General features: G+C 71.2%; 50 protein-coding genes, 1 tRNA gene and 3 pseudogenes (1 of these 54 running past the window's edge). 35 read left to right on the top strand and 19 right to left on the bottom strand.

What is annotated here, in order from left to right:
* The 8 genes and pseudogenes from B7P34_RS37205 to B7P34_RS03945 all read left to right on the top strand — a co-directional run.
* Positions 1-725, top strand: a pseudogene (locus tag B7P34_RS37205) (hypothetical protein); the annotation flags it as partial.
* Positions 726-982: 257 nt separating this feature from the next.
* Positions 983-1,300: a YbaB/EbfC family nucleoid-associated protein gene (locus tag B7P34_RS03915; protein WP_223267498.1), complete on the top strand. Its 318-nt coding sequence runs from the start codon at positions 983-985 to the stop codon at positions 1,298-1,300.
* Between the two features lie 35 nt (positions 1,301-1,335).
* Positions 1,336-1,935, top strand: coding sequence for a recombination mediator RecR (recR, locus tag B7P34_RS03920; protein WP_030367243.1), 600 nt, complete (start codon positions 1,336-1,338; stop codon positions 1,933-1,935).
* A complete protein-coding gene (locus B7P34_RS03925; protein WP_106674364.1) occupies positions 1,928-2,584 on the top strand; it encodes a DUF5063 domain-containing protein in 657 nt (218 codons plus the stop codon). The genes recR and B7P34_RS03925 overlap by 8 nt, the downstream gene beginning before the upstream one ends.
* 138 nt (positions 2,585-2,722) lie before the next feature.
* On the top strand, positions 2,723-3,769 hold the full coding sequence (locus B7P34_RS03930) for a methyltransferase (protein WP_106674365.1): 1,047 nt from the start codon (positions 2,723-2,725) through the stop codon (positions 3,767-3,769).
* Positions 3,770-3,917: 148 nt separating this feature from the next.
* Complete coding sequence (locus B7P34_RS03935; RefSeq protein ID WP_106674366.1) at positions 3,918-4,727, top strand: helix-turn-helix domain-containing protein; 810 nt, start codon at positions 3,918-3,920, stop codon at positions 4,725-4,727.
* The gene (locus B7P34_RS03940; RefSeq protein ID WP_106674367.1) at positions 4,724-4,921 is read left to right on the top strand and encodes a DUF397 domain-containing protein; all 198 of its coding nucleotides are present in this window, start codon (positions 4,724-4,726) and stop codon (positions 4,919-4,921) included. Before B7P34_RS03935 ends, B7P34_RS03940 begins: the two co-directional genes overlap by 4 nt.
* Positions 4,922-5,222: 301 nt before the next feature.
* Positions 5,223-6,146 (top strand): hypothetical protein, encoded by a 924-nt coding sequence (locus B7P34_RS03945; RefSeq protein WP_223267475.1) that lies wholly within the window; start codon positions 5,223-5,225, stop codon positions 6,144-6,146.
* A gap of 6 nt (positions 6,147-6,152) precedes the next feature.
* On the opposite strand, the gene B7P34_RS03950 is transcribed toward B7P34_RS03945, so the two are convergent.
* Positions 6,153-6,677, bottom strand: coding sequence for a VOC family protein (locus B7P34_RS03950; protein WP_106674369.1), 525 nt, complete (start codon positions 6,675-6,677; stop codon positions 6,153-6,155).
* 135 nt (positions 6,678-6,812) lie between these two features.
* Between B7P34_RS03950 and B7P34_RS03955 the strand changes: the two genes are divergently transcribed.
* From B7P34_RS03955 to B7P34_RS03980, 6 genes are all read left to right on the top strand, one after another.
* Positions 6,813-7,373 carry a PH domain-containing protein gene (locus tag B7P34_RS03955; protein ID WP_146166723.1) on the top strand — a complete coding sequence of 187 codons (561 nt, stop codon included), beginning with the start codon at positions 6,813-6,815 and terminating at the stop codon, positions 7,371-7,373.
* Positions 7,374-7,538: 165 nt separating this feature from the next.
* Positions 7,539-8,810 (top strand): aspartate kinase, encoded by a 1,272-nt coding sequence (locus B7P34_RS03960; RefSeq protein WP_106674371.1) that lies wholly within the window; start codon positions 7,539-7,541, stop codon positions 8,808-8,810.
* On the top strand, positions 8,807-9,913 hold the full coding sequence (locus B7P34_RS03965) for an aspartate-semialdehyde dehydrogenase (RefSeq protein WP_106674372.1): 1,107 nt from the start codon (positions 8,807-8,809) through the stop codon (positions 9,911-9,913). The genes B7P34_RS03960 and B7P34_RS03965 overlap by 4 nt, the downstream gene beginning before the upstream one ends.
* A 443-nt stretch (positions 9,914-10,356) precedes the next feature.
* A complete protein-coding gene (locus B7P34_RS03970) occupies positions 10,357-10,857 on the top strand; it encodes a SigE family RNA polymerase sigma factor (protein ID WP_223267476.1) in 501 nt (166 codons plus the stop codon).
* A complete protein-coding gene (locus B7P34_RS03975) occupies positions 10,854-12,026 on the top strand; it encodes a hypothetical protein (protein ID WP_223267477.1) in 1,173 nt (390 codons plus the stop codon). The genes B7P34_RS03970 and B7P34_RS03975 overlap by 4 nt, the downstream gene beginning before the upstream one ends.
* 94 nt (positions 12,027-12,120) lie before the next feature.
* Positions 12,121-13,092, top strand: coding sequence for an SURF1 family protein (locus B7P34_RS03980; RefSeq protein WP_146166724.1), 972 nt, complete (start codon positions 12,121-12,123; stop codon positions 13,090-13,092).
* On the opposite strand, the gene B7P34_RS03985 is transcribed toward B7P34_RS03980, so the two are convergent.
* Together B7P34_RS03985 and B7P34_RS03990 are read right to left on the bottom strand one after the other, a co-directional pair.
* Positions 12,977-14,872 (bottom strand): S9 family peptidase, encoded by a 1,896-nt coding sequence (locus tag B7P34_RS03985; RefSeq protein ID WP_106674373.1) that lies wholly within the window; start codon positions 14,870-14,872, stop codon positions 12,977-12,979. The genes B7P34_RS03980 and B7P34_RS03985 overlap by 116 nt on opposite strands.
* A gap of 130 nt (positions 14,873-15,002) precedes the next feature.
* Positions 15,003-15,914: a phenylalanine 4-monooxygenase gene (locus B7P34_RS03990; protein ID WP_106674374.1), complete on the bottom strand. Its 912-nt coding sequence runs from the start codon at positions 15,912-15,914 to the stop codon at positions 15,003-15,005.
* 136 nt (positions 15,915-16,050) lie between these two features.
* Here B7P34_RS03990 and B7P34_RS03995 point away from each other — a divergent pair, with 136 nt between their 5' ends.
* From B7P34_RS03995 to B7P34_RS04030, 8 genes and pseudogenes are all read left to right on the top strand, one after another.
* Complete coding sequence (locus tag B7P34_RS03995) at positions 16,051-16,329, top strand: dsRBD fold-containing protein (RefSeq protein ID WP_106674375.1); 279 nt, start codon at positions 16,051-16,053, stop codon at positions 16,327-16,329.
* Between the two features lie 256 nt (positions 16,330-16,585).
* Entirely contained in the window at positions 16,586-16,867 is a 282-nt protein-coding gene (locus B7P34_RS04000) for a BBE domain-containing protein (RefSeq protein ID WP_223267478.1), read from the top strand.
* A gap of 77 nt (positions 16,868-16,944) precedes the next feature.
* Positions 16,945-18,120, top strand: a complete 1,176-nt coding sequence (locus B7P34_RS04005; RefSeq protein ID WP_223267479.1) for a lactonase family protein — start codon at positions 16,945-16,947, stop codon at positions 18,118-18,120.
* 326 nt (positions 18,121-18,446) lie between these two features.
* On the top strand, positions 18,447-19,439 hold the full coding sequence (sbnA, locus tag B7P34_RS04010; protein WP_106674377.1) for a 2,3-diaminopropionate biosynthesis protein SbnA: 993 nt from the start codon (positions 18,447-18,449) through the stop codon (positions 19,437-19,439).
* 38 nt (positions 19,440-19,477) lie between these two features.
* Positions 19,478-20,515, top strand: a complete 1,038-nt coding sequence (gene sbnB / locus B7P34_RS04015) for a 2,3-diaminopropionate biosynthesis protein SbnB (RefSeq protein WP_223267480.1) — start codon at positions 19,478-19,480, stop codon at positions 20,513-20,515.
* A 53-nt stretch (positions 20,516-20,568) separates the two neighbouring features.
* Positions 20,569-22,563 carry an FAD/NAD(P)-binding protein gene (locus B7P34_RS04020; RefSeq protein ID WP_189382428.1) on the top strand — a complete coding sequence of 665 codons (1,995 nt, stop codon included), beginning with the start codon at positions 20,569-20,571 and terminating at the stop codon, positions 22,561-22,563.
* Positions 22,560-24,095, top strand: a complete 1,536-nt coding sequence (locus B7P34_RS04025) for an L-lactate permease (protein WP_106674380.1) — start codon at positions 22,560-22,562, stop codon at positions 24,093-24,095. The genes B7P34_RS04020 and B7P34_RS04025 overlap by 4 nt, the downstream gene beginning before the upstream one ends.
* Positions 24,096-24,195: 100 nt before the next feature.
* Positions 24,196-25,134, top strand: a pseudogene (locus tag B7P34_RS04030) (hydroxyacid dehydrogenase); the annotation flags it as partial.
* A 100-nt stretch (positions 25,135-25,234) separates the two neighbouring features.
* Here the strand turns inward: B7P34_RS04030 and B7P34_RS04035 are convergent.
* From B7P34_RS04035 to B7P34_RS04050, 4 genes are all read right to left on the bottom strand, one after another.
* The gene (locus tag B7P34_RS04035) at positions 25,235-26,542 is read right to left on the bottom strand and encodes a ricin-type beta-trefoil lectin domain protein (protein WP_106674381.1); all 1,308 of its coding nucleotides are present in this window, start codon (positions 26,540-26,542) and stop codon (positions 25,235-25,237) included.
* A 319-nt stretch (positions 26,543-26,861) separates the two neighbouring features.
* Positions 26,862-26,935 (bottom strand) — tRNA-Pro (locus B7P34_RS04040).
* Between the two features lie 46 nt (positions 26,936-26,981).
* On the bottom strand, positions 26,982-27,740 hold the full coding sequence (locus B7P34_RS04045; protein ID WP_106674382.1) for a Pr6Pr family membrane protein: 759 nt from the start codon (positions 27,738-27,740) through the stop codon (positions 26,982-26,984).
* 51 nt (positions 27,741-27,791) lie between these two features.
* Positions 27,792-28,718 carry a metallophosphoesterase gene (locus B7P34_RS04050; RefSeq protein ID WP_106674463.1) on the bottom strand — a complete coding sequence of 309 codons (927 nt, stop codon included), beginning with the start codon at positions 28,716-28,718 and terminating at the stop codon, positions 27,792-27,794.
* Between the two features lie 211 nt (positions 28,719-28,929).
* On the opposite strand from B7P34_RS04050, the gene B7P34_RS04055 reads away from it, so the two are divergent.
* A complete protein-coding gene (locus B7P34_RS04055; protein ID WP_106674383.1) occupies positions 28,930-29,394 on the top strand; it encodes a GatB/YqeY domain-containing protein in 465 nt (154 codons plus the stop codon).
* Positions 29,395-29,506: 112 nt separating this feature from the next.
* Here B7P34_RS04055 and B7P34_RS04060 read toward each other — a convergent pair whose 3' ends face one another.
* Positions 29,507-31,735 (bottom strand): transglycosylase domain-containing protein, encoded by a 2,229-nt coding sequence (locus B7P34_RS04060; protein ID WP_106674384.1) that lies wholly within the window; start codon positions 31,733-31,735, stop codon positions 29,507-29,509.
* Positions 31,736-32,119: 384 nt separating this feature from the next.
* Here B7P34_RS04060 and B7P34_RS04070 point away from each other — a divergent pair, with 384 nt between their 5' ends.
* Complete coding sequence (locus B7P34_RS04070) at positions 32,120-32,455, top strand: WhiB family transcriptional regulator (RefSeq protein WP_189382430.1); 336 nt, start codon at positions 32,120-32,122, stop codon at positions 32,453-32,455.
* Positions 32,456-33,055: 600 nt separating this feature from the next.
* Here the strand turns inward: B7P34_RS04070 and B7P34_RS38225 are convergent.
* A pseudogene (locus B7P34_RS38225) lies at positions 33,056-33,964 on the bottom strand (ArsA family ATPase); the annotation flags it as partial.
* A 146-nt stretch (positions 33,965-34,110) separates the two neighbouring features.
* Complete coding sequence (locus tag B7P34_RS04080; protein WP_106674387.1) at positions 34,111-35,103, bottom strand: ArsA family ATPase; 993 nt, start codon at positions 35,101-35,103, stop codon at positions 34,111-34,113.
* 93 nt (positions 35,104-35,196) lie between these two features.
* Here B7P34_RS04080 and B7P34_RS04085 point away from each other — a divergent pair, with 93 nt between their 5' ends.
* The 4 genes from B7P34_RS04085 to B7P34_RS04100 all read left to right on the top strand — a co-directional run bounded on the left by B7P34_RS04085 (position 35,197) and on the right by B7P34_RS04100 (position 37,687).
* Positions 35,197-35,355 (top strand): DUF4177 domain-containing protein, encoded by a 159-nt coding sequence (locus B7P34_RS04085; RefSeq protein WP_086785308.1) that lies wholly within the window; start codon positions 35,197-35,199, stop codon positions 35,353-35,355.
* On the top strand, positions 35,352-35,816 hold the full coding sequence (locus tag B7P34_RS04090; protein ID WP_106674388.1) for a RidA family protein: 465 nt from the start codon (positions 35,352-35,354) through the stop codon (positions 35,814-35,816). Before B7P34_RS04085 ends, B7P34_RS04090 begins: the two co-directional genes overlap by 4 nt.
* Before the next feature lie 153 nt (positions 35,817-35,969).
* Positions 35,970-36,857 carry an NUDIX hydrolase gene (locus B7P34_RS04095; protein WP_106674389.1) on the top strand — a complete coding sequence of 296 codons (888 nt, stop codon included), beginning with the start codon at positions 35,970-35,972 and terminating at the stop codon, positions 36,855-36,857.
* Positions 36,854-37,687 (top strand): MBL fold metallo-hydrolase, encoded by an 834-nt coding sequence (locus tag B7P34_RS04100; protein ID WP_106674390.1) that lies wholly within the window; start codon positions 36,854-36,856, stop codon positions 37,685-37,687. The genes B7P34_RS04095 and B7P34_RS04100 overlap by 4 nt, the downstream gene beginning before the upstream one ends.
* Before the next feature lie 167 nt (positions 37,688-37,854).
* Here the strand turns inward: B7P34_RS04100 and B7P34_RS04105 are convergent, their stop codons facing one another.
* On the bottom strand, positions 37,855-38,529 hold the full coding sequence (locus B7P34_RS04105) for a Crp/Fnr family transcriptional regulator (protein ID WP_030367278.1): 675 nt from the start codon (positions 38,527-38,529) through the stop codon (positions 37,855-37,857).
* Positions 38,530-38,779: 250 nt separating this feature from the next.
* Between B7P34_RS04105 and nth the strand changes: the two genes are divergently transcribed.
* From nth to B7P34_RS04120, 3 genes are all read left to right on the top strand, one after another.
* Entirely contained in the window at positions 38,780-39,709 is a 930-nt protein-coding gene (gene nth / locus B7P34_RS04110) for an endonuclease III (RefSeq protein WP_223267481.1), read from the top strand.
* Positions 39,706-40,389 (top strand): NUDIX hydrolase, encoded by a 684-nt coding sequence (locus B7P34_RS04115; RefSeq protein ID WP_106674392.1) that lies wholly within the window; start codon positions 39,706-39,708, stop codon positions 40,387-40,389. The genes nth and B7P34_RS04115 overlap by 4 nt, the downstream gene beginning before the upstream one ends.
* A gap of 81 nt (positions 40,390-40,470) precedes the next feature.
* Positions 40,471-41,670, top strand: a complete 1,200-nt coding sequence (locus B7P34_RS04120) for a MarP family serine protease (protein ID WP_106674393.1) — start codon at positions 40,471-40,473, stop codon at positions 41,668-41,670.
* A gap of 108 nt (positions 41,671-41,778) precedes the next feature.
* Here the strand turns inward: B7P34_RS04120 and B7P34_RS04125 are convergent, their stop codons facing one another.
* The 6 genes from B7P34_RS04125 to B7P34_RS04150 form a co-directional block, all read right to left on the bottom strand.
* On the bottom strand, positions 41,779-41,991 hold the full coding sequence (locus tag B7P34_RS04125) for a hypothetical protein (protein WP_030367282.1): 213 nt from the start codon (positions 41,989-41,991) through the stop codon (positions 41,779-41,781).
* A gap of 289 nt (positions 41,992-42,280) precedes the next feature.
* Entirely contained in the window at positions 42,281-43,288 is a 1,008-nt protein-coding gene (locus tag B7P34_RS04130; protein WP_189382433.1) for an alpha/beta fold hydrolase, read from the bottom strand.
* Positions 43,285-43,752, bottom strand: coding sequence for a phage holin family protein (locus B7P34_RS04135; protein ID WP_106674394.1), 468 nt, complete (start codon positions 43,750-43,752; stop codon positions 43,285-43,287). The genes B7P34_RS04130 and B7P34_RS04135 overlap by 4 nt, the downstream gene beginning before the upstream one ends.
* Positions 43,753-43,818: 66 nt before the next feature.
* The gene (nhaA, locus tag B7P34_RS04140; protein WP_106674395.1) at positions 43,819-45,216 is read right to left on the bottom strand and encodes a Na+/H+ antiporter NhaA; all 1,398 of its coding nucleotides are present in this window, start codon (positions 45,214-45,216) and stop codon (positions 43,819-43,821) included.
* Between the two features lie 188 nt (positions 45,217-45,404).
* Positions 45,405-47,372 (bottom strand): acetate--CoA ligase, encoded by a 1,968-nt coding sequence (acs, locus tag B7P34_RS04145; RefSeq protein WP_106674396.1) that lies wholly within the window; start codon positions 47,370-47,372, stop codon positions 45,405-45,407.
* Between the two features lie 145 nt (positions 47,373-47,517).
* A complete protein-coding gene (locus B7P34_RS04150) occupies positions 47,518-49,806 on the bottom strand; it encodes a SulP family inorganic anion transporter (RefSeq protein ID WP_106674397.1) in 2,289 nt (762 codons plus the stop codon).
* A 285-nt stretch (positions 49,807-50,091) separates the two neighbouring features.
* Between B7P34_RS04150 and B7P34_RS04155 the strand changes: the two genes are divergently transcribed.
* The gene (locus tag B7P34_RS04155; RefSeq protein WP_106674398.1) at positions 50,092-51,327 is read left to right on the top strand and encodes a hypothetical protein; all 1,236 of its coding nucleotides are present in this window, start codon (positions 50,092-50,094) and stop codon (positions 51,325-51,327) included.
* Here the strand turns inward: B7P34_RS04155 and B7P34_RS04160 are convergent.
* The gene (locus tag B7P34_RS04160) at positions 51,308-52,297 is read right to left on the bottom strand and encodes an ATP-binding protein (protein WP_106674399.1); all 990 of its coding nucleotides are present in this window, start codon (positions 52,295-52,297) and stop codon (positions 51,308-51,310) included. The genes B7P34_RS04155 and B7P34_RS04160 overlap by 20 nt on opposite strands.
* Before the next feature lie 101 nt (positions 52,298-52,398).
* Here B7P34_RS04160 and B7P34_RS04165 point away from each other — a divergent pair, with 101 nt between their 5' ends.
* The gene (locus B7P34_RS04165; RefSeq protein ID WP_106674400.1) at positions 52,399-53,220 is read left to right on the top strand and encodes an oxidoreductase; all 822 of its coding nucleotides are present in this window, start codon (positions 52,399-52,401) and stop codon (positions 53,218-53,220) included.
* A 359-nt stretch (positions 53,221-53,579) separates the two neighbouring features.
* Here B7P34_RS04165 and B7P34_RS04170 read toward each other — a convergent pair whose 3' ends face one another.
* The gene (locus tag B7P34_RS04170) at positions 53,580-54,413 is read right to left on the bottom strand and encodes an HAD family hydrolase (protein WP_223267482.1); all 834 of its coding nucleotides are present in this window, start codon (positions 54,411-54,413) and stop codon (positions 53,580-53,582) included.
* Between the two features lie 465 nt (positions 54,414-54,878).
* On the opposite strand from B7P34_RS04170, the gene ssd reads away from it, so the two are divergent.
* Together ssd and B7P34_RS04180 are read left to right on the top strand one after the other, a co-directional pair.
* On the top strand, positions 54,879-55,991 hold the full coding sequence (gene ssd / locus B7P34_RS04175; RefSeq protein WP_106674402.1) for a septum site-determining protein Ssd: 1,113 nt from the start codon (positions 54,879-54,881) through the stop codon (positions 55,989-55,991).
* A protein-coding gene (locus B7P34_RS04180) for a TadA family conjugal transfer-associated ATPase (protein WP_106674403.1) crosses the window boundary here: on the top strand, positions 55,988-56,435 show its start. 710 nt of this gene lie beyond the right edge of the window; 448 of the gene's 1,158 nt are visible here — the first part of the coding sequence; it begins with the start codon at positions 55,988-55,990; its stop codon lies beyond the right edge, outside the window. Before ssd ends, B7P34_RS04180 begins: the two co-directional genes overlap by 4 nt.

The following is a 56,435-nucleotide window of genomic DNA, read 5'->3' on the forward strand; positions in this document are numbered from 1 at the left end:
CGGCCCCGGCCGCCCCCGCAGCCCCTGCCGCGTCCGCACCCGCCGCCGCCCCCGCAGCCGGCGGATCCGCGGCAGGCGCCCAGCCCAGCCCCGTCGGCGACCCCAACCAGGTCCGCCAGATGTGGCCCGCCATCCTGGACGCGGTCAAGAACCGCCGCCGCTTCACCTGGATCGTCCTCAGCCAGAACGCCGAGGTCGTCGGCTTCGACGGCGCCACCCTGCAGGTCGGCTTCGCCAACGCCGGCGCGCGCGACAGCTTCGCCAACAGCGGCAGCGAAGAGGTCCTCCGCCAGGCGATCGGCGACGTCTACCAGGGCCAGGTCCAGTGGAAGATCGAGCTCGTCGTCGGCGGCGCGGGGGCAGGCGCCCCCGCAAGTGCCCCCGCCGGCGGCTTCGGCGCCGACTTCAGCGGTGGCTTCAGCGGCGCCGGGTACGCCCCGCAGGCCCCCGCGCACGCCGCTCCCCGAGCGGCCACGGCCCCCGCCCCGGCGGCCTCGCAGCCCCAGGCGGGCCAGCAGAACCAGTACCAGGCGCCCGCGTCTCCCACGCCTCCGCCGCCCCCGCCGTCCCAGGCGTACCGCGAGCCCGAGCCGCCGCCCGTCGCCCCCGAGGACGACATGCCCGCCGAGGACGACCCCGACCTCGACGAGACGGCCCTGACCGGCCACGACCTCATCGTCCGCGAGCTGGGCGCGACCGTCATCGAAGAGATCGCGAACGAGTAACACAAACGGGCAGGGCGAGCCCGCAAACGGGCAGGACGAGCCGCAAACGGATACGGCGAGTCGCCCCACCAGCCCGCCCCACCAGCAACAACACCGGAAACCCCCCGGGTGCGCCGCATGCGCCCCCAGGCGCCCCCTGTTCTTCTTCGTCCGGCATGGGGCGCCGGAGGCGGCGACCACGTAGGCTCGGGCTACCGAGACAAACGTCGTCGAAAGCCAGGAGCGAACCCGTGATTCCCGGTGGTGGCCAGCCCAACATGCAGCAGCTCCTCCAGCAGGCGCAGAAGATGCAGCAGGATCTCGCCGCGGCGCAGGAGGAGCTCGCCCGTACGCCCGTCGAGGGCACGTCGGGCGGCGGCCTGGTGAAGGCGACGGTCACCGGCGCCGGGGAGCTCCAGGCCCTGGTGATCGACCCCAAGGCCGTCGACCCCGAGGACACCGAGACGCTCGCCGATCTCATCCTCGCCGCCGTCCGTGACGCCAACGCCTCCGCCCAGCAGCTGCAGCAGCAGAAGCTCGGCCCGCTCGCTCAGGGCCTGGGCGGCGGCAGCGGCATCCCCGGCCTGCCGTTCTAACAACATCAAACAACCCAAGAAGGAGCATTCGATCCGTGTATGAAGGCGTGGTCCAGGACCTCATCGACGAGCTGGGCAGGCTGCCCGGCGTCGGTCCCAAGAGCGCGCAGCGGATCGCCTTCCACATCCTCCAGGCCGAGCCGGCCGACGTCCGCCGGCTCGCCCACGCCCTGACCGAGGTCAAGGCCAAGGTCCGCTTCTGCGCGGTCTGCGGCAACGTCGCCCAGGAGGAGCGGTGCCGGGTCTGCCAGGACCCGCGCCGCGACCCCGCGGTGATCTGCGTCGTGGAGGAGTCCAAGGACGTCGTCGCCATCGAGCGGACGAGAGAGTTCCGCGGCCGCTACCACGTCCTCGGCGGGGCCATCAGCCCCATCGAGGGCGTCGGTCCCGACGATCTGCGCATCCGCGAGCTGCTCGCCCGCCTCGCGGACGGCACGGTCACCGAGCTGATTCTGGCCACCGACCCCAATCTGGAAGGTGAGGCCACCGCCACGTACCTCGCCCGCATGGTGAAACCCATGGGGCTCAAGGTCACGCGGCTGGCCAGCGGCCTCCCCGTGGGGGGAGACCTTGAATACGCCGACGAGGTCACGCTCGGGCGTGCCTTCGAAGGGAGACGACTTCTCGATGTCTGACGCAACGCTGCACGACGCCAAGCGCGACCCCGACGACTTCGCGGTCTCGGTCGCGGACTCCATCGAGAGCTTCATCGTCGCCGTCGCCGAGGTGTCGCGCGGCGATGAGCCCGACAGCGCCGTGCCCTTCCTGCTGCTGGAGATCTCCCAGCTGCTCCTCACCGGCGGCAGGCTCGGCGCGCACGAGGACTTCCTCCCCGACGAGCGGTACGAGCCCGACGTCGGCCCCGAGCCGGACGTCGACGAGCTGCGGGAGCGCTTCGCCAGGCTCCTCGACCCCGTGGACGTCTACTCCGAGGTCTTCGACCCGTACGTGCCGCGTACGGCCCCCGTCGCCTGCCGCATCTCCGACGACCTCGCCGACATCATCACCGACCTGCGGCACGGCATGGCCCACTACCGGGACGGCCGGGTCAGTGAGGCCCTGTGGTGGTGGCAGTTCTCCTACCTGTCCAACTGGGGCCCGACGGCCTCGGCCGCCCTCCGCGCCCTCCAGTCCCTGGTCGCCCACGTCCGCCTCGACCAGCCCCTGGACGAGCTCGGCGGCCTCGACACCGACTCCGTGGCGACGGAAGAGCGGCTCGCCGAGGAGGCGGGGCGCGTGATGGAGGCGGAGATCGCGGGCCCGCTTGGGCTGCGCGGGGCCTGACGGGCCCAACTTCGGCCATCGTTGACGATTCGACGTCCCCGGCCGCCTTCCCCTTCGTAGCCTGCGAGTGAGCGTGACGGGCCCGGCAGATCCCGGGCCGGTCGCTCACCAATGAGGGGAAAACGAGGGGAAGAGGACATGGACGTCACTCCCGGCACCGGAAACCCTGCCGACCACCCCGCACTCTCCGCCCAACTGGGCGACACCGCCTTCGGCTACTTCTACGCCTCCGCACTGCGCGCCGTCACCGTCCACCGCGTCGCCGACCACCTCGCCGACGGCCCGCTGCAGATCGACGAGCTCGCCCGCCGCGCGGACCTCCACGGCCCCACCCTCCGCCGCGTACTGCGCCTCCTCGCCACGCGCGGCATCTTCCAGGAGGACGAACAGGGCGCCTTCGCCCTCACCCCGGCCGCCGAGCTCCTCCGTACGGACGTGCCTGCCTCGGCGCACACAGGAATGGTCTGGCTTACGGACGAGATCTTCCAGCGATCAGCAGCAGGCCTGGAAGACACCCTCCGTACGGGCAGGACGCCGTTCGAAACGGCATACGGCATGCCTTTCTTCGACTACCTGCTGACGGACGCCGACGCCCAGCAGCTCTTCGACACCGGCATGGCGAACATGTCCGGCCCGGAAGACGAACTCATCGCCGACGCGTACGAGTTCCCCGCCACCGGCACGATCGTCGACGTCGGCGGCGGCCGCGGCGGCCTGGTCCGGGCCGTGCTCAGGAAGAACCCTGGGCTGTCGGGCGTGCTGTTCGACCAGGAGCAGACGGTGGCCGAGCACCTCCTGGACGAGGGCGCCGGCGCCAAGGAGATCGCCGGCCGCTGGCGTACGGACGGCGGCAGCTTCTTCGAGTCCGTGACGCCCGGCGGCGACATCTACGTCCTCAAGCACATCCTCCACGACTGGAAGGACGAGGACTGCCTGCGCATCCTGCGCGCCGTCCGTACGGCGATCCCCGCAGGCGGCAGGCTGCTGGCCGTCGACGCGATCCTCCCGGCAGGAAACGAGCCGCACTTCGCCAAGACGCTGGACATCATCATGCTCGCCGTCGTGACGGGCCGCGAGCGTACGGAGCAGGAGTTCCGCGACCTGCTCGGCGAGGCGGGCTTCAGGGTGGACCGGATCATCGCCGTCCCCAACTCCACCTCGATCATCGAGGCAGTGCCGGTCTAACCTCGCCGAACCCTGACGCGGCGCCGAAGTTCCCCCGTACACGCACACCCGTGCGGGGGAACTTTGGCCGTTCTGGCTCGTATCCGGCTGGCCGGGCCTAGCCTCTGGCGCAACCATGTCGGTACGGACCGTGAGGTGAACGGCGACGATGCTGCGCAATTCCCGACCCCCCATTGCATGGCGGTACTGCGGCGGCCAGATCAAGATGTGGCGAGCAGAAGCAGGCGTCTCCCGGGAGCAGTTGGCGGCGGAAGCCAACTACGACATGGAGACGGTGAAGTCGATGGAGCAGGGCAGGCGTAGGCCCACGCAGCGGCTGCTGATGGTGGCGGATCAACTATGCGGGGCGAAGGGGTTGCTGATCGCGGCGGAGGAGTACCTGCAGCCGGAGAGGGACCTGACGCGAGAACCGGAGTACTTGGCGGCTGAGGCCGTGGCGATCGCCATGCACAGCTTCGAACTCGTACTCATCCCCGGCTTGCTGCAGACCGAGGAGTACGTGCAGGCACTCATGAGTGCTCACATGCCTCCCCTGTCCGAGGCGGAGATTGAGGAGGGTGTCGCACATCGCATGCGGCGCCAAGAGCGTCTGGGCGAAGAGACGGTGCTGTTCAACTTCGTGATCTACGAGGCTGCCCTACGCACCATGGTGGGCGGCCCCGCGGTGGTGAAGGGGCAACTCCGGAGGCTGCTGCAGACAGGGGAACAGCGAAACGTCTTCATCCAGGTCCTGCCTGCTGGCGAAGGCTACTTCCCGGGCATGGAAGGCGCATTTAGGCTGCTGGAGAGCCCTGAGTGCGAACACTTCGTCTTCATGGAAGGGCATGGGACCAGCTCTTTGGACTCTGAAAGCCACAGGGTCAGCCAGATGGCGAAGCGCTTCGCCATGCTCCGCATGCAGGCCCTCAGCCAGGAGAAGTCCAGGCGGTTCATCGGCGAGTTGATGGAGGCGTTGTGAGTGACAAGTTGTCGTGGTTCAAGTCGAGTTACAGCGGTTCTGAACCCAAGACGGATTGCGTCGAGATCGCCGCAGCATCGGGATGTATGCGGGTCCGGGACTCGAAGCTCGGGGGTGTGGGGCCGCGGTTGTCGATATCGGCCCACGCCTGGGAAGCGTTCATAACCTACGCGTCCGAGGCGGCCGTGGGCTGAGCTTCGGGCGTCGGAGGTCGAGATCCGAGCCTTTTATGCAAGGAATGGGCGGGGAGGTTGAAACCCACCCTCCCACCCATGGCGTGGTGGCGGCAGGCTCCGAACTCGCCTATACCACAAGTGACATGACTTTACGTGATCGGGTCGCGACGATCCGCTGCAACCGTGTAGCGTGCGCAACAACAAGCAACCCCCGCCGGTGCTGACAACACCGAACGGGGGTCTGACCATCGAGATCGAGAGACGCGATCCCATGGCTGTTGCCAACCTTAGCGCTGACGCGCCCCCGTACGCTCCCCCCATGGCCCGACCCGGCTTCGGAAAACGTTCCGCACCCGGTCAGGCACCCCGCCGCGCGGACGACTTCGCTCACCTGCCCGCCCGCGAGGCCTCCATCGCCAGCTACCTGGACCGCCTGCCCGAGGGCGCGGCCATGGACGTGAAGACCCTGGCCAAGGAACTGGCGGCGTACGGCCAGCAGGCCATCCGCACCGCGCTCAACTACCTCGTACGGGCCGGTTACCTGTTCCGCCGCCGCGAGCCGGTGGGGGAGGGACGTACGCAGTGGGTGTTCCGTACGTACTTCTCGCGGACGCCGCGGAACGACGCGTGGTGGAAGAGGTTTTTGAAGGGCGACGCACCGCCCGAGCGGGTTGACGCCACCCCCGAACCCGAACCCGTACCTGACCCCGTACCGGCGGCGCAGCCTCCGGCCCGCTCCCGCGCGTACAAAACGCTCGCCATGCTGGGCCGTACGGGCGACCGCCGCGTGACGCTGTCGGCGTCGGAGTGCGCGCAGTTGGAGCCGCTGGTGGCGGAATGGTTCGCGCGGGGAGCGGGGGAGGCGGACGTCGTCCGCGCCGTGTCGTCGGGCCTGCCGCCGGAAGTCCACTGCGCGGGGGCTTTCGCCCGCCGCCGCCTGATCGACAAGATCCCCCCGGAGCCGTTCCACGAGCCCGCCGACCTGCCCGGTCCGGCGCCCGCCGCAGATAGGCCGGAGTGCGAGTCGTGCGGCGTTCCAGGCCCCCCGGAAGCGTTCTCGGAGGGCTTGTGCCGACCCTGCCGCCCACCGTTCCTGCGCTTCGACGCGGGCGACGGGGACGTGGACCCGGCGTACGCGGAGGAAATCCACCGCCGCGCGGCAGGCATCAGGGAGTCCCTGTACCGGCGGCGACCTGGCGATGTGCTGAACCGGAAATCAACCCGCAAGCGGAGTAAAAACTGACCTCTTTCAGTGGTCGCCGCGACCGTCGCCGGGCGGGGTGATCCCGATGGCTTCCAGGTTCCGCGCCTCTGCGCCGGCCGGATCGAAGGGCTTCGCCGCAGTGAAGACGATTCGCGCGTTCTCGGGGGTGATGACCTCCACATCGCGGGTGTTCCAGGGGGTGTCCCGCGGACCGTCGACCGAGTCCGGGCGCAACGCACGGCAGGCCTCGACAAGCGAATCGACCTGGCTGAGCACGCCCGCGAAACTGAAGCTCATCGCCGGAGGCTGCTCCGGAACGCTCGGCGCCGAGACGAGGAGCACGTCCTGGAACGCCCACCGGCGCAGATGCACAAGTGTTCCGGGAATGCTGAACAGCTCGAAGAACCCGAGCCCGCGAACCCAGAAGTCCACCGACGCCGCCAGATCGGTCGTGGGGATCGTCACGAACGCGGGCATTCCGTAGATGCCATGGAAGGGCTCCGGCGGAACCGCATCCGGGCCGGGGGCGGGCACAGGACTCATCTCGAACGCGTTGTAGTAGTCGCTCATGCGGCCCACCCTGCATCCTCACGCTACGTGAGGAGCAAGCCGCTGGATCAGCCGACGCCCTCCGCGTACTGTCCGCCCTGTTATGTGATCTTGAAGAACCCATATGGGTTCATGGGGGGCAGCAGGATGAAAGGCATGGACGAATACCGCGTCACGGGCGTCGTCTGGCGGATCGTCGCGACCTTGTGGGTTCTCGCCGGGCTCGCCGCCCTCTGCTGGGTGACCTTCTCCATAGGGTGGGGCGCCTACCTCGACGCGTTCCCCGATGACGACGGGGAGTCCTACGTCATGCTGGCGGCGGCGATCCTCACGCTCCCGCTCCCGCTCGGTGCGCTGGTCCACGGTCACCGCGCCCGTACGTGGGTCGCCGACGACGGTCTGCGGACGCGCCGCCTGGGCCGCGTCCGCTTCCTGCCCTGGCAGGAGATCGCGAAGGTCGACATCGGCCGGCACCGTTACGGCAACGACGGCCCGTACCACAACCTCTACATCCAGGTCCGGCTGCGGAACGGCCGGCGCCGCAAGCTGCCCGCCCTCGCCACCGAACCGCGGATGTACGCCGTCCACGCGGACATGGTGGCGCGCTGGAAGGCCGCCACCGACGCGGCCACCGCTGCAGCCACCGACGCGGCCAACCACACCGACGCGGGCGCCCCGCACGGCACCCAACCCCGTATGGTGCAGCTCACAAAGTGAGTGGCTCGGGTCGCAGAGGGCAAGAGCGATCATGGGCGGTCCGACGGCGTACCGCTCACGATCATGACGCGGGCGACACGTCTCAGCATGCGATATCGGCATGGCTGAATCCGGCCGCTCGTTAGACTGAGCCGACCGCATTACACAGAGCTGCGAGGAGCGCACGTGGGCCTTGTCGTGCAGAAGTACGGAGGCTCCTCCGTTGCCGATGCCGAGGGCATCAAGCGGGTTGCCAAGCGAATCGTGGAAGCCAAGAAGAACGGCCACCAGGTGGTCGTCGTGGTTTCCGCGATGGGTGACACGACGGACGAGTTGATCGATCTCGCCGAGCAGGTTTCGCCGATGCCTGCCGGGCGTGAGTTCGACATGCTGCTGACCGCCGGAGAGCGGATCTCCATGGCCCTGCTGGCGATGGCGATCAAAAACCTCGGCCACGCGGCGCAGTCGTTCACCGGCAGCCAGGCCGGTGTCATCACGGACGCGGTCCACGGCAAGGCGCGCATCATCGACGTCACGCCGGGCCGCATCCAGCAGTCGGTGGACTCCGGCAACATCGCGATCGTGGCCGGCTTCCAGGGCGTGTCCCAGGACAGCAAGGACATCACGACCCTGGGCCGCGGCGGCTCCGACACCACCGCCGTCGCTCTGGCCGCCGCGCTGAACGCCGAGGTCTGCGAGATCTACACCGACGTCGACGGCGTCTTCACCGCCGATCCGCGGGTCGTGAAGAAGGCCCGCAAGATCGACTGGATCTCGTTCGAGGACATGCTCGAGCTGGCCGCGTCCGGCTCGAAGGTGCTGCTGCACCGCTGCGTCGAGTACGCACGCCGATACAACATCCCGATCCACGTCCGCTCGTCCTTCTCCGGTTTGCGCGGCACCTGGGTCAGCAACGAACCGCAAGGGGACCAGCCGATGGAGCACGCGATCATCTCGGGCGTCGCGCACGACACGTCCGAGGCGAAGGTCACGGTCGTCGGGGTGCCGGACAAGCCGGGCGAGGCCGCGACGATCTTCCGGGCCATCTCGGACGCCGAGATCAACATCGACATGATCGTGCAGAACGTCTCGGCGGCCTCCACGGGCCTGACGGACATCTCCTTCACCCTTCCGAAGGCCGAGGGCCGCAAGGCGATCGAGGCGCTGGAGAAGACGAAGGCGCGCGTGGGCTTCGACTCGCTGCGCTACGACGACCAGATCGCGAAGATCTCGCTGGTCGGCGCGGGAATGAAGACCAACCCGGGCGTCACGGCGACGTTCTTCGAGGCGCTGTCGAACGCCGGGGTGAACATCGAGCTGATCTCGACCTCCGAGATCCGCATCTCGGTCGTCACGCGTGCCGACGACGTGAACGAGGCCGTCCGCGCGGTGCACTCCGCCTTCGGCCTGGACAGTGAGAGCGACGAGGCCGTCGTCTACGGAGGCACCGGGCGATGACCTCCGGCCCCGCGGCCCGTACCGGCACCTTCGCGGGTGCCGGTACGGGCCGTAAGCCGGTGCTCGCCGTCGTCGGCGCCACCGGCGCCGTCGGCACGGTCATGCTGGAGATCCTTTCCACGCGGCAGGACGTGTGGGGCGAGATCCGGCTCGTCGCCTCCCCGCGCTCGGCGGGGCGCCGGCTCACCGTGCGCGGCGAGGAGGCCGAGGTCATCGCGCTGAGCGAGGAGGCGTTCGACGGCGTCGACGTCGCCATGTTCGACGTGCCGGACGAGGTCTCGGCGCGGTGGGCGCCGATCGCCGCCGCCAAGGGCACGGTCGTCGTGGACAACTCCGCGGCCTTCCGGATGGACCCGGACGTTCCGCTGGTGGTGCCCGAGGTGAACGCGCACGCGGCGCGCGTGCGGCCGCGCGGCATCGTCGCGAGCCCGAACTGCACGACGCTGTCGATGATCGTCGCGGTGGGCGCGCTGCACGCCGAGTTCGGCCTCAGCGAGCTGGTCGTCTCCTCGTACCAGGCGGCTTCCGGGGCGGGCAAGGCCGGTGTCGACACGCTGCGGGCGCAGCTCGCCGCGGTGGCCGGCTCGTCGCTGGGCACGCAGCCCGGTGACGTGCGACGGGCGGTCGGCGACGGGCTCGGCCCCTTCCCCGCGCCCCTCGCGCTGAACGTGGTGCCGTGGGCGGGCTCCCTCCGGGAGGACGGCTGGTCCTCCGAGGAGCTGAAGATCCGGGACGAGTCCCGCAAGGTCCTGGGGCTGCCGTCGCTGCGGGTCGCGGCGACGTGCGTACGGGTCCCCGTGGTCACCACGCACTCGCTGGCCGTGCACGCGCGGTTCGAGAACGAGGTCACGGTGGAGCAGGCCCACGAGATCCTGGCGAGCGCGCCGGGGGTCGTGCTCGTGGACGACCCCGCGGAGGGGGAGTTCCCCACGCCCGCCGACGCGGTGGGCACCGATCCGACGTGGGTCGGCCGGGTGCGCCGGTCCCCGGACGATCCGAAGGCGCTCGACCTCTTCGTCTGCGGCGACAATCTGCGCAAGGGAGCGGCACTGAACACGGCTCAGGTCGCCGAATGCGTGGCGGCGGAGCTGACCACTCCCTAATCTGGAGAAGTGGTGAAGGTCTTGCAGGTCCTGTGATCAAGTCGTTGGTCCAGACCTCTTGAACTGGGCAGATGAAGTGTTCGACGATGCGCTCCCCGCCCACTGCAACCGTCAGCGGGCCGGGGGCGTCTTTGCTGCCGTCTCTCAGGGCGGTATCAAAACCGGGGCATTGAGGAAGAGCTGGTACGCATGAGGGCATATGACGCATCGTCACGCGGCGCATCGTCAGACGCGGTGCCTCGCGTGTACAACCCTGACGGGGGGAAGCGTGTCCAACAGGCGTGGCAGAGGTCATCAGCATCGCAACCGCCCCGAGGCGCGGCGGCAGTGCACTGCGTCCGCGTTCCCACCCGTCGTCGGGCGGCATGCCGGTGATCGCTCCCTGGCCGACCACCCGGCCCGCCGCCCAGATCCCGCCCCAGCGGGGGGACGCTGACGAAGCAATGGCAGCGGGCACCACAGTCGACCACCTCACCGAGACCTACAGGGCCCATTACCGGTCCCTGCTCGGCCTTGCCGCGCTGCTCCTCGACGACACCGCCTCCTGTGAGGACGTGGTCCAGGAGGCCTTCATACGGGTGCATTCCGCGCGCAGCCGGGTCCGGGAGCCGGAGAAGACCCTTGCCTATCTGAGGCAGACTGTCGTCAATCTGTCCCGTTCCGCGCTCCGCCGCCGGATCCTCGGGCTGAAGCTGCTCTCCAAGCCGATGCCCGACATGGCGAGCGCCGAAGAGGGTGCGTACGAACAGCTGGAGCGCGACCAATTGATCAAAGCGATGCGTGGACTGCAACGCCGCCAGCGGGAAGTCCTCGTCCTCCGCTACTTCGCCGATATGACCGAGGCCCAGGTCGCCGAGACCCTGGGCCTCTCGCTCGGCTCGGTCAAGGCGTACGGGTCGCGGGGCATCGCGGCGCTCCGCGTCGCCATGGAGGCTCCGGTATGACCCGCCCCCCTTATGACGGGCCCGGTCCCGCCGACGAGCGCGGCGGGAGCATGCACGACGGCGAGACGCACGACAGCAGCAGCACGCACGGCCTCGGCGGTACGGACGGCCTCGGCAGTACGCATGACATCGGCGCTACGCACGGCATCGGCATGGACGAGCAGACGCTCCGGCAGCTGCTGCAGGGCGCCGTCGAAGACCTCGAGCCCGCCCCGGACTCGCTGGAGCAGATCCGGCGCGCCGTGCCGGCCCGGCGCACCCGCCGCCGGCAGGCCCTCGTGGGCGCCGCGGCCGCGCTGATCCTCGGCGGCACGGCCCTGCCCGCCGTCGTCCACGTCGCCACCACCAGTGACGCGGTCGAGGACCGCCACGCCAACACGGCCAGCAGCCGGCACACCCCCGAGGAGCCGGCCGCCGAGCCCGACGGGGTGAGCGACGGCGGCGGACGCCCCGAGGAGGGCGAGGCCCGGAACCACGACGAGAAGCGGGAAGAGCGCAAGGAAGAGGGGAAGAAGGGCAACGAACCCAAGCCCGCCGGATCCTCCCCCGCAGGCATCCCTCCCGCGCCCACCAACACCTTCGCCGCCGTCTCCCCGACCTGCGACCGCGACCAGCTCGGCAAGGGCAGCGGGACGGTCGGCCCGGCCGACCGCGACGGACGCGTCTACGGCGCCTTCCGCGTGGTCAACGTCTCGCGCGCCGTCTGTACGGTGGGCGGGCCGGGGACCGTCGCGGCGAGCCCGCGGGGCAGCGCCGAGAGCGGGCGCGTCTCCGTCGTGGACCACACGCCGGGCGACGCCGCGACCGGCCTGCCCGACCCGACGAGCGAGCCCAGCGAGGTCATCCTCCAGCCCGGGCAGGCCTACGAGGTGAAGTTCGCCTGGATCCCGGCCGGCGACGGCGGGCGCAACGGCTGCGCCAAGCCCGGCGGCGGCGGATCCTCCCCGGCGCCCTCCGCCGGCGGCGGTGCCAGCGCCTCCCCGGCCGGCTCCTCCGCGGCGACCCAGCAGCAGCCGGCCGTGCCGGACTCGCCGCCGCCCACGCCCCCGCCGAGCATCGTCCTCAGCCACACCCCGGACGTGGGCGAGCCCGCGATCGCGGACGCCAAGATCGACGACGCGTGCGCCGGCACCGTCTACCGGACCGGCCCGATCGTCCCGCCGGGCTGAGGACGCCGGGCTGCCGCGCCCGCCGTGATCCTGCCGGAGGCACCACGGCAGGGGGCGGTGCCGGCCCCCGTGGCCGTGCCCGTACCGTGGTGGTGTGTATCGGTTCCTGCTGACTCCCCGCTGGTGGGCGATCAACGTCTTCACCGTGGTGGCCATCCCCTTCTGTCTCTTCATGGGCAGCTGGCAGCTCGGCCGCTTCGAAACGCGCGTCGACTCGCACCGCGAGCAGCAGACGCAGGCCGACGACGCCCGTGAGGCCGCGGCCGAGCCGCTGCGCGACCTCCTCCCGGTGACGACCGAGACCTCCGGCCGCAAGGCGACCGCCTCCGGCCGCTACGACGCCGAGCACCAGCTGCTCGTGCCGGGGCGGACGCTGGACGACCGCGAGGGCTTCTACGTGCTGACCCTCCTGCGCACGGACGACGGCAAGGCCCTTCCCGTCGTCCGCGGCTGGCTGCCCGGCGACGCGGACTCCAAGGCCGACACCGCCAAGGTCCCGGCCCCGCCCGGCGGCCACGTGACCGTCACCGGAGCCCTCCAGTCCTCGGAGAGCCCCGGCTCCAAGGGCGTACGGTCCGGCGGCGGGCTGCCCGCCGGCCAGCTCGGCGTGATCAGCGCCGCCTCACTGGTCAACGTCGTGCCGTACGGCGTCCACGACGCGTGGATCACCGCCACGGCGGCGGACGGGGCCATGACCCCGGTGCCCCCGGCCGCCGCCCCGGGCAGCGGCCTGGACCTCAAGGCCTTCCAGAACCTCGGCTACACCGGGGAGTGGTTCGTCTTCGCCGGCTTCGTGCTGTTCATGTGGGCCAGGCTCTTCCGCCGCGAGGCGGAGGCCGCACGGGACCTGGCCCTCGGCATCACCCCGGAGCAGGCTCCGGGCGACCCGGTTTCGGGTGCCCCGATTTCGGGCGGGAAGGCTCCGGGCGACCCGGCTCCGGGCGGGCAGGCTACGGACGATTCCGGTCAGGACGATTCCGGTCAGGAAGGCTCTGGTCAGGACGGCTCCGGTCCGGACGGCCCAGATGACGCTCCGCAAAAGCGATCTCCAGCCGGAGCTGCTTGATCCGCTCCTCCACCACCAGGGAGCCGTGCCCCGCGTCGTAGCGGTACACCTCCAGGGGGTGGCCGCGCTGCTCCAGCCGCTCCACGTAGTTCTCGATCTGGCGGATCGGGCACCGCGGGTCGTTCATGCCCGCGGAGATGTAGACCGGCGCCCGCACCTGGTCGACGTACGTCAGCGGTGACGACGCCTCGTAGCGCTCCGGGACCTCCTCCGGGGTGCCGCCCAGCAGCGTGCGGTCCAGGGCCTTCAGTGCCTCCATCTCATCGTGATAGGCCGTCACGTAGTCCGCGACGGGCACGCCGGCCAGGCCCAGCGCCCAGGCCTCCGGCTGGGTGCCCAGGCCGAGCAGGGTCAGATAGCCGCCCCACGACCCGCCCGCCAGCACCAGCCGCTCGGGGTCGGCGATGCCCGCGGAGACCGTCCAGTCGCGGACGGCCGCGATGTCCTCCAGCTCGATCAGGCCCACCCGGTGCTTGAGCGCGTCCGTCCACGCCCGGCCGTAGCCCGTCGAGCCCCGGTAGTTGACGCGGACGACCGCGTAGCCGTGGTCCACCCAGGCTGCGGGGCCCGCGGCGAAGGCGTCGCTGTCGTGCCACGTCGGGCCACCGTGGATGTCGAAGACCGCCGGGAACGGGCCGTCGCCCTCCGGCTTCTGGATCAGGGCGTGCACCTTGCCGCCGGGACCCTCCACCCACACGTCCTCGACCGGGACGGAGCCCGGCGCGCGGCCGACCCCGCCCGGCATCGCCGGCGGATCCAGCACGACCTGCCCGGTCGTGGACCGCACCGCAGACGGCTCGGCGGCCGAGGACCACAGGAACTCCACGCTCCCGTCCGGCCGCGGCAGGGCGCCCGACACCGTGCCCGCCGGAGTGTCCAGGCGGGTCAGCGACCCCCCGGCCAGGTCGTAGCGGAACAGCTCGCTGCGGGCCTGGAAGCTGTGCTCGATCAGCAGCGCCGAACCGTCCGGATACCAGCCGGCGTCCAGGTCGCCCGGCAGGTCGACGGCCAGCGCCGTCTCCTCGCCCGTGGCGGCGTCCCACAGCATCGGCTCCCAGCGACCCCGCCGCTGGTGCCCCACGAGCAGCCGGGAATCCCCGGCCACCGGCGCGAAGCCCATCACGGCCAGGCCCAGCTCCTCCGTGCCGCCCCGCGTGTCGTCCAGCTCGGCGACGGTGCTGCCGTCCGGCCGCACGATCCGGACGGCCGAGTGCATCGCATCGCCGTGCTCGGTGTGCTCGATCGCGATCAGGGTCCCGTCCTGCGACATGCCGCCGACCCCGGCCGACTCCGCGTGGCGGTAGATCTCCACGGGCGCGGCCCCGGGCCGGGCCACGTGGACCGTGGACCCGCCCTTGTCCGTGGAGCGGCCGACCACGGCCGTGCCGTCCCTGCCCAGGGCCAGGCCGGCCGGGTAGGAGGGCTCCAGGCCGGGCGTGGCGGGCTCGTCGGGGCCGCCGTGGAAGGGCTGGCGCATCCACACGCCGAACTCGTCCCCGTCCGTGTCGGCGAACCACCAGATCCACTCGCCGTCGGGCGGGAGCACCCCGCCCGTCGTCCCGTTCGGCCGGTCGGTCACCTGCCGCTGCGCGCCCGTCGCCCTGTCCCACGCGTACACCTCGAAGGTGCCCGTCACGTTCGACACGAACAGCGCGCGGTCGGGGGCGTCCTTCGCCCATCTCGGCAGCCCGACCCGCGGTGCCCGGAAGCGCTTCTCCCAGTCCGGCACGGCCGCACCGGGCCTCTCGTCGTTCAGCTCGGCCCCGTTGCTCTCAGTCATGGACCCATTCTGCGCCGGAGCGCGGGCCGGGCGTCCAGGCGAGCCCCCAGCCTGTGGATAACTCCCGTTCCGCTTAAGGAGCCAGGAGCCAGGAGCCAGGAGTCAGGGGTCAGGGGTCAGGGGTCAGGAGTCAGGAGCGGTCGCCCGGCGCCGGGCGCAGGCCCAGCCGGCCGCCCGTGTCGTCGTCGAAGTCCGCCAGGAAACCGGCCAGCAAGTCAGTGAGGTGGTTCAGGCACCGCGCGCCGAACAGCACCGGCTGGTAGCCCGAAGCCCGGTAGGGAGTCGCGACGACCGCGTGCACGTCCAGCTCGCGGACCTCGCACCGGTCCAGCCGCGCGAGCTCGCCGTACGAGGACAGCAGCGCCGCGCCGTAGGCCTTGGGCGGACCCGCGCCCGGGCCTTCCCCGGGTCCGGAGTCCGTCATCACGCCGAACTCGAGCGTGAACCAGTACACCCGGCTGATGAGGTCGAGGGCCTCGGGCGTTTCGAGGCGCGTCGCCGTACGCCCGAACATGCGGTACAGCTCCGCGAACCGGGGCGAGGCGAGGTGGATGCCGTGGCCGAACACGTCGTGGATCACGTCCGGTTCGGGCGTGTACAGCGGCACCGACGGATGGCGGACGAACTGCACGGCATGGAAGTAGCCGTCCTCCATCGCTCCCAGGAAGCGCCGGTTCTCCACGAAACCACCCGCGAGCGTGAACTCGAACCCGGTCAACGGCTTCAGCCGCTCGCTGACCTCGGCGTGCTGCGGCACGTGGTCGGCCGGGATCGGGGCCGCTTCCACCGCGTCCAGGACCTCCCGGCAGGCGTGCGCCCGGTGCGCACCGTCCAGCGCGCCGTGAACCGTGCGCCACGTCGCGTGCTCGGCCTCGGTGTACTCCACGGCGGGGGAGGGGGCGCCCACGCGGTGCCCGCGGGCGAGGCTCGCCAGGGCGTTCCGCCGCTGCAGATACAGGCCGTCGCTCCGGCCCGGGTGCTGCGCCGCCGTGCCGAGCAGGCCCTCGGGCGTCACCGGCGTGCGTGACCAGACTTGACTCATGACACACAAGGTGCCCATGCCGCATCAGAGAGTAACCCTCTGGCACTCAGGGGCGCCGAATCGCGGCTTGAGATGCGCCGGGCCCGTACCGGTGCCAGCGTTGACTGTGGGCCGCCCTGCGTACAGGAGGTTTGTCATGACGACCAAGACGGCGTGGAACGCCCAGATCGACATCACTGAAGAGGGCCGCAAGGTCACCGCCGACGCCACGCTGATCGGCAAGGGCGGGCAACGGCAACTAGTGGGGCACGGCGTGGCCCGGTGCAATCCGGCCGACCAGAACGACCCCGCCATCGGCGACGAACTCGCGGCTGCCCGCGCTCTCGCGGACCTCACCAACAAGCTGCTCGACAACGCCGCGCACGACATCGAGTCGCACACGCATCAACCGGTCAAGGGGTCCCTCAAGTCGTAGTCTCTCAGGCCGTCCGTAGCCTCTCGGGCCGTAGCCTCTCGGGTCGCAATAGCAATACCCGATAATCGCATCCGGGCATTCAATGGGTATGTAGTGCTGGAATGCTCGGCAGGTCCCCTCATCCCTGTTGGCCTCCGAGGCATCGGAGTAGCATCGCCTGGCCCTGGTCCGGACTCCAGGAGAATCCCTGATCAGCCAGTGGGACGGAGAGGACCCGGCCCCGCTCGACGCCTTCCTGTCCGCCGTGGAAGAGGGTGTGACCGTCACCGCGGTGCACCTGCAGTACATGCGGGATTTCTACGCGGACGTGTACGCACCAGCCGGCGGAATCCCGGAGATCAGCGACGCCGTCCACGACCGCGGTACGGACGGCGCGTACGTGAGCTATCCCGACACCTATATCGGCGTGGCGTCCGACCCGGATCCCGCCTATCCCAGGCTTTACTACAAGGGGAACTACGCCCGGCTGCAGGAGGTGAAGAAGTACTGGGACCCGAAGAACCACTTCCACCACAAGCAGCCCATCCGCCTTCCCTGACGAGAGCCGGAATGGCCATTCGCGAGCCTGAGCGGGAACAGGCGTCGGAGCCGGCGTCGGAGCCGGTGCCGGAACCGGTGCCAGAACGACGCGCCTCCGGGCGGCGTGGACTGCTGACAGGGCTCGCCGGGCTCGCCGCGGGGGCCGCACTCGGGGCCGGCAAGCCTCCCGCGCCCGCGCCGCCGGGCCTCGTCTTCATCGGCGCGTACACGTCCGTACCGGGCGGAGGCACCGGCTCCGGGACCGGCTCCGGCTCCGGGACCGGCTCCGGTATCGGCCTCGCCTCGTACGACCGGCGGACGGGCCGGATGACCGCGGCGGGAGTGATCGAGGGGGTGCCCGACCCGTCCTACCTGGCGCTGCACCCGCGCGGCCACACCCTCTACGCCGTCAACGAGCAGCAGAACGGCACTGTGACGGCCGTCCGGCTGGCCGACCGCCGGATCCTGGGGACGCGGACCACCGGCGGCGCCCTGCCGTGCCACGTGTCGGTCCACCCGAGCGGTCGCTGGCTGCTGACCGCCAACTACTTCTCGGGCAGCGTCGCCGTTCACCCGATCGACGCAACGGGCGGCCTGGCCGAACCGTCCGACGTGGTCCCCCACCTCGTCCCCCCGCCCGGCCCGGGCCAGGAGAGCGCGCACGCCCACCAGATCATCACCAGCCCCGACGGCCGCTTCGTCCTCGCCGTGGATCTCGGCAACGATACGGTGTACACGTATCGCCTGGACCCAACCGCCGGACGGCTCACGCGAATTGCCCATGTGAGCCTCGCGCCGGGAGCGGGCCCGCGCCATCTGACCTTCCACCCCCGCGGCAAGTTCGCGTATCTGGCGAACGAACTCGACAACACGGTCGTCGTCTGCGCCTACGACCCGGCGACGGGTGACCTCAGCCCGGGACCGGCACGGCCCACCGGCTCCGGCACCGGCGGCACCAGGAACTATCCGGCGCAGATTTTGGTCGGAAAGTCGGGCCGTTTCGCGTATCTCGCCAACCGGGGGCACAACAGCATCGCCCGCTATGCCGTCGAGGCGTCCGGCGCACGGCTGCGCCTGCTGAACACCGAGCCGGTGCGCGGCGACTTCCCGCGCCACATCGCCTTCTCCCCCGACGAGCGCCTGCTCTTCGCGGCCAACCAGCGGTCAGGTTCTGTGACCGTGTTCCGGGCCGATCCCGGGAGCGGCAGGCTGACGCCTTCCGGAGCCTCGTATACCGCTCCGGGTGCTGCCTGCACCTTGGTTCGCTTTTGACATTGTTTATCCCCTTCTCGGCGGGTGACGAGAACTCGAATGACGACTTGTCGTCATCGGTTCTCATGGACCGGCGAGGCGTGTCCGGGCCAGAGTTGATCAACAGGGAGTGGCGGCCCGGCCTGCCGCCGCGCAACGGGGGGATCTCATGTGGAGTACGCGTTTCTTACTGCCTCTCCTGACACCCTTTGCGCTGACGCGCCCGTAACAGCAGGCCGGTGGAAAAGAGCAGGTCGGTGATGTTCCCACCTGCCGCAGTCCGCCGCCACGCCGGCCCGCCCGGGACACGGGGAAACCCCGGGGTACGCGGAAATGCGAGGCGATCAATGATCTATCAGAGCACCCACGAAATGATTCTGGACGATGTTTTTCTCGACCTGTCCGGCTTCATATCAGGAGTAAATCTCCTGCTCAAGGTCGAAGGCTTCAACCCGGCCGGTTCCATCAAGATGAAAGCCGCTGTCGGCCTGCTCGAGGATGCGGAGGACCGGGGCCTCCTGGCGCCCGGCGGGCACGTCATCGAATCCTCCTCGGGCAATCTCGGCATCGCGCTGAGCTCGGTGTGCGCCGCCCGCGGCTACCGCTTCACCTGCGTGGTCGACCCCAACACGTCCGCCCACAGCATCGCGCTGATGCAGGCCTACGGCGCGGAGGTCGTGTCCGTCGACCAGCGGGACAGCAACGGGGGCTTCCTGCAGTCCCGTATCGACTACATTCACCGGCGCATCGCCGCCGATCCCGCACTCGTCTGGCCCAACCAGTACGCGAACCCGGCCAATCCCAGGGCGCATTACGAGCGCACGGCGGCCGCGATCGTCAAGCAGGGGCTCGACATCGACTACCTCTTCGTCGGAGCCGGAACCACCGGGACGCTGATGGGCTGCGTCGCATACTTCCGGGAGAACTCCCCGCGGACAAAGGTGATCGCCGTCGACACCGTCGGTTCCGTCACCTTCGGAAACCCGCCCGGAAGGCGCCACATACCGGGGCTGGGCACCAGCAGGCGGCCCGAGATCCTCGATCCGGAACGGATCGAGGACATCGAGCACGTGGCCATGGTCCCCGAGATCGAAGCCGTCCACATGTGCCGGCTGCTGGCCGCGCGGCGCGGCATCGCGGCCGGCGGCTCGACCGGGTCGGTGCTGGCCGCCGTCGAGCGTCAGAGGGAGCAAATCCCGTCCGGCGCACGGGTCGTGGCGATCGCACCCGACCTCGGGGACCGGTATCTCAGCACCATCTATGACGACGCGTGGGTGGAGGAACGGTTCGGCGCGGACGCGTTGCCTCTGTCGCTGCCGCGTCCACGGGTTCCGGCGTAGCCCTCTTCCACAGTCACGAAGTCCTCATTCCTGAGCCCATGAGTTTCCAACTTATCGAAGGGATAGCGATGTTCGAGTTCAGCGTCATCGGCGGAAAGACCGCACGGGACATCATCGCCCGTACGCGGCAGCAGATCGTCTCGGAGGTGCGCGACACCTATCTGACCCACCACGCGGGCGAGTCGGTCAATCCCAACAGCTATTTCCTGCGCTTTCCTGACAAGCCCGACAGCCGCATCATCGCGCTGCCGGCCTACCTGGGAGGCAAGGCCGACGTCGCGGGCATCAAGTGGATCAGCAGCTTCCCCGCCAACATCACCAAGGGGTTCCCGCGCGCCTCCGCGGCCCTCCTGCTCAACGACTACGAGACCGGCTACCCCTTCGCCTGCCTGGAGGCCTCCCAGATCAGCGCGGCCCGTACCGCCGCCTCGGCCGTCCTGGCCGCGGAACAGCTGACCGGCGGGCGGACCGCCCGGCGGCTGACCATCGTCGGCGCAGGCATCATCGCCCGCAACATCCTGGAGTTCTTCACCGCCCAGGAGTGGTCCGTGGACGAGCTGGTCATCCACGACCGGCTGCCCGAGTACAGCAAGGCCTTCGCCGAGTACGCCACCTCCTCGCTGGGCCACCGGACAACCACCGAGGACGACCTGACGGCCGCCCTGACCGGCTCCGACCTCGTCGTCCTGGCCACCACGGCCGGTGAGCCGTACATCACGGACCCCGCCACCTTCGCCGCCGGCCAGGTCGTGCTGAACGTCTCGCTGCGCGACATCGGCCCGGAGATCATCCTGGGGGCGCAGAACATCCTCGACGACGTCGACCACTGCATGACGGCCAACACCTCGCCGCACCTGGCCGAGCAGAAGTACGGCCACCGCGACTTCATCGACGGCACGCTCGCGGACGTCATCCGCGGTGACGTCCGGCCCGTCGAGGACCGTCCGGTGATCTTCTCCCCGTTCGGGCTGGGCGTCCTCGACCTCGCCGTCGGCATGCACGTCTACCGCACGGCGCGGGAGAGCGGCGAGGCCGTGGACGTGCCGGACTTCTTCGGCGAGACCCGCCGGTGGTGACGGTGACTTCTTCCAAGGCTGCCCCCACTTTTTCCTTGCCCACAGAAGGTGCTTTGTCTACCGAACCCGGCGTCTGCATCATCGGTTTCGGCTCCCGCGGCCTCGGCGTCCTGGAGCGGATCGTCACCCTGACCGCGGCCCCCGAATGGGGCGCCCGGCCCTTCACCGTCGACGTCGTCGACCCGCGGTGCGACGCCATCGGCATTCACGACCCGGCCCAGCCGGATTACCTGTTGCTCAACACCACTTGCAGCCAGGTCTCGCCGTTCCCCGAGGAGGCGACCGTCGGCGACACCGTCGGCGACCGCGGGCCCAACCTGTACGAATGGGTGCGGGAACGCGGCCTCCGGCTGGCCGAGGACGGCTACACGCTCGGCTCCGAAGGCCGCGAGATACGCGCGGACGACTACCTTCCGCGCCGCATCCTCGGCGAGTACCTCTCCTGGTTCCTCCAGCGGGTCGTGGACCGCGCGCCCGGCCACCTGGTGATCCGCTTCCACCGGACGGAGGCCGTGGAACTCACGGTCCTGCCCGACGGCAACCGCCGTGTCGTCCTCGACGACGGCGGCGTCCTGACCACCCCGTACGTCTTCCTCACCACCGGACACACCCCGCCGGCCGCCCTGCCCGAGCAGGACCGGCCGCTGGGGGAGCACCGCAGGGTCCGCGAGATCTACCCGCCGGTGAGCCGGTTCGCCGGCATCCGGCCCGGACAGACGGTCGCCCTCGCGGGCACCGGCCTGTCCGGCATGGACGCCCTCGCGGCGCTCACCCTCGGCCGCGGCGGCAGGTACACCACGGTCGACGGGACGCTGCGGTACGTCCCGAGCGGAGCCGAGCCCCGCATCCTGCTGTACTCCCGCACGGGGCTGCCCTTCCGCGCCCGCCCCCGGGCCAACCGGCAAGGCCCGCTGTACGAGCCCCTGGTGTTCACGGCGGAGGCCGTCGACCGCCTGCGGGCCGACGCGCCCGAGGACGGCCTCAGCCTCCACGGCGACCTGCTGCCGCTCGTCCGCACGGAAATGCGCATCGCCTTCCACCTCCGCTGCGCGGGACTGCTCGGCGGCGATGGGAACCGTAGGGCCGAAGACCGTACGGTTGAAGACCGTACGGCTGAGGACCGTACGGCTGAAGACCGAACGGCAGACGCCCTCCGCGAGGCCGTGGCGGCCGGACGTCTGGACTCCGAGCTGGACAGGCTGGACGCCGAGCACCGCGCGGCCTTCGGGCTCCTGGACCCCGAGGAGCTGCTCTTCCCCGAGCCGGGCGACCTCTCCGGCAGCGGCGCCTACCAGGACTGGTACGGCGGCCGCCTCGCGGAGGACCTGGAGCAGGCCGAGCTCGGCCTGGCCGGCAGCCCGCTCAAGGCCGCGCTGGAGGTGCTCCGTGACCGCCGTGAGCTGATACGCAGGGCCGTCGACTTCGCGGGGCTCGACGAGAAGTCCCACGACGAGTTCTACGGGTCCTTCACCGCCGTGCTGAACCGGTCCGTGACCGGCCCCCAGCTGGACCGGCACCAGGAGCTGCTCGCCCTGCTCCGGGCCGGGGTGGCCGCCGTCCCGCTGGGGCCCGAGCCGGAGGTGGCCTGGGACGAGGCGGGCGATCGCTGGCGGCTGTCCTCCACCCGGCTGGCCGAGCCGTACTCCACCACCGCCGACTGGCTCTGCCACGCCACGTCCGGGCAGCCGGACGTCGAGCGCACGGGCAGCCGGTTGCTCGCCGGCCTGGTCCGTACGGGCACCATCCGCCGGCACCGGGCCGCCGTGGGGAACAGCCGGGGCGTGGACCTCACGCGCGGCCTGCACCCGGTCGGCAGCGACGGTGCGGCGGACGAGCGGATGTGGGTGCTCGGCCCGCTGTCCGAGGGCACCACGTTCTACAACCACTACGTGCCGTCGCCGGGCGGGTTCTCGCGGGCGCTGAACGACGCGCACGGGAGTGTGGTGGAGATGCTCGCGGCAGCGGGTGAGGCAGGGGGCGAAACCGCGGCAGAGGTGTCCGAAAAGAAGTCACCCACAGAGACATCATCCGCAAAGGTGGCTCTGTGAACGCTGCTCTCGCAACCCTCCCCATCCTCGTCACGCTGGGACTCCTCGCCCTCGGCGTGCGCGCGCTCTACGCGGCCCTGTCCGCACTGGCCACCGCGATCGTCATCACGGCCACGTCCTTCCGCACCCCGCTCGGCGAACTCGGGCACGCGGAACAGCACATGCTGCCGACGATCGTCGAACTGGCCGCGATCCTCTTCGGCGGCATCCTGCTCAGCGAGCTGATGACGCGTACCGGAGCACAGTCCCGGCTGGGCAACTGGATAGGCAGCGCCTGCAGTTCGCCCAGCCGTGCCGTGCTGCTCGTCATGCTTGGAGTGACGCCTTTCGCCGAATCGCTCACCGGCTTCGGCATCGGCGTCATCGTGGCCATCCCCCTCCTGCGCCAACTGGGCCTGCCACCGGCGAAGGCCGCCGTCGTCGGCCTGCTGGGGCTGGTCACGGTGCCCTGGGGATCCCTGGCGCCGGGCAGTCTGGTCGCGGCGGAGCTCGGAGGGGTCGATTTCCAGCAACTGGGCATCGACTCCGCCTTCCTCTCCGCACCGGTCTTCCTCATCACCGGATCGGCCGCGCTGATCGTCGCGCTCGGCGTGCGCCGTGCCGTGGCCTCGGCCGGTGACCTCGTCCTGGCCGTTGCCGCCCTCTGGGGCACCGTCTGGGCCGTCAACACCTTCATCGGCGTGCCGCTGGCCGGCGTCCTCGGCGGACTCGTCACCATGGTCGTCCTGCTGCTCGTCTCGCGGCTGCTGGAGCAGGACGGCGCGGGCACGCGGCGGGAGCCCATCGGCCGGACCCTCTCCCCGTACGCGTTCCTCGTCATCGGCCTCCTGATCAGCCGGCTCATCCTGGAGTCGGCGGGTGTCAAGGAGGGGTGGTGGACGGTCGTCGCCGGCCCCGGTGGCTGGCTGCTCCTGACCGCCGCCCTCACGCCGAAGCTGCTGGGGGCCGGTGAGCCCGTGCTGGGCACGGCCGCTCGCGCGGCGCTCGGCCGCTGGTGGCAGGTGACCCTGACGACGGTCGTGTTCCTGACCCTGGGCACCCTGCTCACCGTGACCGGCATGAGCCGGGAGCTCGCCGAGGCCTGCGCCTCGATCGGCTCCTCCTACCTCGTGCTCGCGCCCTGGATCGGCGCCATCGGCGGCTTCCTCGCCGGCTCCAACACCGGTGCCAACGCGATGTTCGCCGCCAGCCAGGCGAACACCGCCGAGGCCCTCGGCTACTCCACCGGCCACCTCGTGGCGGTGCAGAACGTGAGCGCGGCGCTCGCCTCGGGCGCCTCCAGCGCCCGCGTCGTCCTGGCGGCGCAGCTGGCGGAGAACGCGCCGGGGCCGGCGGCCGCGGCGGTCGTGCCGGAGCGGGAAGCCGTATCCGCATCGGGGGGCCGCACGGCGACGCCGGTGCTGCAGGCCCCGGCGGAGGTGGAGACGGCGACGAGCCGCCCGGTCGACACGCGCTGGGTGCTGCGCACGGTGCTGTCGGTGCACGCGCTCGTGTTCCTGACGACGGGAGCGATAGCGGTCGTGTGGCAGTAAGAGAGAAACGAAAGACGCAAGCGCGGAAGAGCGTAAGCGCGAAAGAACGAAAGAGCCGACCGACAGAAGAACCGTAGAACCGTAGAACGGAAGAAGTGAAATGACGCACCCGGTAGTGCTGATAGCCGACCCACTCTCGCCCGCGGCGGTCGACGCGCTGGGCGAAGGTGTTGAGATCCGCCATGTCGACGGTACGGACCGGGCCGCGCTGCTGGCAGCCGTCCGGGACGCCGACGCCCTGCTCGTCCGCAGCGGCACCCGCGCCGACGCCGAGGTCATCGATGCCGCGCCGCGCCTCAAGGTCATCGGCCGGGCGGGCGTCGGCCTCGACAACGTCGACGTGGCCGCGGCCACCCGCGCCGGCGTCCTCGTGGCCAACACGCCCACGGCCAACATCGTCAGCGCCGCGGAGATGACCTGCGCACTGCTGCTGGCGGCGGCCCGTAACGTCCCGCAGGCCGGCCACGCCCTGAAGCAGGGTTCCTGGGAGCGCAGCCGCTTCACGGGCGTGGAACTCTCGGGCAAGGTGCTCGGCGTCGTGGGCCTGGGCCGCATCGGCGTGCTGGTGGCCGAGCGGCTGACGGCCTTCGGCATGAAGGTGATCGCCTACGACCCGTACGTGGTGGGGGATCGCGCCACGGACCTCGGCATCGAGCTGACCGGCCTCGACGACCTCCTCACCCGTGCCGACTTCGTGACGGTCCACCTCCCCCGGACCCCGGAGACGACCGGCCTCATCGGCCACCGGGAACTCCGCAAGGCCAAGCCCACCGCGTACTTCGTCAACGTCGCCCGCGGCGGCATCATCGACGAGGCCGCCCTGACCGACGCCCTGCGCACCGGCCGCATCGCCGGCGCGGCCCTGGACGTCTTCGAGAACGAGCCGCCCGCGGACTCCCCCCTCCTGACCCTGGACAACGTGGTGGTCACCCCGCACCTGGGCGCCTCGACCCGGGAGGCCCAGGAGAAGGCGGGCACCCAGGTGGCGAGGTCGGTGTCCCTGGCCCTGAAGGGCGCCCCGGTCCCGGACGCGGTGAACAATCCGCGCCCCTTCGCGGGGGCCCTCGGCTAAGGCCTGTCCTGACGCTCGCGGACCGTCCCGAAACGGTCGACTCTTACTTCGAGTCTTACTCCGGGTCTTACTTCGGGGCGGTCCAGAGCTGGCGCTTGTACGTGTTGGCCGCGTGCAGCTGGACCTTGGTGCCGTTGGCGGTGCTGCCGCCGGTCACGTCGAGGACCTTGCCGGACGCGACGTGCACGATCTGCCCCTTCGCGTTGACCGACCAGCGCTGGGAGGCACCGCCGTTGCAGTCGAAGAGCTCGATCTTGTTGCCGTCGGTGCTCGCGTTGCGGGCGTTGTCCAGGCACTTGCCCAGCGCGCGGAACGTACCGTCGTTGCCCAGGATCCAGGACTGCGCCACGGACCCGTTGCAGGTGTAGAGCTGGATCTGCGTGCCGTTGACCGCCTTCCCGCCCTTGACGTCGAGGCACTTGCCGCCGAGGCCGGTCACCTTGCCCTGGGGCGGAACGGCCACGCCGGCGCCGGCGGCGAGGTAGCGCAGGCCCTGCGCGTCGAACTGCTGGACGTACGTGCCCACGCGGCCGTCCTGGTAGCCGTGGTTCGCGGTGCACATCACCGGCTTCTCGCCGGAGTCCTTGCCCGTGGCGCAGTCGCCGCGCGTGGCGCTGCGGTCCGCGTGCGTCAGGCCCATGGTGTGGCCGAGCTCGTGGCTGATGTGGTTGCGCATGAACGTCTCGCCCCAGGACGGAGCGGGCTTGCCGTCCTTGGTGAAGAACTCGCTGTCGATGTAGGCGTGCCCGCTGGTCACGGTGCCCGGGATCGACGAGGAGATGAGACCGCAGCTCAGATTGGGGGTCCCCGAGCCGTCGCGGACGATCTTCCAGCCGGTCTGGCCGTTGTCCGCCGGCGGCACGCACGGGCGCTTGAGCACCCCGACGACGATCTCGCCCTTGGGCCGGGAGTAGTTCCAGCCCACGGGGGTGGTGTCGACGGAGATGGGCAGGTTGGTGATGCGCTTCAGGTCTGCTGCGGACGCCTTCACGTAGCGGCTCAGCCAGTCCACGGACTGCTGGTCGTAGAACTTGATCGTGTAGCCGGTCGGCAGTGACTTGGTCATGCCGTTGGCCAGCTTCCACCCCTCGCCCTGCGGAGCCGCGGCCACCGCCGCCCTCGTGTGCACGGGTGCCGCGCCCAGCGACATCACACCGTTGTCGAAGACGGTCCCGTCGGTCGTGGAGACGCCGGAATCCGCCTGGCCGGACGGCTCGTTCGCCGACGCCGCGGCGGTGGTCTCCGTAGCGGCGCCCTCGGAGCCCTCAGTGCCCTCAGTGCCAAAGGCACCGGGCGAGAACTGCGCCGTCGCCGCGATCGCCGCCACGGCGCTCGCGGCGACGACGGCTATTCGGCGCTTGCCGGTAAGTCGCATGTTCAGATCAGCCTTTCCCCGTTGCTTCACTGGCTGCCCCGGACGGTGACCGTCCCGTCCGCCGGGGCGCTGCGATCCTAGGGCGTCCGGCAACCGCAGTGATCAGGCAGCCGGGCCGGCCGTCGAAGCCATTGCCGCCGACACGGACAAGAGACGCGGACAAAAGGGGACGCCGACCGCCGTCGCGGGCTCCCCGCCCTCCATGGGCGCCGTTGTGTCGCTGCTCACACAGGGGGAGCCGTGCCGAGAGATTCACGCGAAACAGCAAGAGGCCTGATCCACTTTCGCGGATCAGGCCTCTGACCTGGTGTTTCACCTGTCGGGGTGGCGGGATTTGAACCCACGACCTCTTCGTCCCGAACGAAGCGCGCTGCCAAGCTGCGCTACACCCCGATGTTCTCCGATTCCCTGATTTCTCAGGTCTCCGGCGCAACGAGCTCTACTTTAGCGGACCGGAGCCCGTAGGTGAAATCCGGTTTCGGGAGGCGTGCAGGTGGGGGCGTACGCGGTCGAGGAGGAGCAGGGTGAGGGCCAGGGCGTAGAAGGCCAGGCCGAAGGTGACGGCGTTGGTGACGATGCCGTCGTAGCCGTGGAGGTCGACGTCCAGGAAGGGGTACGGGTAGCGGCCTTCCGTGCCGGGGTCGAGGAGGGCGCCGCGGACCAGGGCGAAGGGGAGGTAGAGGAGGGGGTAGACCAGCCACTGCGCGGCGTGGCGCAGGAGGAAGCCGCCGGGCGCCGTGAGCAGGAGCCAGTCGAGGGCGGCCGTGAGCGGGGTCACGGTGTGGAGGAGCTGGTTGGCGATCGACTCCAGGGGCGTGCGCTCGCTGGTCATGGCGAACCCGCTGGAGTCGTTCGAGAGCACGAAGTGGAAGACCAGGCCCGTGATCGAGATGTAGAGCAGCACGGCGCCCGTGATCCGCGGGGAGAGGGCCGGGCGCGCGGTCCAGGCGCGGTGGGCGGCCCAGGCGAAGGTGATCGCCACCAGGATGTTGGACTGGATCGTGAAGTAGCTGAAGAGCCTGCCCAGGTCGTCCGAGTCGATCGTGTCCAGGACGATGCCGGTGAGCGCGGCCAGGGCCACGAGCGCGCGGAAGGCCGCCGCGAAGGGGCGGCGGCCGGCCGGGACGACCGCGGAAGCGGGAACGCCCGCCGCGTCGGTCGTGCCGCGCCGGGTGGTGGAGGGGGTTGGGTCGATCATCCCTCCACCGTACGGGCGAGCTCCGGAAACCTCCCCGGCCCGTCGCGCGGCTCAGTCGCGGGGGACGAGAGTGAGGAGGGTGGCCTCCGGGGGGCAGGCGAAGCGGACGGGGGTGTAGCGGTTCGTGCCGCAGCCTGCGGAAACGTGCAGGTAGGAGCGGTGGCCGCCGGCCTTGTGGGTCGACAGGCCCTTGACCCGGTCGGTGTCGATGTCGCAGTTGGTGACCAGCGCCCCGTAGAAGGGGATGCACAGCTGGCCGCCGTGCGTGTGCCCGGCGAGGATCAGCGGGTAGCGGTCGGCGGTGAAGGCGTCGAGGACCCGGAGGTACGGGGCGTGGACGACCGCCATGGAGAAGTCCGCGTCCTCACGGGGACCGCCGGTGACCTCCGCGTACCGGTCGCGCTTGATGTGCGGGTCGTCGAGGCCGGTGAGGGCGATGTCGTAGCCCGCGACCTTGAGGTCCCCGCGGGTGTTGGTCAGGTTGACCCAGCCCGCCGCGTCGAAGCCGTCGCGCAGCTCCTCCCACGGGTTGCGGGGCACGTCGACCGCCGGGGCGTTGCCGTTGAGGCCGTGCCGGCCGCTGATCCGCTCCACCAGATAGCGGCCGGGGTTGCGCAGCTTGGGGCCGTAGTAGTCGTTCGAACCGAAGACGTAGGCGCCCGGGAACTCCATCAGCGGGCCCAGCGCGTCGAGTGTCTCGGGCACGCCCTCCGTGTCGGAGAGGTTGTCCCCCGTGTTGATCACGAAGTCCGGGCGGAGGCCCGCGAGCGACTGCAGCCAGCGCTGCTTCTTGCGCTGCCCGGAGACCATGTGGATGTCGGAGACCTGGAGCACCCGCAGCGGCCGCATACCGGCCGGCAGCACGGGAACGGTCACCCGCCGCAGCCGGAAGGACCGGACCTCGAAGCCGGCGGCGTAGGCGAGTCCGGCAGCGCCGACTGCCGCGATTCCCAGGGGTACTCCGTATCGAGCGCGCATGGGGTACATGGTCGCAGACCATGGGGACTTGCCCGTCACGGGCTGTGGACAACCGGGGGGTTCCGGGAGCTGTCGTTCATCCCGGGCCGGCCCTGCCCCGCGTCCTCCGCCGGCCCTGCCTCGCATCCTCCGTCGGCCCCGCCCGGCCGGTCCGCCCGCCCCGTCGGCTTAATGCGGCGCGACATCCGTCGCCCAATGCGAAGATTGCGGCATGACCACGCTCAAGGCCAAGCTGCACGACGACCTCACCACCGCCATCAAGGCGCGTGACGAGCTGCGCTCCTCCACCCTCCGGCTCACCCTCTCCGCCATCGCCTACGAGGAGACCGCGGGCAAGTCCGCCCGTGAGCTCTCCGACGACGAGGTGCTGAAGGTGATCACCCGCGAGGCGAAGAAGCGCCGTGAGGCCGCGGACGCGTTCGACAAGGGCGGCCGTGCCGACCAGGCCGAGCGGGAGCGCGCGGAGGGCGAGGTCCTCGCCACGTACCTGCCGAAGCAGCTGTCGGACGAGGAGCTTGCCGCGATCGTCGGCGAGGCGGTGGCCGAGGCCAAGGCCGGCGGCGCCGAGGGGCCGAAGGCCATGGGCGCCGTCATGAAGATCGTGAACCCCAAGGTCGCCGGCCGCGCCGACGGCAGCCGCGTCGCCGCGGAGGTCAAGCGGCTCCTCGCCGGCTGATCACCGGCGCATAGAAGCACCGGCGCATAGAAGCAAAGGGGCGCCCGGACCGAAACGGTCCGGGCGCCCCTTCTCGTATGTGTGCGTCTCTCGTATGCGTGCGTCAGCCGCCTCAGCGGCCGCCGTCCTGGCCCTGCCCCGGCTGGTTGTGACGCCCGCCGGCGCCCCCACCGGGCTTGTTGCCGCCCGGCTTGTTGCCGCCGTTGCCCGGCTTGTTCCTGCCGCGCCCGTTGCCGGCCGTGCCGTCCTTGTCGGTGTCGCCCTTGCCGGCGTCACCGCGCTCGCCGCCGCCGACCGCCACCGTGTCGAAGCTCGGGGCCTCCTTGCCCTCCAGGGCGCCGGCCATCGCGTCGCGCCAGATCGGGCCGGGAGTGTCGCCGCCGTAGACCTTGTCGTGGTACTGGCCGCCGATGGTGATGTTCTCCATCTCGACGTCCTTGCCCGGGCCGCCGACCCAGACCGCACCGGCCATGTTGGGCGTGTAGCCGACGAACCAGGCGGCCTTGCGGCCGTCCGTCGTACCGGTCTTGCCGGCGCTGTCGCGGCCGGACAGACCGGCCTCCTTGCCCGTACCGTCCTCGACGACGCCCTTGAGGAGCGTGTTCACGGTGTCGGCGGTCTGCTCGGACATGGCCCGCGAGCACTTCGTCTTCGGCACGGGCAGGCTCTTGCCGTTCGGGCCGGTGGCCGAGGTGATCAGGACCGGCGTGCAGTACGTGCCGCCGTTGGCGAAGGCCGCGTAGGCGGAGGCCATGGTCAGCGGGGACATGCCCTGCGTGCCGAGCGCGATCGACGGGACCTGGTCCATGTCGGCGCCGGAGGCCGGCTTCAGGCCGAGCTTCTCCGCCATCTTCGTCACCGGGCAGGTGCCGATGTCACCGATCATCTGGATGAAGTAGGTGTTGACCGACTTGGCGGTCGCCTCCCGCATCCCGTACGGGCCGGCCTCGCTCCGGTTCTCGTTGCTGACCATCTCGCCGCCGGAGTTCTTCCACGTGCCGGTGCACGTGTCCACGGCGTCCGGGTAGGGCATCTGGTACGGCGACGAGTACGACTTGTTGGGCGAGATGCCCTCCTCCAGAGCGGCCGCCGCCAGGATCGGCTTGAAGGTGGAGCCGGTCTGGAAGCCGTAGTTCGACCCGCCCCGGTTCTTGTCGGCCGAGAGGTTGATCTGCGTCTGGTGGTCGCCGAAGCCGTACGGGCGCGACTGGCCCATGCCGAGCACCTTGCCGGTGCCGGGCTGGACGATCGAGATCGCGGTGGCCACGGAGTCCGACTGGTAGACGTGGTCCGTGATCGACTTCTGCACGGACTTCTGCGTCTGCGGGTCGAGGGTGGTGCGGATCGTCATGCCGCCCTCGTTCCAGCGCTTGGCCCGCGCCTCCTTGGTCTTGCCGAAGACCGGGTCCTTGAGGAAGACCTCGCGGACGTAGTCGCAGAAGAAGCCCGCGCCGCTGACGGCGGTGATGCAGCCGCTCTTGGGCCGGGTGACCTTCAGCTTGAGGGGCTCGGCCTTGGCGGCCGCGGCCTCCTCCGGGGTGATGGCCTTGAGCTCGGCCATGCGCTGCAGCACGGTGTTGCGGCGCTTGACGGCCTCGTTCGGGGCGTTGACGGGGTCGTAGCGGCTCGGCGACTGGACGATGCCGGCCAGCATCGCCGACTCGGCCAGGGTGAGGTCCTTGGCGCGCTTGCTGAAGTAGCGCTGGGAGGCGGCCTCGACGCCGTAGGACTGCTGCCCGAAGAAGGTGATGTTCAGGTAGTTGTTGAGGATCCGGTCCTTGCCGAGCTCCTTCTCCACCTGAATGGCGTACTTCAGCTCCTTGACCTTGCGGCCGAGGGTCTGCTGGGTGGCGACGGCGACCTTGTCGGGGTCGTCGCCGGCCTCCTCGACGAAGATGTTCTTGATGTACTGCTGGGTGAGGGTGGAGGCGCCCTCGGAGACGCCGCCGGACTGGGCGTTCTTGTTGACCGCGCGGAGCACGCCCTTGAGGTCGATCGCGCCGTGCTCGTAGAAGCGCGCGTCCTCGATGGCGACGATCGCCTTCCGCATGTACGGGGAGATCTCGTTCAGCGGTACGACCGTACGGTCCCGCGAGTAGACCTTGGCTATTTCGCCGCCCTCGGCGTCCAGGATTGTGGTGCGCTGGCTGAGTGGCGGGGTCTTCATGCTGGCCGGGATCTCGTCGAACCCCTCGACGGACCCCTTGGCCACCAGTCCGAAGGCCCCGACGGCAGGCAGGGCCAGGCCCGCCAGAACCGCACCGGAGAGCACGCTGACACCTAGGAACTTGGCGGCCATCCGGGTCCTGTTGGACCCCTCGCCCGAGCGCTTCTTACCCATGGAGGGAAGCCTACGTTCTCATTCGGCGGACAGACGCCCGTGTGTTCGCCTACGCTGTTTCACGCCAGTCACTGCGGTGTGATTCAGCATCATCTCTGCCCTCACTCTTGTGGGTGATGAGATGTGTCCGTATTGCCGTCCGTGTCACTTTCTGGGTCTTGTAACCCGGGTGACCTGCCCCGATATGGCGGATTGGTCGGCAATGTCGTCCGCTCACTCCGTTGGGTGATCTGCCGCGTACGCATAGTCCGTTCGGGCCATCCAAGATTGGGCCCGAAGGGGGTGTTGCCCCCTGCCTGCCTTCCGTAACGTCCTCAACTGGCAACGGTGAATATGCCGCTGCCGCCGTGGGGGAGCCCCGATTCGGGAGAGGACGGCGCCAGCATGGGCTGGGTAACCGACTGGAGTGCGCAGGCCGCCTGCCGCACTACCGATCCGGATGAACTGTTCGTTCAGGGCGCTGCACAGAACAGGGCCAAGGCGGTATGCACCGGGTGCCCGGTGCGCACGGAGTGTCTGGCCGATGCGCTGGACAATCGCGTCGAGTTCGGCGTGTGGGGCGGGATGACCGAGCGCGAGCGCAGGGCGCTGCTGCGGCGCCGGCCGACCGTCACCTCGTGGCGCAGGCTCCTGGAGACCGCCCGTACGGAATACGAGCGCGGGGCGGGGATCCTGCCGCTGGGCGACGAGGAGTACGGCGAGTACGCGGCGGTCGGGTAGGGCCGGGGCAGGACCACCACTCCGCTACTCCGCGTCGGCGCTCGCAGGGGCCGGGGCGTCCACCGGGGCGGTGGCAGTGGGCTGGGCGGCGAGGCGCTCGCCGATCTCCCGCAGTCCCGCCAGGTCGTGCACATCGCCGGGCAGGGCGGCCACTTCCGCCACCGCCACCTCCGGGTGCAGAGAGGTGAAGCGGTCGCGCGTGCGGCGCTCACGGTCGAGCACCTGCATGCGCTCGGCGTGCAGTCGCAGCAGGCCGGCTGCCGTCCTGGACGCGTCGGTCTCCGATGCGTCGCTTACATCGCTCTCCGAAGTGCCACCTGTCGAAGTGCCACCCTCCGCAGCACCGCTTTCCGATGCACCGCTTTCCGCAACGCCGCTCTCCGGTGCGTCGCTCGGTTCTCCCGAAGATGCCGGCTGGGGGAGGCCGCTCTCGGGAGAGGACGGAGAAGACGGGGCTGTGGGAGCGTCGGTGCCTGCGACGCGGGCGGTACGTGACCCAGCTTGCCCGCTGTCACGATCCACAATGCCGTCGGCAGCAAGATTTTCCGATGTTCCTGCCGGGGTCGCCTCCGGAGCGTCCGCCGACGCACCCGTGAGCCCCTCGGAGAGAGCCTCCGCCGCGGCCAGCGCCCGCTCCGCCGTCAGCTGGTCGGCCGCGCTTCCGTGCACCCGGTTGAGCACGAGCCCCGCCAGCGGCATGCGCTCCGCGGCCAGCCGTTCCACGAAGTACGCCGCCTCCCGCAGCGCGTCCCGCTCGGGCGCCGCGACGACGAGGAAGGCCGTCCCGGGGGCCTGCAGCAGCCGGTACGTGGCATCCGCGCGGGTGCGGAATCCGCCGAACATGGTGTCCATGGCGGCCACGAACGTCTGGACGTCCCGCAGGAGCTGGGCCCCCATCAGCTTGTTCAGCGGTCCGCTCATCACGGACATGCCGACGCCCAGGAACTTCATCCCGGCCCGCCCGCCGAGCTTCGCCGGCGCGACCAGCAGCTTGATCAGCTTGCCGTCCAGGAACGACCCCAGCCGCCCGGGGGCGTCCAGGAAGTCGAGCGCGGAGCGGCTCGGCGGGGTGTCCACGACGATCAGGTCCCAGTCGTCGCGGGAGCGGAGCTGGCCGAGCTTCTCCATGGCCATGTACTCCTGCGTGCCGGCGAAGCCGGCCGACAGGGACTGGTAGAAGGGGTTCTCCAGGATCGCCCGGGCGCGCTCTTTGTCGGAGTGCGCCTCCACGATCTCGTCGAAGGTCCGCTTCATGTCGAGCATCATGGCGTGCAGCTCGCCACCGGCGGACGAGTCGATGCCGGGCACCCGGCGGGGCACGTTGTCGAGCTCCTCGATGCCCATCGACTGCGCCAGCCTGCGCGCCGGGTCGATCGTCAGGACGACGACCTTCCGGCCGCGCTCCGCCGCCCGCACGCCGAGGGCCGCCGCGGTCGTCGTCTTGCCGACGCCGCCGGAGCCGCAGCACACCACGATGCGGGTGCGCGGGTTGTCCAGGACGGGGTCGATGGCGAGGACGGAAGCGCTGTCGAGGCCCTGACGCCGAGAGGCGCCGTCGAGCCCCTTCCACTGGGGGCCGGTGTCGGGCCCCTTCGGCCGGGAAGCGGCATCGAGACCCTTCCGCTGGGCCGGCACTCCCGCCGTCGACTCTGCTGTCAACGCGCCACTCCTTGCTTCCGCAGTTCGCGCGCCATGCGGTAGAGACCCGCGAGGTCAACGCCGTCGCCGAGCAGTTCCAGTTCGTACGTGGGCAGGCCGAGCTCCGCTATGCCCGCGCGGCCGCGACCCTCCAGGGCGAGCCGCTCGGTGTGCTCGCGAGCCTCGGTCAGCAGCGGATCGACGAGCTGCTCGGCGAGGCCGGGGTTGCGCGCGCCCCCGAATCCGGTGCGCTCCAGGGCGTGCGACAGGGCCTGCGCCACGGCGGCCCGCCGGCCGTTCGCGGCGGCCTCCACGGCCGCTGCGTCCAATATCTCCGGCCGCACCATGTTGATGACGACACCGCCCACCGGCAGGCCTGCCGCACGGAGCTCCGCGACGCCGTCGCGCGTCTCCTGGACGGGCATCTCCTCCAGCAGCGTCACGAAGTGCACCGCCGTCTCGGGCGACTTGAGCACGCGCATGACGGCCTGCGCCTGGTTGTGGATCGGGCCGATCCGGGCGAGCCCGGCCACCTCGTCGTTCACGTTGAGGAAGCGGGTGATGCGACCGGTGGGCGGCGCGTCCATGATCACGTGGTCGTAGGCGAAGCGGCCCGTGCGGTCCTTGCGGCGGACCGCCTCGCAGGCCTTGCCGGTCAGCAGGACGTCGCGCAGCCCGGGTGCGATGGTTGTCGCAAAATCGATGGCGCCGATCTTCCGCAGCGCCCGGCCCGCGCTGCCGAGCTTGTAGAACATGTGCAGGTAGTCGAGGAGCGCCCGCTCGGCGTCGATGGCCAGGGCGAACACCTCGCCCCCGCCCGGCGCCACCGCGATCTTGCGCTCCTCGTACGGCAGCGCTTCCGTCTCGAACAGCTGGGCTATGCCCTGACGGCCTTCCACCTCCACCAGGAGAGTGCGCTTGCCCTCGGCGGCGAGGGCAAGCGCGAGTGCCGCGGCGACCGTGGTCTTGCCGGTTCCGCCCTTGCCGCTGACGACATGGAGCCTGCTCATGAATCGGAGCCTAATTCGTCGGCAACGCCCTTGTGGCGCCAGGTGGCGACATGAGGTCATTCGTTGTCGGCGGGAGGCATTACAGTCGGCCCTATGACCAAATGGGAATACGCCACCGTGCCGCTGCTCGTGCACGCGACCAAGCAGATTCTGGACACCTGGGGCGAGGACGGCTGGGAGCTCGTCCAGGTCGTCCCGGGGCCGAACAACCCCGAGCAGCTGGTGGCCTACCTCAAGCGGCCGAAGCCGTGAGCGCCGTCGAGAGCCGGCTCGCCGAGCTCGGGCTGACCCTGCCCGACGTCGTGCCGCCGCTCGCCGCCTACCAGCCGGCCGTGCGCTCCGGTGCGTACGTCTACACCGCCGGCCAGCTGCCCATGGTCAAGGGCTCCATCCCGGTGACGGGCAAGGTCGGCGCCGAGGTCAGCCCCGAGCAGGCCAAGGAGCTCGCGGCGACGTGCGCGCTGAACGCCCTGGCGGCGGTCAAGTCGGTCGTCGGTGACCTGGACCGCATCGTCCGCGTGGTGAAGGTCGTCGGCTTCGTCGCCTCCGCCCCCGACTTCACCGGCCAGCCGGGCGTCCTCAACGGCGCCAGCGAGCTGCTGGGCGAGGTGCTCGGCGAGAAGGGCGTGCACGCCCGTTCGGCCGTGGGCGTCGCGGTGCTGCCGCTGGACGCGCCGGTCGAGGTCGAGTTCGTGGTCGAGGTCCGGGACTGAGTCCGTCCGGAGCCCAGGGCCTGAGCCCGGGCCGCAGGGAGCCGGGCAGGGGCTGAGCCCCGCCCGGGCCGTCGGCGCTGCCGCCCCCGGCCCTGCCGCCCACCGGCCCTCGTCCCCCTCGAACATCCGCCCGTGAGCGCATAGCATCCGGCCATGTCGACTTCGAACGGTCAGTGGTATCCGCCGGAGTGGCCGGACCGGATCAGAGCGCTCACGCGGGGCGAGCTCGACCCCGTACGCCCCCGCCGCGCCGCGACCGTCCTGCTGCTGCGCGACGGAGCCGACGGCCCCGCCGTCCACATGCTGCGCAGACGCGCCTCCATGGCCTTCGCCGGAGGCGCGTACGCGTATCCGGGCGGCTCCGTCGACCCGCGCGACGAGCGGGACGTGCCCTGGGCCGGCCCCGCCCCCGCCGACTGGGCCCGGCGCCTGGGCGTCGACGCGGCCTCCGCCCAGGCCATCGTGTGCGCCGCCGTCCGGGAAACCTTCGAGGAGGCGGGGGTGCTGCTCGCGGGCCCCACCCCCGGCACGGTCGTCGCGGACACCACGGGGCCCGAGTGGGAGGCCGAGCGGGCCGCCCTCGTCAGCCGCGAGCTGGCGTTCGCCGACTTCCTCGTGCGGCGCGGCCTGCTCCTGCGCAGCGACCTCCTGGGCGGCTGGGCCCGCTGGATCACGCCCGAGTTCGAACCGCGCCGCTACGACACCTGGTTCTTCGTCGCCGCCCTTCCCCAAGGACAGCGCACCCGCAACGCCTCCACGGAAGCGGACCGGACCGTGTGGATCAGCCCCGCCGAGGCCGCCGACGGCTTCGACCGCGGCGAGCTGCTGATGATGCCGCCCACCATCTCCACGCTGCGCCAGCTGCGCCCGTACGGCAGCGCCGCCGACGCCCTGGCCGCCGCCCGTGACAGGGATCTCACCCCCGTCCTGGCCAGAGCGCGACTCGAAGGCGGGGAGATCGTGCTGAGCTGGCCCGGACACGACGAATTCACCCGGCACGTCGCCATGAAACCCTCGGGACCTTCGGAGGCCGACTCATGACATCCGCGACCGAGCTCCCCGGCCGGCCTCGCGCAGGGGCCCTCGGCGGCCCCGCGACCGCCCGCGCGACCTGCGTCCTCGCGCCCAACCCGTCCCCGATGACGCTCGACGGCACCAACACCTGGATCGTCGCCGAACCGGACTCCGACCTGGCCGTCGTCATCGACCCCGGACCACTGGACGAGACCCACCTCCAGACCGTCGTCTCGACGGCCGAGGCGGCCGGAAAGCGCATCGCCCTCACTCTGCTCACGCACGGCCACCCCGACCACTCCGGCGGTGCGGCCCGCTTCGCCGAGCTGACCGGCACGCACGTACGGGCCCTCGACCCGGCGCTGCGCCTGGGCGGCGAGGGACTGGGCGTCGGTGACGTGGTCACCACCGGCGGGCTGGAGCTGCACGTGCTCTCCACGCCCGGCCACACCGCCGACTCGCTCTGCTTCCACCTGCCCGCCGACGGGGCGGTGTTCACCGGCGACACGGTGCTGGGCCGCGGCACGACGGTCGTCGCCCACCCCGAGGGCCGGCTCGGCGACTACCTCGACTCGCTGCGCCGCCTGCGCGCGCTGACCGTGGACGAGGGCGTGAGGACGGTGCTGCCGGGCCACGGCCCTGTCCTCGACGACGCGCGCGGCGCCGTCGACTTCTACCTCGTGCACCGGGCGAAGCGGCTCGCGCAGGTGGAGACCGCCGTGGAGAGCGGCTACCGCTCGGCGTCCGAGGTGGTCGCCCACGTCTACGCGGACGTCGACCAGTCGCTGTGGCCGGCGGCGGAGCTGTCCGTACGGGCGCAGCTGGAGTACCTGGGGGAGCACGGGCTGATCCAGTGAGCTGACCGTGGCCCTCGTGGGCTGCCTGTGCGTGCGGAGCGCGTACGCATGCCGAAGGCCCCTGCCGTCCACGGCAGGGGCCTTCCGGGCTCGTGGGCGCGCCGGAGGGCGCTCCCGTCGCGCCGTGCGCCCGGGGCGTGCGACGTGCACGCCCCGCACGGCTTGCGTCAGCGGGAGCGCTTCGCGAGCCGCTCCACGTCGAGGAGGATCACCGCACGGGCCTCCAGGCGCAGCCAGCCGCGGCCGGCGAAGTCGGCGAGGGCCTTGTTGACCGTCTCGCGGGAGGCGCCGACCAGCTGGGCCAGCTCCTCCTGGGTGAGGTCGTGCACCACGTGGATGCCTTCCTCGGACTGCACGCCGAAGCGGCGCGACAGGTCGAGCAGGGCCTTGGCGACGCGGCCGGGCACGTCCGAGAAGACGAGGTCCGACATCGAGTCGTTGGTGCGGCGCAGCCGGCGGGCGACGGCGCGCAGCAGGGCGGTGGCCACCTCGGGGCGGGCGTTGAGCCAGGGCTGCAGGTCGCCGTGGCCGAGGCCGAGCAGCTTGACCTCGGTGAGGGCGGTGGCGGTGGCGGTGCGCGGTCCGGGGTCGAAGAGCGACAGCTCTCCGATGAGCTCACCGGGGCCCAGGACGGCCAGCATGTTCTCGCGGCCGTCGGGGGAGGTGCGGTGGAGCTTCACCTTGCCCTCGGTCACCACGTAGAGGCGGTCGCCGGGGTCCCCTTCGTGGAACAGGGCGTCGCCCCTCGCGAGGGTGGCCTCGCCCATGGAGGCGCGCAGCTCAGCGGCCTGCTCGTCATCGAGCGCCGCGAAAAGCGGGGCGCGCCGCAGAACGTCGTCCACGAGTTCTCTCCTTGTCGACATGCACAGAGGACCGTGGTCCCCATGATGCCCGTCGGTAAAACTGTGTGATCAAACACAAGTGTCGCGCATCGTCGCCCGAAGCCCTACGGCAGGGGTCCGATTGGGCTGTGGTTTTTCTGCGCGAGGGCCGGATGTCAGTGGCGGGCCTTAGTCTGGCCGGGTGTCCAATACGCCGGTGAGAGCACAGGGCAAGGGGGCCGGAAGGGTGACTCCGCCTCGCAATTCCGCTGTGGGCGAACGCGCGCCCACGGGGGCGGCGAAAGCCGCGAACAAGGCCAAAAAGAAAAGCGGAGCAACATCTTCCGCAAAGGGCGCGAAGGACGCGCAGGACGCGAAGGCGCTCCCCGCCGCGAAGGCCGCGCGGACGCCGAAGGCCGCGGCGGGTGCCGGGCCGGAGTCCCGCACCGCCCTCGTCCGCCGGGCCCGCCGGATCAACCGCGAGCTCGCCGAGGTCTATCCCTACGCCCACCCCGAGCTCGACTTCGAGAATCCCTTCGAGCTCCTGGTCGCCACGGTGCTCTCCGCCCAGACGACGGACCTGCGCGTCAACCAGACCACTCCCGCCCTCTTCGCCGCCTACCCCACGCCCGAGGACATGGCGGCGGCCGACCCCGAGACGCTGGAGCAGCTCATCCGGCCCACGGGCTTCTTCCGCGCCAAGGCCAAGTCGCTCATCGGCCTGTCCACCGCGATCCGCGACCGCTTCGGAGGAGAGGTCCCCGGCCGCATAGAGGACCTCGTCTCCCTCCCCGGCGTCGGCCGCAAGACCGCCCACGTCGTCCTCGGCAATGCCTTCGGCCGGCCGGGGATCACCGTGGACACCCACTTCGGGCGGCTCGTGCGGCGCTGGAAGTGGACCGAGGCCACCGACCCCGAGAAGGTCGAGGCGGAGATCTGCGCGCTCTTCCCCAAGAGCGAGTGGACCATGCTCTCGCACCGCGTGATCTTCCACGGCCGCCGTATCTGCCACTCCCGCAGGCCCGCCTGCGGCGCCTGCCCGATCGCCCCGCTCTGCCCCTCGTACGGCGAGGGGGAGACCGATCCCGAGAAGGCCGAGAAGCTCCTCAAGTACGAGAAGGGCGGCAAGCCCGGTCAGCGGCTCAAGCCCCCGCCCGACTATCCGGGCCTGCCGGCCCCGCCGCTGGGAGGCGACGCATGACGAGCACGTACGGCCGAGGGGCCGCGGTCACCGCCGAGGGCCTGCCCGAGTGGCTGGAGCCGGTGGCGCGCGCCTCGGAGACGATCGAGCCCCATCAGCTCAGCCGCTTCCTGCCGCCGGAGACCGGCGGCCGGCAGTCCGCCGTGCTTGTCCTCTTCGGCGACGGCCCCAAGGGCCCGGAGCTGCTCCTCCTGGAGCGGGCCGGGACGCTGCGCTCCCACGCGGGGCAGCCGTCCTTCCCCGGCGGCGCCCTCGACCCGGAGGACGGCGACCCCGCCTCCGGCGGCCTCGTGCGCGCCGCGCTGCGCGAGGCGGAGGAGGAGACCGGCCTGGACCCCGCGGGCGTCCAGATCTTCGGCGTCCTGCCGCAGCTGTACATCCCCGTGAGCAAGTTCGTCGTCACGCCCGTGCTCGGCTGGTGGCGCGAGCCCACCCCCGTGGAGCCGGTCGACAAGGGCGAGACCGCCCGCGTCTTCACCGTGCCCGTCGCCGACCTGACCGACCCGGAGAACCGGGCGACCGCGATACACCCGAGCGGTCACACCGGCCCCGCCTTCAAGGTCGAGGACGCCCTCGTGTGGGGCTTCACCGCCGGTGTGATCGACCGGATCCTGCACTACGCGGGCTGGGAGCGCCCCTGGGACCGCGATCGCCGGGTACCGCTGGACCGGCGGGCCTGACGGGCATGAGACGGTGATCCCGGCCCACGCCCGCCCCCGGGCCGGCGACACCGCAGACGACATCATTGCGAGGCATACCCGGTGAACGTGCTGGACATCGTGCTGCTGGTCGCCGCCGTGTGGTTCGCCGTCGTCGGCTACCGCCAGGGCTTCGTGGTGGGCGTGCTGTCGGTGATCGGATTCATCGGCGGCGGCCTCGTAGCGGTGTACCTCCTGCCCGTCATCTGGGACAGCGCCACCGGAGACGCCGACCCCGGCATGGCCGCCGCGATAGCGGCCGTCGTCATCGTCATCGTGTGCGCCTCCGTGGGCCAGGCCGCCACCACCCACCTGGGCAACAAGCTCCGCCGGCACATCACCTGGTCCCCGGCCCGCGCCCTGGACGCCACGGGCGGCGCGCTCGTCAACGTCCTGGCGATGCTGCTGGTGGCCTGGCTGATCGGCTCTGCCCTCGCCGGCACCTCCTTGCCGACGCTCGGCAAGGAGGTCCGCAACTCCAAGGTGCTGCTCGGCGTCGCCCGGGTCGTGCCCCCGCAGGCCAACACCTGGTTCGCCGACTTCAGCACGGTCCTCGCGCAGAACGGCTTCCCGCAGGTCTTCGCGCCCTTCTCCACCGAGCCGATCACCAACGTGCCCGCGCCCGACCCCGCGCTCGCGGGCAGCCCCGTCGCCACCGAGGCCCAGCGCAGCATCGTCAAGGTCGTCGGCACCGCACCCAGCTGCGGCAAGGTCCTGGAGGGCACCGGCTTCGTCTTCGCCCCGCAGCGGGTGATGACCAACGCCCACGTCGTCGGCGGCGTCGACGAGCCGACCGTCCAGGTCGGCGGGCAGGGCAGGCAGTACGAGGCGAAGGTCGTCCTCTACGACTGGAAGCGCGACATCGCCGTGCTGGAGGTGCCGGACCTGGAAGCCCCCGAGCTGCGGTTCGCCGAGGCCGACGCGGAGAGCGGCAAGGGCGCCATCGTGGCCGGCTTCCCGGAGAACGGCTCCTACGACGTGCGCGCCGCGCGGGTCCGCAGCCGCGTCCAGGCGAACGGCCCGGACATCTACCGCCGCGGCAACGTCCGCCGCGACGTCTACTCGCTCTACACGATCGTCCGCCAGGGCAACTCCGGCGGGCCCCTGCTCACGCCGGACGGCCGGGTCTACGGAGTGGTCTTCGCCAAGTCCCTCGACGACGCCGAGACCGGCTACGCCCTGACCGCCGACGAGGTGCGCGGTGACGCCACCAGCGGCCGCCGGGCGACCGAGCGGGTCAACACCCAGGGCTGCGCCCTCTGAGCCCTTCCGCGGGCCCTTCCAGGGGCTTGCCGGGGCCCGGGGTCTTTCCGGCCGCTGCACGGAGCGGCGGCCGGAGACTCGTGCCGGGCGGGTCAGCGGCCCGGCGGGTCAGCGGCCGCGCGGGTGATGGCGCAGCCGCGCCGACACCCAGCGGGCGCGGCGCCGGATGATGCGCGGAATGCCGATGCGCGGATCGTGCCCGGCGGATGGCCGGTGCTCGCCCCTCACGGCCCTCTCCGGCATCTCGCTCACGATCAGCGCGGCGTCGCCCTCGGCGCCCCGCTCCTGAGTCACGTCACGGTAGTCGTGCGTCCAGCCCATACCGTGCTCTGTGCCCGGACCGAAAGGTCGGTAATCGCTCGGGGGTCCCTCAATCGGCCTATGCGCCGGGCAATTGGCCGTTCGAAGAACGGACGTTCCCCTTCGCTTTACGGAGAGTGGCCCATCCGCCGCCTGCCCGGCCCGTACGCTTTCGGCCAGCCCTAGCGGTCCGGTTCCGGATCCTTCAGCCAGCTGATCAGCTCGGTCGAGAAAGCCGCCGGATCCTCCTCATGCGGGCTGCATCTCCCGGGGGATAACCCCCGGACCCCCAGCAGGTCGGTGCGTGCGTCTAGCGGTCGGGTTCCGGATCCTTGAGCCAGTTGATCAGCTCCGTCGAGAACGCCACCGGATCCTCCTCATGCGGGAAGTGCCCGAGCCCGTCGAAGAGCCGCCAGCGGTACGGCGCCTCCACGTACTCCCCGGAGCCCGCGGCGCTGCGCGTGCGCATCACCGGATCGAGGGATCCGTGCAGGTGCAGCGTGGGCACCCGCACGGGCCGCTTCATGCGCCGGTTGAACTGGATGCCGTCCGGCCGTGCCATCGACCGCACCATCCAGCGGTACGGCTCGATCGAGCAGTGCGCCGTCGACGGGATCGACATCGCCCGGCGGTAGGTCTCCACGGCCTCGTCGTCCGGCTGCCGCGGCCCCGACCACTCGCGCACCAGCCGCCCGGCCAGCGCGGCGTCGTCGGCGACCAGCCGGCGTTCCGGGATCCACGGCCGCTGGAACCCCCAGATGTGGCTGCTCGCCGAGGTCTGCCGGGGGTCGGCGAGCATCGCCGAACGCCAGCGGCGCGGGTGCGGCATGGAGGAGACCGCGAGCCTGCGCACCAGCTTGGGCCGCATCACGGCCGCCGTCCACGCCAGGTAGCCGCCGAGGTCGTGGCCGACCAGGGCGGCGTCCGGCTCGCCCAGGGAACGGATCACGCCGGTGATGTCGAGAGCGAGGTTGGCCGGGTCGTAGCCCCGCGGCGTGCGGTCGCTGCCGCCCACCCCGCGCAGATCCATGGCCACCGCCCGGAACCCCGCCCCGGCGAGCGCCGGCAGCTGGTGCCGCCACGTCCACCAGAACTGCGGGAAGCCGTGTAGCAGCAGGACCAGCGGCCCGTCGCCCATCTCGGCGATGTGGAACCGCGCGCCGTTCGCCGCGACGTCCCGGTGGACCCAGGGCCCCTCGGGCCGGACGACCGACGCGGCGGAGCCGCCCGGGACGCCCGTCGGGGCCGGTCCCGGCGCGGCCGCCGGAACGAGGGGATCGGGTGACGAAGTCGCTGCGGAGGTATCGGGCACCGTCATACGGTCGAGCGTGTCACAGATGCGTCCGCGGGGCTCGTGTCTGTCAGCGGACGCGGGTGCGGCTTGACGGTGCCCAGCACGGCCGCCGTCTGCTTCGCCGATGCGATGCTCTTCTCGGGCTTGCTGACCTTCTTGAACTTGGCCACCGCCAGCAGCCCGAGCAGCGCCGCGATCAGCAGGAACGCACCGCCGACGATCAGGAACGACCAGGCGAGCCCGAGACCGAGGTTGTGGATGCCGTACGCGGCCGCGAAGCTCAGCACGGGCAGCGAGAAGAGCGCGAGCGTGCCGGCCGCGGCGATCGCGCCGCCGCCGATGCCGACGCGCTTGACGTCCTGCCGCAGCTCGGCCTTGGCCAGTGCGATCTCGTCGTGCACCAGCGCGGACAGCTCGGTGGTGGCCGTAGCCACCAGCTGGCCGAGAGTGCGGTTCGCACCGTTCGCACCGTCGTCGGCTGCGCTCATCGGCTGCTCCCTCATCTTCGTCGCCACGTCATCCGCGGGCTTTCGGCGGATGTAAAGCCTCTCAGATCATGCCGGACCATCGTCCCGGGTGGTGTCCCTGGCGACGAGTTCGGCCAGCCTGCGGTGCTCGGCGGCCTTCGCTTCGAGGATCGCCGCCATCCGCAGGTGGTAGTCCGGGTTGCCCTGCTCGTAGATGTCGGGGATGCCGTCGGCGTCCTCGTCGCGGTCCTCGTCCGCGCACAGTTTCTTGTACTTGTTGTCGCGGAGTTTTAGCAGCGCGCTCGCGCAGACCGCGGCGATCAGCGAACCGACGAGCACGGCCGCCTTGACCTCGTCCGCCAGCAGCAGGTCCGTGCCGAAGGCCAGCTCGCCGATGAGCAGGGACACCGTGAAGCCGATGCCCGCGAGCGAGGCGACGGCGAACACGTCGGGCCACTTCAGGTCCGGGTTGAGCTCGGCCCGGGTGAACCGGGCGGCGAGCCACGTCCCGCCGAACACGCCGATCGTCTTGCCCACGACCAGGCCCAGGACGACGCCCAGCGTCTCGGGCTTGGTGAAGACGTCCGACAGCGCGCCGCCGGAGACCACCACACCCGCCGAGAACAGGGCGAAGAGCGGCACCGCCAGCCCCGCCGAAAGGGGGCGCACCAGGTGCTCGATGTGCTCCCCGGGAGAGTGCCGCTCGCCCTCGTGACGGTGGCAGCGCAGCATCAGGCCCATGGCCACGCCCGCGATGGTCGCGTGGACGCCGCTGTTGTACATCAGCGCCCAGTTGACGACGGCCAGCGGCACGTAGACGTACCAGCCGCGGACGCCCTTGCGGAGCAGGAGCCAGAAGACGGCCAGGCCCAGCACGGCGAAGCCCAGGGCGGCGAAGTTCAGTTTCTGGGTGAAGAAGACCGCGATGATCAGGATCGCGAACAGGTCGTCGACGACGGCCAGGGTGAGCAGGAACGCGCGCAGCGCCGACGGCAGCGCCGTGCCGATGACGGCCAGGACGGCCAGGGCGAAGGCGATGTCGGTGGCGGTGGGCACCGCCCAGCCGGCCGTCGAGCCGTTGCCGCTCGTCACGACGGTGAAGTAGACGAGCGCGGGCACGGCCATGCCGCAGATCGCGGCGATGACGGGCAGCAGCGCCGCCTTGGGGTCGCGCAGCTCGCCGGCGACCAGCTCGCGCTTGAGCTCGATGCCCGCGACGAAGAAGAAGACGGCGAGCAGGCCGTCGGCCGCCCAGTGCTGCACGGAGAGGTTCAGCCCCAGCGAGCCCGGGCCGAAGTGGAAGTCGCGCACGGCCTCGTAGCTGTCGCGCAGGGGAGTGTTCGCCCAGATCAGCGCGGCGACGGCGGCGACGAGCAGGAGCACGCCGCCGACGGTCTCGGTGCGCAGGGCGTCGGCGAGGAAGTTCCGCTCGGGCAGCGGCAGCCGGCCGAGGAATACGGAGCGGCGGTTCTTGGGCGCGGCCACGGCGGGGGACCTCCTGGGTGCGGATACACGTGTGCTGTGTGCCGACCAGACTTCCCGGCGCGCCTCTGATTCTTGTCACGATTTTTACGCGACCACTACTCACCTTAACCGGAACGAGTGAAGCGGAACGAGCGGAAGGGCGCCCGGCAGCAGCCGGGCGCCCTTCCTGGGGATCGAGGTCCCTGCGGTCAGTCCTCGCTGGAGGCCGCGGGGAGCTGGGACTGGATGAGGTCCATGACCGAGGAGTCGGTCAGGGTGGTGACGTCGCCGAGGGTGCGGTGCTCGGCGACGTCGCGCAGGAGGCGGCGCATGATCTTGCCGGAGCGGGTCTTGGGCAGCTCGGCCACCGGGAGGATCCGCTTGGGCTTGGCGATCGGGCCGAGCTGCTTGCCGACGTGCGCCCGCAGCTCCTCGACCAGGCCCTCCTCCTCGGCGTCGGCGCCGCCGCGCAGGATGACGAAGGCGCAGATCGCCTGGGTGGTCTGCGGGTCGGTCGCGCCGACGACCGCCGCCTCGGCGACCTTCGGGTGCGAGACGAGGGCGGACTCGACCTCGGTGGTGGAGATGTTGTGGCCGGAGACGAGCATGACGTCGTCCACCCGGCCGAGCAGCCAGATGTCGCCGTCGTCGTCCTTCTTGGCGCCGTCGCCCGCGAAGTACTTGCCCTCGAAGCGGGACCAGTAGGTGTCGAGGTAGCGCTGGTCGTCGCCCCAGATGGTGCGGAGCATCGACGGCCAGGGCTCGGTGAGGACGAGGTAGCCGCCGGAGCCGTCGGGCACCTCGCGGGCCTCGTCGTCCACGACGGTGGCCGCGATGCCGGGCAGCGGGACCTGGGCGGAGCCGGGCTTGGTCTCGGTGACCCCGGGCAGCGGGCTGATCATGATGCCGCCCGTCTCGGTCTGCCACCAGGTGTCGACCACGGGGGTGCGGTCGCCGCCGATGTGCTTGCGGTACCAGACCCAGGCCTCGGGGTTGATGGGCTCGCCGACCGAGCCGAGGACGCGCAGGCTGCTCAGGTCGAACTTGGCCGGGATGTCGTCGCCCCACTTCATGGCGGCGCGGATCGCGGTCGGCGCGGTGTAGAGGATCGTGACGCCGTACTTCTGCACGATCTCCCACCAGCGGCCCTGGTGGGGGCTGTCGGGCGTGCCCTCGTAGAGCACTTCGGTGGCGCCGTTGCTCAGGGGGCCGTAGACGATGTACGAGTGGCCGGTGACCCAGCCGACGTCGGCGGTGCACCAGAACACGTCCGACTCGGGCTTGAGGTCGAAGACGGCGTGGTGGGTGTACGACACCTGGGTGAGATAGCCGCCCGTGGTGTGCAGGATGCCCTTCGGCTTCCCCGTGGTGCCCGAGGTGTAGAGGATGAAGAGCGGGTGCTCGGCGTCGAACGCCTGCGGCGTGTGCTCCTCGGGCTGGCGCTCGACGAGCTCGTGCCACCACACGTCGCGGCCCTCGGTCCAGCCGATGCCCTCCTGGCCCGTGCGCCGGACGACGAGGACGCTGCGGACGTTCTCCGTGCCGGGGCGGGTGAGGGCCTCGTCCACGGCGGGCTTCAGGGCGGAGGGCTTGCCGCGGCGGTAGCCGCCGTCGGCGGTGATGACGACGCGGGCGTCGGCGTCGTTGATGCGCGTGGCGAGGGCGTCGGCGGAGAAGCCGCCGAAGACCAGCGAGTGCGGCGCGCCGATCCGGGCGCAGGCGAGCATCGCCACGACGGCCTCGGGGATCATCGGCAGGTAGATGGCGACGCGGTCGCCCGCCTGCACGCCCAGCTCGGTGAGGGCGTGGGCCGCCTTGGAGACCTCGCGCTGCAGCTCGGCGTAGGTGATGGTGCGGGTGTCGCCCGGCTCGCCCTCGAAGTGCAGGGCGACGCGGTCGCCCAGGCCGTTCTCCACGTGGCGGTCGACGCAGTTGTACGCGACGTTGAGCCGGCCGTCGGCGAACCACTTGGCGAACGGCGGGTTCGACCAGTCGAGGACCTCGGTGGGCTCGGTCTCCCAGCTCAGGCGGCGGGCCTGCGCGGCCCAGAAGCCCAGCCGGTCAGCCTTCGCCTGCTCGTACGCCTCCGCCGTGACATTGGCGCTCGCGGCCAGGGCGGCAGGCGGTGCGAAGCGGCGCTCCTCCTTCAGGAGGTTGGCCAGGCTCTCGTTGCTCACGACATCTCCCTTTCTCAGGGTGCCCGTTGGGTGACCGTGCTGTGCCCGTGGGTGCCCGTAGTGTCCCGGGGCATAGCTCACCAGCCCGGGGCACACCCTGACAAGGGCTGTTGATAAAAAATGGTTTAGACCTGTAGAAGAGGGTTCAGACGGCGTCGAGGACCTCGGGGCGCACGGCCGTGAAGGTGCGTGAGGGCGGGTCCAGGACATAGGCCTGGGCCTCGCCCACATGGAAGTACATGCCGTGGAGCTGGAGCGATCCCTCGGCCACGCGGCGCGCGACGCAGGCGTGGGCCATCAGGTGGTCGAGCTGCTGCATCACGTTGACGAGCGCGAGCCGCTCGAGGGCGTCGGCCACGGGCCGGTCGGCCACCGCCACCTCGCCGCGGCCGAGCCGCCCGATCCGCTGCATCCGGGCCAGGCTCGGGCGGCCGTGGCGCAGCCAGCGGGTGAGGGTGGTCTGCGGCGAGCCGGGCTCCCCGCCCTCGGAGTCGAGCAGCGCCTGCATCGCCCCGCACCCCGAGTGCCCGCACACGGTGATGCTGCCGACCTTCAGCACCTCCACGGCGTACTCCACGGCGGCACCGACGGAGTCGCACGAGCCGTCCGTGGCGGGCGGGGGGATGAGATTGCCGACGTTCCGCACGGTGAAGAGGTCGCCCGGGCCGCTGGAAGTGATCATGCTGGTGACGAGCCGGGAGTCGGCGCAGGTCAGGAAGAGCTGCGTCGGGCACTGGCCCTCGCGGGCGAGCCGCGCCAGCTCGGCCCGCACGAGCGGGGCCGTATTGCGCTGGAACGCGCTGACGCCGCCGAGCAGTTGCTGCCCGCCCTGCGGGGCGAGGGTGTCGGTCGGCGCGGCGGGCCGGGTGCAGTGGTGGTTGCGCCAGGGCGTCCAGGGGCGGCAGGCGTGCGTACTGGCCGGCTCGGCGATCGGCCGCCCGCCGCGGCCCCGCAGCGTGACCCAGCCGCCCCGCGCGCGATGGGCGTTCGTCCACGACTGGAGGGTGTCGTACGCGGTGTGGTCCATGAACGAGCCGCCCAGCTCCACGACCGCGGGCGCCTCCGGCGGTACCTGGGCGAGCGCCCGGCTCAGCTTGGGGACCGCCAGGAACGTCAACTGGCCACTGACGCGAACCAGGTGGCTGCCGTCCTCCTCGTCCACGGTGATGCGCGTGTGGGCGAGGCGCCGCAGCGAGAGGAACGCCGTGACTACGATGCCGACGACGACCCCCTGCAGGACGCCGAACAGCACCACGGCGCCCAGCGTGGACGCGTACATGGGGAACTCGCGGTGCCGCTGTACGTGCTTGATGTGCGCGAAGCTCACCATCTTCACTCCGACCACCATCACCAGCGCGGCCAGGGCCGCCAGCGGGATCAGCTCCAGGACCGTCGTGAGCAGACCGGCGCAGAGCAGCACCCACAGCCCGTGCAGCACGGTGGACTTGCGGGAGGCGGCCCCCGCCGCCACGTTCGCCGAGCCGCGGATCGCGCCGCCGGCGACCGGCAGGCCGCCGAGGAGCCCGGACACCACATTGGCCGCGCCCTGGCCGGCCAGCTCGCGGTCGAGCCCGGCCGGCTCGTGCTGCGGGCCCGCGTGCTCGGCGCGCAGCCGGTCCACGGCCACGGCGGACAGCAGCGACTCCATGCTCGCCACGAGCGTGACCGTCAGCACCGCGGCGAAGACGCCCAGGACCGGTCCGTCGGGGAGATCGGGCAGCGCCTGCAGCTGCCACTGGGGGAGCGAGACGCGGGGCACGGTCATGCCGGTGCTGACGCCGGTGGCGAGGGCCACGGCGGCCAGCGGGGCGGGGACCGTGCGCAGCCACCGCCCGGCCCGGCCCGGCAGCCGGGGCCAGCCCACCAGGACGGCCGCCGTGACGGCCCCGACCAGCAGGGCCGAAGGGTGCGGATGGCTCAGCTCCGAGGGCAGGGCGGCGAGATTCTCCAGCGCGGAGCTGTTCGGGGTGTCGCCCAGGACGACGTGGAGCTGGCCGAGGGCGATCGTGACGCCGATGCCTGCGAGCACGCCGTGCACGATCGCCGGGCTGACGGCCAGCGCCCCGCGGGCCACCCGGGCCGTGCCCAGGGCCAGTTGGGTCAGGCCGGCGAGCGCGGTGATCGCGCAGGTGGCCCGCCAGCCGTACTGCTGGACCAGCTCGGCCGTCACCACGACCAGGCCCGTGGCGGCGCCGCTGACCTGGAACGGCGCGCCGCCCAGCAGCCCCGCCACGATGCCGCCGACCGCCGCCGCCACCAGCCCGGCCTGGAGCGGCGCTCCGGTGGCCAGGGCGATGCCCAGGGAGAGCGGCACGGCGATGAGGAAGATGACGAAGGAAGCGGCGAGATCCCGGCGCCAGGTGGACCGGTCGGAAGGCGCCGGGCCGTCCGTGGCTGCCCGCGGGCGGTGCGGCGGTGCTGACTGAGGCTGCATGGGCGTTCCCGTCTTCGTCGGGCGGCGCGGACGTGCTGAAGACGCGGCCGTGGTCACGGCGCGCAGCGGCGGGAGCGGCTGCGGTGGCGGGGGTTAACTCAACTCTCGGTAAACGGATCGTAATGGAGAGTAAAGAGTCCAGGGAAGGGTGGAAGGTCGAATAAAGGCGCGGTTCCATCGATTGAGTGAATTTGTCATTTTATCTGTCTGTAATACCGATTTAGGGGGTCGGGCATGCGAGGTTGAGGTGCCGGATCGGGCAGGCAGCGAAGGCAGAGGTGGCTGATGGCCGCTGGATGGAAAGTGGCGCTGGGCGGCCTCACGGCCCTTGCGCTGGCGACGGGTTCGGCGGGCTGCTCGGGCTCGGGCGACGCCGGCCCCGGCACGCCGCGCGGCGCGGCCGACCCCGAGGCCGGGGGCCGTCCGGTCCGCCTCATCGGTGACGGTTCCACCGCCGATACGGGCCCCCAGCCCGGGCAGCCCACCCCCGACCGGCTCCAGCCCGGGCACAGGCCGCCGCAGTTCGTCGTCTTCTCCTGGGACGGCTCGGGCGAGGACGGGCAGCACCTCTTCTCCCGCTTCCGCGCCGTCGGCCGCAAGTACCACGCGACGATGACCTACTTCCTCAGCGGCGTGTACATGCTCCCCGCGGGCAAGCGGCGCCTCTACAAACCGCCCCGGCACCGGCCCGGCGCCTCGGACATCGGCTTCAACACGGTCAAGGGCGTCAGGGACACCGTGGCACAGCTCCGTGGCGCCTGGCTGGACGGGAACGAGATCGGAACGCACTTCAACGGCCACTTCTGCGGCCCCGACCGGGGGGTCGGCACCTGGTCGCCCAAGGAGTGGAAGAGCGAGATCCGGCAGGTGCGGTCCCTGGTGCGGAACTGGAAGACCAACGCCGGCCTGAAGGAAGAGGACCCGCTTCCGTTCGACTACGGGAAGGAGCTCGTCGGCGGCCGCGCCCCCTGCCTCGAAGGCCAGCGCAACCTCGTGCGGGCCGCCAGGGCCATGGGCTTCCGCTACGACGCGAGCTCCATCGGCGGCCGGCAGGTGTGGCCCCACAAGATCAACGGCCTCTGGGACTTCCCCCTGCAGGACATTCCGGTGCCCGGCCGGGACTTCGAGACCCTGTCGATGGACTACAACTTCCTCGCCAACCAGTCCGGCACGACCCGGGGCGACCGCGCCCTGCACCGAGCCTGGGGGAAGCAGATGCGCGACGGCCTCCTCGCCGGATTCCGCCGCGCCTACCGGGGCAACCGGGCGCCGTTCTTCATCGGCGACCACTTCGAGTCCTGGAACGGCGGCACCTACATGCGGGCGGTCGAGAGCGTCATCAAGACCGTCTGCACCAGGGAGGAGGTGCGCTGCGTGTCCTTCAAGCAACTGGCCGACTGGCTCGACGCGCAGGACGACAGGCTGCTGTCGGCCCTGCGCGGGCTCGACGTCGGACAGGCCCCCAAGGGCGGCTGGGAGCGCTTCCCCACCGCCCGGCGCGTCAAGCGGGCTGGGGGGTAGAGGCCCAGCTCTCGTCCAGCACGAAGGAGGGGTCGACCTGGGCCGCCAGATCGGCGCCCGTCTTGGCGTTGCCCCAGCTCTCCGCGTTCTTCAGGTGGAAATGCACCATCTGGCGGGTGTAGCGCTGCCAGTCCCGCAGCTCGTACGAGCCGTCCGCCGTCTCGCGCAGGGTGCGCAGCGCCCGGTGGTTGTGCTCCTCGAGCAGGCCGAAGCGGGGCGGCCGGCCCTTCTCCATCGCCCGCACCCAGTCGGAGTGGCCGAAGGTCACCAGCAGGTCCTCGCCGACCTCGTCGCGCAGGAAGTCGATGTCGTCCTGGCCCTGGACCTTGTTTCCCACGACCTTGAGGCAGACGCCGAAGTCGCGGGCGTACTCCTTGTACTGGCGGTAGACGGACACGCCCTTGCGGGTGGGCTCGGCCACCAGGAACGTCATGTCGAACCGGGTGAACATGCCCGAGGCGAAGGAGTCGCTGCCGGCCGTCATGTCGACGACGACGTACTCCCCGGGGCCGTCCACCAGGTGGTTGAGGCACAGCTCGACGGCCCCGACCTTGGAGTGGTAGCAGGCGACCCCGAGGTCGGACTCGGTGAACGGGCCCGTGACCATCAGCCGCACGGGCCCGCCGTCGAGCTCGACCGGGCGGGCGCAGGCGTCGTAGACCGGGTTGTCCTCGGCGATCCGCAGCAGGCGTGAGCCCTCGCCCGGCGGCGTCGTCTTGATCATCGTCTCCGCGGAGGTGATCCGCGGGTTGCTGCCGCGCAGGTAGTTCTTGATCAGGGGGAGCTGAGCGCCCAGCGCGGGCAGTGCGGAGGCCTCCTCCTCGTCCAGCCCGAGTGCCGCGCCGAGGTGCTGGTTGATGTCGGCGTCCACCGCGACGACGGGGGCGCGGTCCGCGGCGAGGTGGCGGATGAACAGTGAGGACAGCGTGGTCTTCCCGCTGCCGCCCTTCCCTACGAAAGCGATCTTCATGTTCACCAAGCGTAGGTGGGAGGGTGCACGGAGTGAGAGCAGTGCGTGAAGAAGACCACTCGTTCGAGGGGTGTAGACCTGAAGTGCGTACTGTCTTACGCATGAGTACGACTGCCGATCCGCTCTCCGCCCTGGCCTCGCTCCCCGGCGTGGCCGACGCCGTGGACTCCGTGCGCAAGGCGGTGGACCGTGTCTACGGGCACCGGGTGATGCGCCGCCGCAGCAACGAGATCACTTCCGAGGCCGCACTGCGCGGCGCGCGCGGCTCGGCCGCGCTGTCCGGTGCCGACTGGGCGCTCGAAGAGGTGCGCCGCCGCACCGACTTCGGCGTCGAGACGGAGGCGCGGGCGGTGGGCGCCGCCCTGCGGCTGACCGCCGAGGCGGGGCAGCTGCTGAGCGTGTGGCGGCAGTCGCCGTTGCGCGTGCTGGCCAGGCTGCACCTGGTGGCGGCGGGCGGGACGCGGCCGGACGAGACGGTCGGCCGCCCCCGGCTGGAGGGGGAGCCCGTCGACGAGCCGCTGGTCCGGCTGGCGGTGCCCAGCGCGTCGGAGGTGGCCGGGCGCCTTGAGGGCCTGGCGGGGCTGCTCCTCGCGGGGACGGAGGCGCCCGCGCTGGTGACGGCGGCCGTGGTGCACGGCGAACTGCTCGCCCTGCGCCCCTTCGGCTCGTACAACGGCCTGGTCGCGCGGGCCGCGGAACGGATCGTGCTGGTGGGCAGCGGGCTCGACCCCAAGTCGATCTGCCCGGCCGAGGTCGGCCATGCCGAGCTGGGTGCGGAGGCCTATCTGGCTGCGCTCGACGGCTATGCGTCGGGCACGCCGGAGGGCGTCGGAGCCTGGATCGCCCATTGCGGCCGCGCGGTCGAGCTGGGCGTACGGGAGAGCACCGCCGTGTGCGAGGCGCTCCAGCGCGGAGCCGCCTGAGTCCACGGGCTTCCCGCGGCGGTCACCGGCCGCTGCGGGGGTCCGGGGCGGAGAAGACGCCGGACGTGGTTGCGGCGGCACCGGTCAACTCCGGTACCGCCGCTGGCATGTTCGCCGGGTTACCATGCGTGCACGATATTTGCCCATCAGGCCGGGGACTTTGCCCTCACCTGGTGCGGCTGGCCCGTAATCGACGGGTCGGCGTCGCGTGGGTGCCCGGCGTTCATGCGTCGGTCCGTGGGGCCGTGGTGCGTGAAGGGCGTCCTCCCGGATGTCCCTGGTCTCGCGGGCCGTTAAGTCCTTTCTACTCCTGTCGCCGCTGAAGCGGAAGGTCAGGCCGCAGTTCTTTGTATTTAGCCCTAAAGCGGGGCAATGCGGGTGCCCGGCTCCCGGCGCCGCCCGGCGAGCCAGACCAGGCCCGCGGTCGCGGCGGCCGCGCCGACCGCCGCCGCGGCGACAAGGGCGGGGCGCGAGGGCATCGACAGCGCCGGCACCCGCTGCTTGAGCCGGACGGGGCGGTTGAAGGAAAGCACCGGCCAGTCGCGGGCGGCCGCTTCCCGGCGCAGCGCCCGGTCGGGGTTGACCGCGTGCGGGTGGCCGACGGTTTCGAGCATGGGGATGTCGGTGACGGAGTCGCTGTAGGCGTAACACCGGGAGAGGTCGTACCCCTCCGACTCGGCGAGCTCCTTGATGGCTTCGGCCTTGGTGGGCCCGTAGGCGTAGTACTCGACTTCGCCGGTGAAGGCGCCGTCCTCCACGACCATGCGGGTGGCCACCACGCGGTCCGCGCCCAGCAGTTCGCCGATGGGCTCGACGACCTCGGCGCCCGAGGTGCTGACAATCACCACGTCGCGCCCGGCGGTGTGGTGTGCTTCGATGAGGGAGGCGGCTTCGTCGTAAATGATCGGGTCGATGAGTTCGTGCAGGGTCTCGGCGACGATCTCGCGGACCTGCTGGACGTTCCAGCCCCTGCAGAGCGCCGAGAGATACTCGCGCATCCGCTCCATCTGATCGTGATCGGCTCCGCCGGCGAGGAAGACGAACTGTGCGTACGCGGTGCGCAGCACGGCACGCCGGTTGATCAAGCCACCTTGGTAGAACGACTTGCTGAAGGTGAGCGTGCTCGACTTCGCAATGACCGTCTTGTCCAGATCAAAGAACGCGGCTGTCCGGGGCAGCGAGTGGTTTTCCACGATGCCGAGCATAGGCGCCCTCCATTCGGCGTAAGCTGAGGCGTGTGGGTTTGCCTGAGAAGGCTCTCGGGTACACCATGGAAGTCACGGATCGTTCGCGACCGTGTCTAACCCGGTCCGACTCCTCCCCCCCCGAGTCGGCCGTGGGGACGACCCCCGCTCTCCCCCCCGGCGGGGGTCGTCGCATGTCCGGATGCATTTTTCGGGTCCTCACCCGGCATTCCTCCCTCCCGCGCCACCCGACGGCGGCTGCCTCCCTCCCTTCATACACGCTACGCAGCGTAATCGGCGGGCTGCTCTGCGGAAGTCACCGGTATAGGTGACCGGGATATTCACAGCGGCTGAGTTGTCCACAGTTTTTGACCAAGATCCACATTGTTTTCCAGTTCGCTGCACGGTGATTCCCCGCGCTCTTCCGCGATGTCCGCGGATGCGAGAGCGCGCAGTTGAGACGGGGAGGACGCCGTGGCCGGATCCAGCGCATCCGAATGGCCGCCCGCCGCCGGCGGGCAGCAGCGCGGACCACTGATCATCGCCGAGGACGAGGAGCTGCTCGACGACCTGCTGCGCCTGTGCGCGGCGGCCGGAGCCGTGCCCGAAGTGGCACACGGCGCCCCCGCGCGCCGCGGCGCCGGCCTCGATCCACCGTTGATCCTGGTCGGGGAGGACTGCGCGCGCCGCCTGCGCGGCACTCGCCTGGCGGCCCATGGCGACGCGGTCCTGCTCGTCGGCCGTGACCGCGGCGAGGACGCGGTGTGGCGGCTGGCCGTGGAGATCGGCGCGCGGGATGTGGTGCTGCTGCCCGGCTGCGAGGGCCGGCTCGTCGAGCGGATCGCCGACGCCGTCGAAGGCGCCGGGCGGCCCGCCCTCACCGTCGGGGTGATCGGCGGGTGCGGCGGCGCGGGAGCGAGCACGCTGGCGTGCGCCCTCGCCGTCAGCGCCGCCGCCGACGGGCGGCGCACCATGCTCATCGACGGCGATCCGCTGGGCGGCGGCCTCGACGTCCTGCTCGGCGGCGAACGAGCGGAAGGGCTGCGCTGGCCGGCCTTCGCCGACTCCCGGGGCCGCGTGGCGTGCCGGGCGCTGGAGGAAGCCCTGCCCGAGCTCCACGCGATGCGCCTGCTCAGCTGGGACCGGAGCTCCTGCACGGCCGTGCCGCCCGAAGCGGTGAAGGCCGTGCTGGCCGCGGCACGCCGCCGCGGAGGGGCGGTGGTCGTCGATCTGCCGCGCCGGCTCGACGAAGCGGCCCTCGAAGCCGCCGCGCAGCTCGATGCGGGCCTGCTGGTGGTGCCCTCGGAGCTGCGGGCCGTGGCCGCGGCGCACCGCGTCGCCGCCACCGTCGGAGCGGTCATCGGCGACCTGCGGGTGGTCGTCCGCGCTCCGCGCGCCCCCGGCCTCGACGGCGCACAGGTCTCCCGCCTCCTCGGCCTGCCCCTCGCCGGCGAACTCCCACCGGAGACGGGCCTGGCGGCCGCGCTCGCGGCGGGCCGGCCGCCGGGCGGCGAGCGCGGCCCGCTGGCCCGGTTCTGCACCGACTTCTGGGCCTGCTTCGAAGCCATCCACCGGGGGTCGTCATGAGCGCCGGACTGCTGGAGGCCGTGCGGCTGAGGCTCGCCGAGAGCGGCGCCGAACCCACACCCGCCAAGGTCGCGGAGGCGCTGCGCCAGGAAGGGCGGCTCCTCGGGGACGCCGAGATCCTCGGCGTCGCGGCCCGGCTGCGCTCCGAGCTGATCGGCGCCGGCCCGCTGGAACGGCTGCTGGCCGAGCCCGACGTCACCGACGTCCTCGTCACGGCGCCCGACCAGGTCTGGGTCGACAGGGGCGCCGGCCTGCAGCGGACGGACGTCGTCTTCCCGGATGCCGCGGCCGTGCGTAGGCTCGCCCAGCGGCTCGCAGCCATCGCCGGACGCCGGCTGGACGACGCCCGCCCCTGGGTCGACGCCCGGCTGCCCGACGGCACGCGGCTGCATGCGGTGCTGCCCCCGATCGCGGTCGGCTCCACCTGCCTCTCGCTGCGCGTCG

It is taken from the genome of Streptosporangium nondiastaticum, assembly GCF_003011965.1.
Lineage (GTDB): Bacteria > Actinomycetota > Actinomycetes > Streptomycetales > Streptomycetaceae > Streptomyces > Streptomyces nondiastaticus.

What these genes read in the sequence shown, in the direction of transcription:
- B7P34_RS03915 (WP_223267498.1), top strand. Translation starts at nt 983, where the DNA reads ATGCAGCAGCTCCTCCAGCAGGCGCAGAAGATGCAGCAGGATCTCGCC.
- B7P34_RS03925 (WP_106674364.1), top strand. Translation starts at nt 1,928, where the DNA reads ATGTCTGACGCAACGCTGCACGACGCCAAGCGCGACCCCGACGACTTC.
- B7P34_RS03930 (WP_106674365.1), top strand. Translation starts at nt 2,723, where the DNA reads ATGGACGTCACTCCCGGCACCGGAAACCCTGCCGACCACCCCGCACTC.
- B7P34_RS03935 (WP_106674366.1), top strand. Translation starts at nt 3,918, where the DNA reads ATGCTGCGCAATTCCCGACCCCCCATTGCATGGCGGTACTGCGGCGGC.
- B7P34_RS03945 (WP_223267475.1), top strand. Translation starts at nt 5,223, where the DNA reads ATGGCCCGACCCGGCTTCGGAAAACGTTCCGCACCCGGTCAGGCACCC.
- B7P34_RS03950 (WP_106674369.1), bottom strand. Translation starts at nt 6,677, where the DNA reads ATGAGCGACTACTACAACGCGTTCGAGATGAGTCCTGTGCCCGCCCCC.
- B7P34_RS03955 (WP_146166723.1), top strand. Translation starts at nt 6,813, where the DNA reads ATGGACGAATACCGCGTCACGGGCGTCGTCTGGCGGATCGTCGCGACC.
- B7P34_RS03965 (WP_106674372.1), top strand. Translation starts at nt 8,807, where the DNA reads ATGACCTCCGGCCCCGCGGCCCGTACCGGCACCTTCGCGGGTGCCGGT.
- B7P34_RS03970 (WP_223267476.1), top strand. Translation starts at nt 10,357, where the DNA reads ATGGCAGCGGGCACCACAGTCGACCACCTCACCGAGACCTACAGGGCC.
- B7P34_RS03975 (WP_223267477.1), top strand. Translation starts at nt 10,854, where the DNA reads ATGACCCGCCCCCCTTATGACGGGCCCGGTCCCGCCGACGAGCGCGGC.
- B7P34_RS03985 (WP_106674373.1), bottom strand. Translation starts at nt 14,872, where the DNA reads ATGACTGAGAGCAACGGGGCCGAGCTGAACGACGAGAGGCCCGGTGCG.
- B7P34_RS03990 (WP_106674374.1), bottom strand. Translation starts at nt 15,914, where the DNA reads ATGAGTCAAGTCTGGTCACGCACGCCGGTGACGCCCGAGGGCCTGCTC.
- B7P34_RS03995 (WP_106674375.1), top strand. Translation starts at nt 16,051, where the DNA reads ATGACGACCAAGACGGCGTGGAACGCCCAGATCGACATCACTGAAGAG.
- sbnA (WP_106674377.1), top strand. Translation starts at nt 18,447, where the DNA reads ATGATCTATCAGAGCACCCACGAAATGATTCTGGACGATGTTTTTCTC.
- sbnB (WP_223267480.1), top strand. Translation starts at nt 19,478, where the DNA reads ATGAGTTTCCAACTTATCGAAGGGATAGCGATGTTCGAGTTCAGCGTC.
- B7P34_RS04035 (WP_106674381.1), bottom strand. Translation starts at nt 26,542, where the DNA reads ATGCGACTTACCGGCAAGCGCCGAATAGCCGTCGTCGCCGCGAGCGCC.
- B7P34_RS04045 (WP_106674382.1), bottom strand. Translation starts at nt 27,740, where the DNA reads ATGATCGACCCAACCCCCTCCACCACCCGGCGCGGCACGACCGACGCG.
- B7P34_RS04050 (WP_106674463.1), bottom strand. Translation starts at nt 28,718, where the DNA reads ATGCGCGCTCGATACGGAGTACCCCTGGGAATCGCGGCAGTCGGCGCT.
- B7P34_RS04055 (WP_106674383.1), top strand. Translation starts at nt 28,930, where the DNA reads ATGACCACGCTCAAGGCCAAGCTGCACGACGACCTCACCACCGCCATC.
- B7P34_RS04060 (WP_106674384.1), bottom strand. Translation starts at nt 31,735, where the DNA reads ATGGGTAAGAAGCGCTCGGGCGAGGGGTCCAACAGGACCCGGATGGCC.
- B7P34_RS04070 (WP_189382430.1), top strand. Translation starts at nt 32,120, where the DNA reads ATGGGCTGGGTAACCGACTGGAGTGCGCAGGCCGCCTGCCGCACTACC.
- B7P34_RS04080 (WP_106674387.1), bottom strand. Translation starts at nt 35,103, where the DNA reads ATGAGCAGGCTCCATGTCGTCAGCGGCAAGGGCGGAACCGGCAAGACC.
- B7P34_RS04085 (WP_086785308.1), top strand. Translation starts at nt 35,197, where the DNA reads ATGACCAAATGGGAATACGCCACCGTGCCGCTGCTCGTGCACGCGACC.
- B7P34_RS04095 (WP_106674389.1), top strand. Translation starts at nt 35,970, where the DNA reads ATGTCGACTTCGAACGGTCAGTGGTATCCGCCGGAGTGGCCGGACCGG.
- B7P34_RS04100 (WP_106674390.1), top strand. Translation starts at nt 36,854, where the DNA reads ATGACATCCGCGACCGAGCTCCCCGGCCGGCCTCGCGCAGGGGCCCTC.
- B7P34_RS04115 (WP_106674392.1), top strand. Translation starts at nt 39,706, where the DNA reads ATGACGAGCACGTACGGCCGAGGGGCCGCGGTCACCGCCGAGGGCCTG.
- B7P34_RS04125 (WP_030367282.1), bottom strand. Translation starts at nt 41,991, where the DNA reads ATGGGCTGGACGCACGACTACCGTGACGTGACTCAGGAGCGGGGCGCC.
- B7P34_RS04130 (WP_189382433.1), bottom strand. Translation starts at nt 43,288, where the DNA reads ATGACGGTGCCCGATACCTCCGCAGCGACTTCGTCACCCGATCCCCTC.
- B7P34_RS04135 (WP_106674394.1), bottom strand. Translation starts at nt 43,752, where the DNA reads ATGAGCGCAGCCGACGACGGTGCGAACGGTGCGAACCGCACTCTCGGC.
- B7P34_RS04150 (WP_106674397.1), bottom strand. Translation starts at nt 49,806, where the DNA reads ATGCAGCCTCAGTCAGCACCGCCGCACCGCCCGCGGGCAGCCACGGAC.
- B7P34_RS04155 (WP_106674398.1), top strand. Translation starts at nt 50,092, where the DNA reads ATGGCCGCTGGATGGAAAGTGGCGCTGGGCGGCCTCACGGCCCTTGCG.
- B7P34_RS04160 (WP_106674399.1), bottom strand. Translation starts at nt 52,297, where the DNA reads ATGAAGATCGCTTTCGTAGGGAAGGGCGGCAGCGGGAAGACCACGCTG.
- B7P34_RS04165 (WP_106674400.1), top strand. Translation starts at nt 52,399, where the DNA reads ATGAGTACGACTGCCGATCCGCTCTCCGCCCTGGCCTCGCTCCCCGGC.